General features: G+C 61.4%; 54 protein-coding genes and 1 riboswitch (2 of these 55 only partly in view). Of the genes, 20 read left to right on the forward strand and 34 right to left on the reverse strand.

Annotated features, from left to right (window positions below):
• Positions 1–2,148, forward strand: partial view of an excinuclease ABC subunit UvrB gene (gene uvrB, locus PR017_RS08390; protein ID WP_111221735.1) — the 3' portion only. Its footprint begins 798 nt before the window's first position; 2,148 of the gene's 2,946 nt are visible here — the last part of the coding sequence; its start codon lies off the left edge, out of view; it ends in the stop codon at positions 2,146–2,148.
• Between the two features lie 139 nt (positions 2,149–2,287).
• A complete protein-coding gene (locus tag PR017_RS08395; protein WP_111221734.1) occupies positions 2,288–2,491 on the forward strand; it encodes a hypothetical protein in 204 nt (67 codons plus the stop codon).
• A 100-nt stretch (positions 2,492–2,591) separates the two neighbouring features.
• On the opposite strand, the gene PR017_RS08400 is transcribed toward PR017_RS08395, so the two are convergent.
• The 3 genes from PR017_RS08400 to PR017_RS08410 all read right to left on the reverse strand — a co-directional run bounded on the left by PR017_RS08400 (position 2,592) and on the right by PR017_RS08410 (position 4,490).
• Positions 2,592–3,179, reverse strand: a complete 588-nt coding sequence (locus PR017_RS08400; RefSeq protein WP_240539098.1) for an SH3 domain-containing protein — start codon at positions 3,177–3,179, stop codon at positions 2,592–2,594.
• A gap of 8 nt (positions 3,180–3,187) precedes the next feature.
• Complete coding sequence (locus tag PR017_RS08405; protein ID WP_111221733.1) at positions 3,188–3,682, reverse strand: invasion associated locus B family protein; 495 nt, start codon at positions 3,680–3,682, stop codon at positions 3,188–3,190.
• A gap of 241 nt (positions 3,683–3,923) precedes the next feature.
• Positions 3,924–4,490, reverse strand: coding sequence for a hypothetical protein (locus PR017_RS08410; protein ID WP_133255647.1), 567 nt, complete (start codon positions 4,488–4,490; stop codon positions 3,924–3,926).
• Positions 4,491–5,203: 713 nt separating this feature from the next.
• On the opposite strand from PR017_RS08410, the gene PR017_RS08415 reads away from it, so the two are divergent.
• Positions 5,204–5,982 (forward strand): IS5 family transposase gene (locus PR017_RS08415; protein ID WP_425070025.1). Its coding sequence is split into 2 segments (ribosomal slippage): positions 5,204–5,546 and positions 5,546–5,982, totalling 780 coding nucleotides; the frame shifts between segments, so codons are not numbered across the junction.
• A 94-nt stretch (positions 5,983–6,076) separates the two neighbouring features.
• Here PR017_RS08415 and PR017_RS08420 read toward each other — a convergent pair.
• The gene (locus PR017_RS08420; protein WP_111223033.1) at positions 6,077–6,571 is read right to left on the reverse strand and encodes a hypothetical protein; all 495 of its coding nucleotides are present in this window, start codon (positions 6,569–6,571) and stop codon (positions 6,077–6,079) included.
• Between the two features lie 199 nt (positions 6,572–6,770).
• Positions 6,771–7,352, reverse strand: a complete 582-nt coding sequence (locus PR017_RS08425) for a DnaJ domain-containing protein (protein ID WP_111223034.1) — start codon at positions 7,350–7,352, stop codon at positions 6,771–6,773.
• A gap of 675 nt (positions 7,353–8,027) precedes the next feature.
• Between PR017_RS08425 and PR017_RS08430 the strand changes: the two genes are divergently transcribed.
• Positions 8,028–8,240: a cold-shock protein gene (locus PR017_RS08430; protein WP_111223035.1), complete on the forward strand. Its 213-nt coding sequence runs from the start codon at positions 8,028–8,030 to the stop codon at positions 8,238–8,240.
• Positions 8,241–8,549: 309 nt separating this feature from the next.
• Here PR017_RS08430 and dusA read toward each other — a convergent pair whose 3' ends face one another.
• Positions 8,550–9,515: a tRNA dihydrouridine(20/20a) synthase DusA gene (gene dusA / locus PR017_RS08435; protein ID WP_240539173.1), complete on the reverse strand. Its 966-nt coding sequence runs from the start codon at positions 9,513–9,515 to the stop codon at positions 8,550–8,552.
• Between dusA and PR017_RS08440 the strand changes: the two genes are divergently transcribed.
• From PR017_RS08440 to PR017_RS08450, 3 genes are all read left to right on the forward strand, one after another.
• A complete protein-coding gene (locus PR017_RS08440; protein WP_240539174.1) occupies positions 9,414–9,764 on the forward strand; it encodes a hypothetical protein in 351 nt (116 codons plus the stop codon). The genes dusA and PR017_RS08440 overlap by 102 nt on opposite strands.
• A 193-nt stretch (positions 9,765–9,957) precedes the next feature.
• Positions 9,958–10,524, forward strand: coding sequence for a hypothetical protein (locus tag PR017_RS08445; RefSeq protein WP_111223037.1), 567 nt, complete (start codon positions 9,958–9,960; stop codon positions 10,522–10,524).
• Between the two features lie 30 nt (positions 10,525–10,554).
• Positions 10,555–11,333, forward strand: a protein-coding gene (locus PR017_RS08450) for an IS5 family transposase (protein WP_425070025.1) whose coding sequence is annotated in 2 segments (ribosomal slippage) — positions 10,555–10,897 and positions 10,897–11,333 — 780 coding nt in all. Because the reading frame shifts where the segments join, the coding sequence is not laid out codon by codon here.
• Positions 11,334–11,737: 404 nt separating this feature from the next.
• Here PR017_RS08450 and PR017_RS08455 read toward each other — a convergent pair.
• From PR017_RS08455 to PR017_RS08465, 3 genes are all read right to left on the reverse strand, one after another.
• Positions 11,738–11,938: a hypothetical protein gene (locus PR017_RS08455; RefSeq protein ID WP_111218047.1), complete on the reverse strand. Its 201-nt coding sequence runs from the start codon at positions 11,936–11,938 to the stop codon at positions 11,738–11,740.
• Between the two features lie 216 nt (positions 11,939–12,154).
• On the reverse strand, positions 12,155–12,376 hold the full coding sequence (locus PR017_RS08460; protein WP_111218049.1) for a hypothetical protein: 222 nt from the start codon (positions 12,374–12,376) through the stop codon (positions 12,155–12,157).
• Between the two features lie 46 nt (positions 12,377–12,422).
• Complete coding sequence (locus PR017_RS08465; protein WP_111218066.1) at positions 12,423–12,902, reverse strand: DUF2938 domain-containing protein; 480 nt, start codon at positions 12,900–12,902, stop codon at positions 12,423–12,425.
• Positions 12,903–13,112: 210 nt separating this feature from the next.
• Between PR017_RS08465 and PR017_RS08470 the strand changes: the two genes are divergently transcribed.
• The gene (locus PR017_RS08470; protein ID WP_111218051.1) at positions 13,113–14,315 is read left to right on the forward strand and encodes an amidohydrolase family protein; all 1,203 of its coding nucleotides are present in this window, start codon (positions 13,113–13,115) and stop codon (positions 14,313–14,315) included.
• Between the two features lie 21 nt (positions 14,316–14,336).
• Here the strand turns inward: PR017_RS08470 and PR017_RS08475 are convergent, their stop codons facing one another.
• Positions 14,337–15,398, reverse strand: coding sequence for an alpha/beta hydrolase family protein (locus PR017_RS08475; RefSeq protein ID WP_111218054.1), 1,062 nt, complete (start codon positions 15,396–15,398; stop codon positions 14,337–14,339).
• Between the two features lie 286 nt (positions 15,399–15,684).
• Here PR017_RS08475 and PR017_RS08480 point away from each other — a divergent pair, with 286 nt between their 5' ends.
• Together PR017_RS08480 and PR017_RS08485 are read left to right on the forward strand one after the other, a co-directional pair.
• Entirely contained in the window at positions 15,685–16,377 is a 693-nt protein-coding gene (locus PR017_RS08480) for a fumarylacetoacetate hydrolase family protein (protein WP_111218056.1), read from the forward strand.
• Between the two features lie 13 nt (positions 16,378–16,390).
• Complete coding sequence (locus PR017_RS08485; protein WP_111218058.1) at positions 16,391–16,921, forward strand: gamma carbonic anhydrase family protein; 531 nt, start codon at positions 16,391–16,393, stop codon at positions 16,919–16,921.
• Between the two features lie 55 nt (positions 16,922–16,976).
• Here PR017_RS08485 and PR017_RS08490 read toward each other — a convergent pair whose 3' ends face one another.
• The 16 genes from PR017_RS08490 to PR017_RS08565 form a co-directional block, all read right to left on the reverse strand.
• Positions 16,977–17,933 carry an alpha/beta hydrolase gene (locus tag PR017_RS08490; RefSeq protein ID WP_161959299.1) on the reverse strand — a complete coding sequence of 319 codons (957 nt, stop codon included), beginning with the start codon at positions 17,931–17,933 and terminating at the stop codon, positions 16,977–16,979.
• A 187-nt stretch (positions 17,934–18,120) separates the two neighbouring features.
• Entirely contained in the window at positions 18,121–19,056 is a 936-nt protein-coding gene (locus PR017_RS08495; protein ID WP_111218062.1) for a lipid A biosynthesis lauroyl acyltransferase, read from the reverse strand.
• Between the two features lie 3 nt (positions 19,057–19,059).
• Positions 19,060–20,088: a zinc-binding dehydrogenase gene (locus tag PR017_RS08500; protein WP_111218064.1), complete on the reverse strand. Its 1,029-nt coding sequence runs from the start codon at positions 20,086–20,088 to the stop codon at positions 19,060–19,062.
• 198 nt (positions 20,089–20,286) lie between these two features.
• Positions 20,287–21,065 (reverse strand): IS5 family transposase gene (locus PR017_RS08505; protein WP_425070025.1). Its coding sequence is split into 2 segments (ribosomal slippage): positions 20,287–20,723 and positions 20,723–21,065, totalling 780 coding nucleotides; the frame shifts between segments, so codons are not numbered across the junction.
• 64 nt (positions 21,066–21,129) lie between these two features.
• Positions 21,130–22,416, reverse strand: coding sequence for a beta-ketoacyl-ACP synthase (locus PR017_RS08510; protein WP_111223032.1), 1,287 nt, complete (start codon positions 22,414–22,416; stop codon positions 21,130–21,132).
• A 5-nt stretch (positions 22,417–22,421) separates the two neighbouring features.
• Positions 22,422–23,630, reverse strand: coding sequence for a beta-ketoacyl-ACP synthase (locus PR017_RS08515; RefSeq protein ID WP_111222974.1), 1,209 nt, complete (start codon positions 23,628–23,630; stop codon positions 22,422–22,424).
• Between the two features lie 41 nt (positions 23,631–23,671).
• Complete coding sequence (locus tag PR017_RS08520; RefSeq protein WP_111222973.1) at positions 23,672–24,145, reverse strand: 3-hydroxyacyl-ACP dehydratase FabZ family protein; 474 nt, start codon at positions 24,143–24,145, stop codon at positions 23,672–23,674.
• 119 nt (positions 24,146–24,264) lie between these two features.
• A complete protein-coding gene (locus PR017_RS08525; RefSeq protein ID WP_007814022.1) occupies positions 24,265–24,543 on the reverse strand; it encodes an acyl carrier protein in 279 nt (92 codons plus the stop codon).
• A gap of 123 nt (positions 24,544–24,666) precedes the next feature.
• Positions 24,667–25,095 (reverse strand): L,D-transpeptidase, encoded by a 429-nt coding sequence (locus tag PR017_RS08530; RefSeq protein ID WP_111222972.1) that lies wholly within the window; start codon positions 25,093–25,095, stop codon positions 24,667–24,669.
• A gap of 141 nt (positions 25,096–25,236) precedes the next feature.
• On the reverse strand, positions 25,237–26,217 hold the full coding sequence (gene cbiB, locus PR017_RS08535; protein WP_111222971.1) for an adenosylcobinamide-phosphate synthase CbiB: 981 nt from the start codon (positions 26,215–26,217) through the stop codon (positions 25,237–25,239).
• Positions 26,214–27,215, reverse strand: coding sequence for a threonine-phosphate decarboxylase CobD (cobD, locus tag PR017_RS08540; protein WP_111222970.1), 1,002 nt, complete (start codon positions 27,213–27,215; stop codon positions 26,214–26,216). The genes cbiB and cobD overlap by 4 nt, the downstream gene beginning before the upstream one ends.
• Positions 27,212–28,516 carry a cobyrinic acid a,c-diamide synthase CobB gene (locus tag PR017_RS08545; RefSeq protein WP_111222969.1) on the reverse strand — a complete coding sequence of 435 codons (1,305 nt, stop codon included), beginning with the start codon at positions 28,514–28,516 and terminating at the stop codon, positions 27,212–27,214. Before PR017_RS08545 ends, cobD begins: the two co-directional genes overlap by 4 nt.
• Positions 28,513–29,352, reverse strand: coding sequence for a uroporphyrinogen-III C-methyltransferase (gene cobA, locus PR017_RS08550; RefSeq protein ID WP_111222968.1), 840 nt, complete (start codon positions 29,350–29,352; stop codon positions 28,513–28,515). Before cobA ends, PR017_RS08545 begins: the two co-directional genes overlap by 4 nt.
• An 87-nt stretch (positions 29,353–29,439) precedes the next feature.
• Positions 29,440–29,820, reverse strand: coding sequence for a hypothetical protein (locus PR017_RS08555; protein WP_133255672.1), 381 nt, complete (start codon positions 29,818–29,820; stop codon positions 29,440–29,442).
• A complete protein-coding gene (locus PR017_RS08560) occupies positions 29,799–30,212 on the reverse strand; it encodes a DNA-binding protein (RefSeq protein WP_133255671.1) in 414 nt (137 codons plus the stop codon). The genes PR017_RS08555 and PR017_RS08560 overlap by 22 nt, the downstream gene beginning before the upstream one ends.
• A 226-nt stretch (positions 30,213–30,438) precedes the next feature.
• Positions 30,439–31,386, reverse strand: a complete 948-nt coding sequence (locus PR017_RS08565; RefSeq protein ID WP_111222965.1) for a nucleoside hydrolase — start codon at positions 31,384–31,386, stop codon at positions 30,439–30,441.
• On the opposite strand from PR017_RS08565, the gene PR017_RS08570 reads away from it, so the two are divergent.
• Positions 31,385–31,510 carry a hypothetical protein gene (locus tag PR017_RS08570; RefSeq protein ID WP_275113054.1) on the forward strand — a complete coding sequence of 42 codons (126 nt, stop codon included), beginning with the start codon at positions 31,385–31,387 and terminating at the stop codon, positions 31,508–31,510. The two genes, PR017_RS08565 and PR017_RS08570, sit on opposite strands and share 2 nt — an antisense overlap.
• Before the next feature lie 3 nt (positions 31,511–31,513).
• Here PR017_RS08570 and PR017_RS08575 read toward each other — a convergent pair whose 3' ends face one another.
• Positions 31,514–31,933: a cobalamin biosynthesis protein gene (locus PR017_RS08575; protein WP_425070024.1), complete on the reverse strand. Its 420-nt coding sequence runs from the start codon at positions 31,931–31,933 to the stop codon at positions 31,514–31,516.
• 140 nt (positions 31,934–32,073) lie between these two features.
• Between PR017_RS08575 and PR017_RS08580 the strand changes: the two genes are divergently transcribed.
• Positions 32,074–32,859 (forward strand): TSUP family transporter, encoded by a 786-nt coding sequence (locus PR017_RS08580; RefSeq protein ID WP_240539160.1) that lies wholly within the window; start codon positions 32,074–32,076, stop codon positions 32,857–32,859.
• A gap of 18 nt (positions 32,860–32,877) precedes the next feature.
• Here PR017_RS08580 and PR017_RS08585 read toward each other — a convergent pair whose 3' ends face one another.
• From PR017_RS08585 to cobU, 5 genes are all read right to left on the reverse strand, one after another.
• Complete coding sequence (locus PR017_RS08585; protein WP_111222963.1) at positions 32,878–33,303, reverse strand: EamA family transporter; 426 nt, start codon at positions 33,301–33,303, stop codon at positions 32,878–32,880.
• Entirely contained in the window at positions 33,303–33,950 is a 648-nt protein-coding gene (cobO, locus tag PR017_RS08590; RefSeq protein ID WP_111222962.1) for a cob(I)yrinic acid a,c-diamide adenosyltransferase, read from the reverse strand. The genes PR017_RS08585 and cobO overlap by 1 nt, the downstream gene beginning before the upstream one ends.
• A 127-nt stretch (positions 33,951–34,077) precedes the next feature.
• On the reverse strand, positions 34,078–38,127 hold the full coding sequence (gene cobN / locus PR017_RS08595) for a cobaltochelatase subunit CobN (protein ID WP_111222961.1): 4,050 nt from the start codon (positions 38,125–38,127) through the stop codon (positions 34,078–34,080).
• Positions 38,128–38,365: 238 nt separating this feature from the next.
• Positions 38,366–39,412 (reverse strand): cobalamin biosynthesis protein CobW, encoded by a 1,047-nt coding sequence (gene cobW / locus PR017_RS08600; RefSeq protein ID WP_111222960.1) that lies wholly within the window; start codon positions 39,410–39,412, stop codon positions 38,366–38,368.
• A 4-nt stretch (positions 39,413–39,416) separates the two neighbouring features.
• Positions 39,417–39,941, reverse strand: coding sequence for a bifunctional adenosylcobinamide kinase/adenosylcobinamide-phosphate guanylyltransferase (cobU, locus tag PR017_RS08605; RefSeq protein ID WP_111222959.1), 525 nt, complete (start codon positions 39,939–39,941; stop codon positions 39,417–39,419).
• A gap of 152 nt (positions 39,942–40,093) precedes the next feature.
• Positions 40,094–40,484: riboswitch (cobalamin riboswitch) on the reverse strand.
• 164 nt (positions 40,485–40,648) lie between these two features.
• On the opposite strand from cobU, the gene PR017_RS08610 reads away from it, so the two are divergent.
• From PR017_RS08610 to pbpC, 5 genes are all read left to right on the forward strand, one after another.
• Positions 40,649–42,439, forward strand: a complete 1,791-nt coding sequence (locus PR017_RS08610) for a chloride channel protein (protein ID WP_111222958.1) — start codon at positions 40,649–40,651, stop codon at positions 42,437–42,439.
• Positions 42,440–42,551: 112 nt separating this feature from the next.
• Positions 42,552–43,406: an oxidoreductase gene (locus PR017_RS08615; protein ID WP_111222957.1), complete on the forward strand. Its 855-nt coding sequence runs from the start codon at positions 42,552–42,554 to the stop codon at positions 43,404–43,406.
• A gap of 123 nt (positions 43,407–43,529) precedes the next feature.
• Positions 43,530–45,398: a glycoside hydrolase family 15 protein gene (locus tag PR017_RS08620; protein WP_111222956.1), complete on the forward strand. Its 1,869-nt coding sequence runs from the start codon at positions 43,530–43,532 to the stop codon at positions 45,396–45,398.
• A 175-nt stretch (positions 45,399–45,573) separates the two neighbouring features.
• Positions 45,574–51,036: an alpha-2-macroglobulin family protein gene (locus tag PR017_RS08625; RefSeq protein ID WP_111222955.1), complete on the forward strand. Its 5,463-nt coding sequence runs from the start codon at positions 45,574–45,576 to the stop codon at positions 51,034–51,036.
• Positions 51,036–53,120 carry a penicillin-binding protein 1C gene (pbpC, locus tag PR017_RS08630; protein ID WP_111222954.1) on the forward strand — a complete coding sequence of 695 codons (2,085 nt, stop codon included), beginning with the start codon at positions 51,036–51,038 and terminating at the stop codon, positions 53,118–53,120. The genes PR017_RS08625 and pbpC overlap by 1 nt, the downstream gene beginning before the upstream one ends.
• A gap of 278 nt (positions 53,121–53,398) precedes the next feature.
• On the opposite strand, the gene PR017_RS08635 is transcribed toward pbpC, so the two are convergent.
• Positions 53,399–54,853 carry a cobyric acid synthase gene (locus PR017_RS08635; protein WP_111222953.1) on the reverse strand — a complete coding sequence of 485 codons (1,455 nt, stop codon included), beginning with the start codon at positions 54,851–54,853 and terminating at the stop codon, positions 53,399–53,401.
• A 218-nt stretch (positions 54,854–55,071) separates the two neighbouring features.
• On the opposite strand from PR017_RS08635, the gene PR017_RS08640 reads away from it, so the two are divergent.
• Positions 55,072–55,215, forward strand: coding sequence for a hypothetical protein (locus PR017_RS08640; protein WP_162854764.1), 144 nt, complete (start codon positions 55,072–55,074; stop codon positions 55,213–55,215).
• 194 nt (positions 55,216–55,409) lie between these two features.
• Here the strand turns inward: PR017_RS08640 and PR017_RS08645 are convergent, their stop codons facing one another.
• Positions 55,410–55,676, reverse strand: coding sequence for a hypothetical protein (locus PR017_RS08645; protein WP_133255670.1), 267 nt, complete (start codon positions 55,674–55,676; stop codon positions 55,410–55,412).
• A gap of 248 nt (positions 55,677–55,924) precedes the next feature.
• On the opposite strand from PR017_RS08645, the gene PR017_RS08650 reads away from it, so the two are divergent.
• Both PR017_RS08650 and PR017_RS08655 read left to right on the forward strand, forming a co-directional pair.
• Positions 55,925–56,923 carry an ABC transporter substrate-binding protein gene (locus tag PR017_RS08650; protein ID WP_111222952.1) on the forward strand — a complete coding sequence of 333 codons (999 nt, stop codon included), beginning with the start codon at positions 55,925–55,927 and terminating at the stop codon, positions 56,921–56,923.
• Positions 56,924–57,164: 241 nt separating this feature from the next.
• Positions 57,165–57,671, forward strand: the 5' portion of a protein-coding gene (locus PR017_RS08655; protein WP_111222951.1) for an ABC transporter permease. 405 nt of this gene lie beyond the right edge of the window; only the first 507 of its 912 coding nucleotides appear in the window; its start codon is at positions 57,165–57,167; its stop codon lies beyond the right edge, outside the window.

The raw sequence follows: 57,671 nt of genomic DNA on the forward strand, positions 1-57,671 counted from the left end.
AACGAGCAGATCGACCGGATGCGCCACTCCGCCACCCGCTCGCTGCTGGAGCGCGACGACTGCATCATCGTCGCATCCGTCTCCTGCATCTACGGTATCGGCTCTGTCGAGACCTACACGGCGATGACGTTCCAGATGACGGTGGGCGACAAGCTCGACCAGCGGCAGTTGCTCGCCGACCTCGTGGCCCAGCAATACAAGCGCCGCGACATGGATTTCCAGCGCGGCTCTTTCCGGGTGCGCGGCGATACGATCGAGCTGTTCCCCGCCCACTTGGAAGACGCGGCCTGGCGGATCTCGATGTTTGGCGACGAGATCGACAGCATCACCGAGTTCGATCCGCTGACCGGCCACAAGACCGGCGACCTGAAATCGGTCAAGATCTACGCCAACTCGCACTATGTGACGCCGCGCCCGACGCTGAACGGCGCTATCCGCCACATCAAGGAAGAGCTGAAAATGCGGCTGGCCGAGCTCGAAAAGGGCGGCCGCCTGCTGGAAGCCCAGCGGCTGGAGCAGCGCACACGCTACGATATCGAGATGATCGAGGCGACCGGCTCCTGCGCCGGCATCGAAAACTATTCGCGCTATCTCACTGGCCGGAACCCCGGCGAACCGCCACCCACCCTGTTCGAATATATCCCTGACAATGCCCTGCTGTTCATCGACGAGAGCCACGTCTCCGTTAGCCAGATCGGCGGCATGTATCGCGGCGACTTCAAGCGCAAAGCGACGCTGGCCGAATACGGTTTCCGCCTGCCCTCCTGCATGGACAACCGACCGCTGCGCTTCGAGGAATGGGACGCCATGCGCCCCAACACCATCGCCGTGTCGGCGACGCCCGGCAACTGGGAGATGGAGCAATCCGGCGGCGTCTTTGCAGAGCAGGTCATCCGCCCGACCGGACTTATCGATCCGCCTGTCGAGGTGCGCTCCGCCCGCAGCCAGGTCGACGACGTGCTTGGCGAAATCCGCGAGACGGCGGCTGCCGGCTACCGCACGCTGGTCACTGTCCTCACCAAGCGCATGGCCGAGGACTTGACCGAATACCTGCACGAACAGGGCGTACGTGTGCGCTACATGCACTCCGATATCGATACGCTGGAGCGCATCGAGATCATCCGCGACCTCCGGCTCGGCGCCTTCGACGTGCTCATCGGCATCAACCTTCTGCGTGAAGGCCTCGACATCCCGGAATGCGGCTTCGTCGCAATTCTCGATGCCGACAAGGAGGGTTTTCTGCGCTCCGAGACGTCGCTGGTGCAGACCATCGGCCGCGCCGCGCGTAACGTCGACGGCAAGGTCATCCTCTATGCCGACAACATCACCGGTTCGATGAAGCGGGCGATGGAGGAAACCTCGCGCCGCCGCGAAAAGCAGGTGGCCTACAACACCGCCCACGGTATCACGCCGGAATCGGTGAAGGCCCGCATTTCCGACATCCTCGACAGCGTCTACGAGCGCGATCACGTCCGCGCCGATATTTCCGGCGTGTCGGGCAAGGGCTTTGCCGATGGCGGCAACCTGGTCGGGGGTAACCTGCAGGCCCATCTCAACGCGCTCGAAAAGCAGATGCGCGACGCCGCAGCCGATCTGGACTTCGAGAAGGCAGCCAGACTACGCGACGAGATCAAGCGCCTCAAGGCCGCCGAACTCGCCGTCATGGACGACCCGATGGCCCGCCAGGAAGCCAGGGCGGTCGAGGGCGACAACGGCAAGCCCAAAGGCAAGCGCAAAACTTCCATCTCTCCCGGTGGCGGGGCGATGTCGGCGCAGCCGACAGAGGGAGGCGTAAACGCATCCTCTGCCTCCTACTTCCAGAAACCGTCGCTCGACGACATGGGACCGGGCACCGACACGGCACGGCCGTTGTTCCGCAAGAACAGCCTCGACGAAATGACGGTCGGGCGTACGGAAAAGCCGGTGGCGGGCAGCCTGCCGGAACGTCCGCCGGAAACGGTGAGCAGCAAGAAGCGTTTTTCGCCGCTGCTCGAAGGGCAGCCGGACAAGGACGCCAGCCCCGCATCCGGCAAGGACGACCCTCGCCCGATCGTCCGCGCCAAGGCCGGCGCCGGCTCCTACGAGGATGCCGGCGACGCCAAGCGCCAGAAGCGCACCAAGGGCAAGACCGGACGGCCGGGGCGCTAGAAAACAAGGCTGCCCGCGCTCGCAAAGCAAAAAACTTGGGCCCGACAGGGCTCGTTGATGGGTTGCGGGCGCGCTGTTAAGACTAAGGCAATCTCCGCATGGCAAGCCATATGTCACTTGCCTTAAAGAGGACGGAACCATGGCGCTGATCGGCTTCAAGAATACCCACAACCAGCCTGTCTACGTCAATCCGGCGCAGGTGCTCTACGTCACGACTTTCGAAGAAGACGTGTCGATCATCGCCTTTGCCGTATCCGGCGCCGGCGGCAACCCGCTGACGATTTATGTGCGCGGCAATGTCGACCAGATCCGCATGAAGATCGACGGAACTGCCCAACGCTGATGACGGAGAGCGGCGCAAACGTGCGCCTGTCGTAACGATCCGATTTCAAACGGTCAGACGCAGGCGATGTCGCGAGCGACGTTCTCGCCAGCTTGCGCCCTCACCCGAACACCTCGCCGGGATAGGCACCCCAGATGGCGGCCTGCCTGACATACCCCGTGAGCCGCAGACCGCTCAGATGCACGCGGCACCAGCTGCCGTCGCAGGCCGATAGCCTCAGCAACACCTTCGGCTGCAGCACCGCGATTGCCGTCGCCTTGGCATTGGCGGCCACCCGCAGCGGCACGTTGGCCGAGAGCCAGGGGCCAACGATGCCGGTCCGCTGGCCCGATAGCAGCGAGCCGTACATCCACCCGGACGTGCCGTCGGAATCCCGCACCTGCCGCCAGCGGCCATATTCCTGGATGACTTCGAGCGGCAGGCCAGGCGCGACATAGATGAAGCGCGTCGCATAATCGAGCGAAGGCCCGATGCGCAAGCGCGCCTTTCGCGGTTTCAGCGACACGAAACGCGGCATGGCCAAGCCGCTTTCGCTGCCGCGCGCAAAGCCGGGCGCCAGCACCGGAGCAGGCGTGCCAGCGGATGTGCCCGACAGCAGAGGTGCGGCCGATGGCAGCGGCTGCGAGAGTGGCGAGACCAGCAGCACGATGGCCGAAAAACCGGCGACGGCCACGAGGCTGCGGGACAAGGGCGCCCTCACCGGCAGGCCGACACCTTCTTCAGCGCCGCCGAGATGCCGTCCAGCGAATAGGTGTAGCGGGTCGGCGTGCCGCGTTTCGAGGTGGCGCTGACGGTCATGTCGCTGCCGCCCTGCATCGCCGCCACGAGATCCGGCTCCTTGGCCACGTCCCGCACCCAGGCGGCATTGTCCTTGGACACCATGGCGAAGCGTTTGTCGTCGACCGAAACGGTGATCGGCGCGCCCGGCTTCAGCATATAGCCACGCACCGCCTCTGGCACGAAGCCGCCGTCGGCGGATGGCGACACCAGGAAAAAGTTCTTCCCGTGGTCGATCCCGGCAGGCTCCATCTTCTTCGGCATCGAAAGCGCATAGCAAACCGTCCCCGACTTCGCCGCATAGGAATAGACGCCCCAGTCATCGAACTGCTGGATCCGGCTAGGCTCGGCAAACGCCGCGGCAGAAGAGGCAAGAACGGCAGCGACAACGAGAAAAGAGGTTTTTCCAGGCATGATCTTCCAGACAGGTTTTGGACAAACTCAGGCCGGATTTCGGAACATTTCCGGCCACGCGAAGGCCCAATTGGAGACTGCCGGGGGTTACCGGGAGGTTAATGGGGTGGTTACGATATTGTGATGGAGAGTCCATTACCTAAGGAATTTTCAGGATTTCTAAACCCTTGAGTTAATTGGAGACCTCACCGACAGCCTCGAGTTATGAAAATGTCGGTAGCCGAAATGCGACAGGAACCCGCTATTTAAAATTGATAGCTAAGAACGATCTACGAATTTTACGCTTAGCTTCAATCTTATTTCTGCACTCCCTTAAAAATTGCACGTGGACCGCGGCCATTTCGCGAAAGGGACTAGCCTTTACGTCAGCTTCAATCACTTCATCAAAATGAATATTGGCTTCATATGAACTTTCCTCTATGGAAACTCCGCGGCCCCCGCCTTTCGTGGTATTTGCAGGCATACTAACAATAAATTGAGTTGCTTCTAAGACAAGTCGCTCGAGATAAGATAAACCGTATTTTCCGCGAATAAAAAAGAGAAAAGATCCATAATATATATTGCCAGAATCGTCGTTTATCGAAAAAAATAGCTTAAACTCCTCGTCAGGCGCAATTTTTCGGACAGATAGCTCCGGGAAAAATAACGCCATTTTTCCTTTTACACTCCTGGTCGATCTGGCCTTTACAAGAATAGATTCAATCTTTGGAAGTATGTAATTATTTTCAATAAACTCTTGATTTAGAGCAAAAGCTAAATTTAACGCATCGTCTTCCGACGCGCCTGACCAAAATATCGCATACGTCAATTATATTTTCAATTTGTTCCGACACTATAAACTCAGCAACGGCATACTCCTGAAATGAGCGGTGTAGGAAAACGTAACTGTCTCCATCTTTTATAATAACACACAAAGACTCAACAAAATCCATCAGGACTGCGTCAAAGGCGCCATCGACCCCCATATAGAGTAATGACTTACCTATATACTGTAACACCTGCTCTCTCTCGAACTTAGTCTTACGATCAATATAGCTAAAATAACAAAAAGATCTCCAAATCTTGACGAAGACATCCTCCTGAAAGCCACTATGATACTGCCTCTTATAGAGAAACTTCATATTATCATGATGCAGGTGCAGAGTATCAAATGCCTTTTTATAAAAAATATGCTTTTGCTCTGGAATATCTCCACCTTGAATGAAGGTAAGCAGCATCATATTACAAAGCAGAGGATTACTCAAAAATCTCTTATGAGAACCATAATAAGATTCTTCCAATTTCTGGACAAATTTAACTTTAATCTCATTTTCGATAGGTGATTTATGAACAAGTTCTTTTATTTGTTTTTTGTCATAATCGCAGAGGGAACAATGGGTTGAAATACTCCATGAGTCTAGAAAATGTGTTGGTCGAGTCGTTATAACCAACGATATGTTTGGAAATTCTTTTGTTAGGCAGTGTCCCCATAAACGGGGTTCATCTTATTGACGGTGTGTGATTCAATCTCCTTGAAAGGAGATTGCCATGCGCCGTCATGAATTGAGCGACGAAGAATGGGCTATCATTGCACCTCTTTTGCCGAACAATAGCCGTGGAATTGAACGTGTCGATGACCGCCGGGTGATCAACGGCATCCTGTGGCGTTTCAGGACTGGTTCGTCTTGGCGAGATGTGCCGGAGCGTTATGGCCCGCGCACGACGCTTTACAATCGGTTCTCCCGATGGCGCAAGGCGGGCGTCTGGGATCGTCTTCTGGACGCCGTTTCAAAGCGTTACGATGGAGACATCGTGATGATCGACAGTTCTTGTGTTCGCGTTCACCAGCATGGTGCCAACGCTAAAAAGGGGGATCTGCCGATCCTTGCATGGGACGTTCGCGCGGCGGCCTGACGACAAAGATCCACGCTCTTGTCGATGCAGATGGCAGACCGGTTCGGCTTGAACTCACCGCCGGCCAAGCCGCCGATGCACCGATGGCTGAAAAGCTGTTGAGCGACCTGCGGCCCGGCGCGACGATCCTCGCCGACAAGGCATATGACACCGACGCAATTCGTAACTTTGCCAAGCAACGCAAGTGCTGGGCGAATATCCCTGCAAAGGCCAATCGAAAGCAGACATTCAGCTTCAACCGCTGGGTCTACCGTCAGCGCAATCTCGTGGAACGGTTCTTCAACCGTATCAAGCAGATGCGAGGCCTCGCGACGCGATACGACCGGCGCGCTGATAATTACATGGCCGCCCTCAAGCTTGTCGCGACGAGGATATGGATCGCCTCAACTAATGAGTCCGTGGCCTAGTTTGTCAATATTTCGCAATGCGTCTTCGCGACTTTTAGGCCCTATTTCATTGAGGCCATCCAGTAGAAATATGAATCTCCCTGCTCTTAGAAGACTAAGGAAGGCAGCAACGGGGGTATGACGTATTTGAAGAAAAAATCTCTTCGAAAGCAACGTCTTTGATATCTCTTTTTCCAAAATCAACATCACGCAATTCCAGAAAAACAGGAATAAATCCGTGATCGTCCCGGCACATTTCACAAAACAAATTCTTTATTAATATCGATTTGCCTTGACCCGCGATTCCTTGAATAACAACAACTCGTTTTGCGGCGAGGAAGTCATAAATGCTATCAACAGTCACACCTAAGTCGCCACAAGCAAGTGTCGGCTTTACAAAAATATCTCTTAATTGAACCGGCTGATGCGGCGAAAGGAGGGTGTGAAGTTTTTCATACCGCGCTAATCTCCTCTCATAATAATCGGAGATGCCGGCTTCGGTAGCAGCAAGGAAACCGTCCCTAGTTAGACTTATAGTCTTCTTAATACCGTCATAGACATCTTTGCAAAGCTCATTAAATAAGGGAATCGGCGCAATGACGAATGGCATGCCTACCTCGCACTGTTGAGTGCACCGATAAGATGCGATTCTTACCGAAGCCGCAACCTGGTTGGCCTGTCGGCTCGAAGAGCAAAGACCAGATAGTGTCCCACTACATGAGTCCACTGTATGTGGATCTGGAAATCCAACGATGACTGACTGTCATGAGCTAGGTTTCAACCAGTCGAAAGACGCAACCTCACCCCCACTACTCCGCCGCCCGCAACTCCACCACATCCATCTCATACCCATACTCCTCGAGCATAGTATACGCGTGCTCGATCGTCTCCACCTGCGCTTCCGCCTTGCGGATTGCCTCGGCAATCGCCGTTGTCCGCGCGCGGAGCATGGAGCCGAGGACGTCGGCTTCGGGACGGCGGCCTAGGCGGTCCATGTGTTTGCGGACGCGGGCGCGGTGGCGTTCCAGCTCGAGGATGTGGAAGCGGTTCTTGACCGCCTCGTCCGAAAGCTTTCGGCGCATCGCGGCAACCGGATCGAAGGAACCAGGCTCGCGCTCGTCGAGAATGAAATCGTTGACCAGCGCCTCGATCATGGCCGCCCCCTGCAGGTCGCGCGGGTCGGCGAGCTGCGGATCGTAGCCGGTATCGTCGTAGACCTTGCGGCGGATCGGGTCCTGCAGCAGCTCGTACACGGCCTGCAGCCTGCCGAAGTGCTCGGCATCGCCGCCGCTGTCGGGATGGGCGGTCTTGGCAGCTTTCCGATAGGCGCTCTTGATCGCATCGAGGCCCGCATCGCGCGCGAGACCGAGCATCGCATAGGGATCCATCATCTTGCTACCTCTTCCGCCTGCCCGCACGCACCCACTCCGACTAGCCTCTTGCACGCCCGGCTTCAACCCCCGCAGCGCGTTGATATCATCGGCCTTGCTCGGGACCAAATTGTGGAGACCGTCACGATATCCCCGACTTTAAGGCGACCACAACCTTATGGCGACTGGCCGTCGGCCGCATGCCGGAAACCTGTGCCAACGGACGCGAAAACCACGCCACCGGGCCGTCGGGGCAGATGCTTTATAGGCGATATATAACGGACCATGCCGGAGGTCTGCGAGGTCAGAATTGTGCGCCTGAAATTGCACGAGACCCCGTCCGGGAAGCGCAAAATCCCGTTCCGGGGCAGCGAAAAAAGACATCGACGCAACCTCCCGAAATGGCACAACCGTCCTGAATGGGGCTTCAGAAACCCTTCAAACCCTTGATTTAAAGGCGCTATGCCGCGCAGGTTGAAACGTGTCGAAATTTTGTCGCTTGCTTTTTTAAAAAAATGCTGCCACGAATTGGTTCTCGGGCATTTACTTGCCGGTGACTGGACAGATGTGGCAAAGCCTGCGTAGACGTTCTTTCCCCGTACGTGACTACTCGACCGTCTTCCGCGCCGCGCGAAGGCACAACCGTCCGGCATCGACCACCGGGCAAAATGGACTAGAGGGAAAAGGACTATTTCCATGGCGACCAAGGGCACCGTTAAATTTTTCAACCAGGACAAGGGTTTTGGTTTCATCACGCCAGAAGGCGGCGCTAAGGATGTGTTCGTTCACATCTCCGCTCTCCAAGCTTCCGGCATCCAGTCGCTGCGCGAAGGCCAGCAGGTCACGTTCGACACTGAGCCGGATCGCATGGGCAAGGGTCCGAAGGCCGTCAACATCTCGGCTTTCTGAGACCCGTCCAGTCACGACGACATTTTGAAGAACGGCGTGCTGCAGGGCGCGCCGTTTTTTTTGTGTTTGAGCTTAAGTTGATGCCGTGGAGGGCAGCCTTTTTGCTCGGTGCCACCCCCCTCTGTCAGCTGCGCTGACATCTCCCCCACAAGTGGGGAGATTATTCTTTTCCATTGCCGACTCCTGGCTTTCGGCTGATCTGCCTCTTGCGGGCTGACAGTTCCCGGCCAATCTCCCCCTTGTGCGGGAGATGTCCCGCCGGGACAGAGGGGGCGATCTGGCACCGCAGCCCAGCAGCCATGTCCCTCGTCAGGCCGAAAGCGCCGTCGGCTCGGCAGCTGAGAAATCCACGGCGGCAAAGGCAGCGGCGATGATCTCCGGCCCGGCGCCCGGCTTGGCCGCATCGCTCGACAGGATCTGCCGGAACCGCCGCGCCCCGGTCATGCCCGAAAACAGCCCGATCATATGGCGCGTCACCTGCTGCAATCGTCCGCCACCGGCGATGTGCGCGCCGGCATAAGTCATCATCGTATCGCGCAGCGCCAGCCAGTCCGGCGCGCGAAAAGGTTTGCCATAGATGCGGTGGTCGACATCGGTCAGAACTGCCGTATCGCCATAAGGCGCCCTGCCCAGCATGACGCCGTCCACATGGCGCAGGTGCATCTCCGCTTCGTCGAGCGTCTTGATGCCACCGTTGATGCCGATGAACACATCCGGAAAACGCTGCTTCATGCGGTAGACGAGGTCGTAGTCGAGCGGCGGGATATCGCGGTTTTCCTTCGGCGACAGGCCCTTCAACCAGGCTTTTCGCGCATGGATCCAGATGGCGTCGGCGCCGGCGTCGAGCACTCGCACCAGCAGGTCCGGCAGCGCCACCTCGGGGTCCTGCTCGTCGACGCCGATCCGGCATTTCACCGTCACCGGCAAGTCGGTTACCGCCTTCATCGCCGCCACCGCAGAAGCCACCGTATCCGGCGTCAGCATCAGGCAGGCGCCGAAGGTGCCGGACTGCACCCGGTCCGAAGGGCAGCCGACATTCAGGTTGATCTCGTCGTAGCGGTAATCGGCGGCAATCCGCACCGCCTCGGCAAGCTTGCCCGCATCCGAGCCGCCAACCTGTAGCGCCACGGGATGCTCCTCGGCATGATGCCCGAGCAGCCTGTCGCGCGGCCCATGGATGATAGCATCCGCCACCACCATCTCCGTATAAAGCAGCGCCTCCCGGCTGATCTGCCGATGCAAAAACCGACAATGCCGATCCGTCCAGTCGATCATCGGCGCGACGGCGAAGATTTTTTGTCCGCTACAATATTGATTTTTCATGGTTTTCCAAAGCTACGCAAGAATGTCGGCCCTGTTAGCCAACATCCATCTCAAGTCCGTTTCTACCACGAGTACGCACTTGAATCCATTGAATGGAGATACGGCATAGTTCCATATGCTGCACCAAGACAAACAGAACTCCAACGGCAATCTGAACTTATAGGTGCACAGAATGCGACGGAAATCGCTCAAATGAACTAGAGTGCAGGTTAGTTTGTTGGCTGAGCCGACGATTTGAATAGGTCAGGATTTCCCTGCCTATATTGAGACCAGTAGTGAACAGCGGATCGAGGAAGCTTCCCATGGAGCGATGAGCCATACATGCGGGTAGACAGCGACGGGCCGATCCGGCGCGAAACGATGCAGGTTGAAGTAACGGGAGAATCGCTAACGGATGGACGAGCAGAGGACACGAACGGTGCTAGACCACCGGATGCACGCCGTCGCCGCTCTTGCTTGGGCGCTACGCGTTCGATCCAAGTGGAAGAAGGCTCCCGCCATTGCCGTCCACTTTGATGGTAAGCTGATGCTGGAGGGCAATCTGAACGCGATCACCAACCCGATGTTGGAAGTCGGACTGGTTCATTGCAGAGCCTTGCTCGAATTTCTGGGGCTCTGTGAGGAAAAGGGTTCGCTAAGCCAGATTAAGAAGCGTCGACTTACGGACGTTGGCGTCGAACACTTTAGAAACACCGGCGGCCCCCTACCTATGCTGTCTCCGCAGATCGCTGTTAGCAGGTACTGCGGCGACGCGGACATGGCGGAACGCGCTTTGTTGAGAGTATTTCGCCTCACGAACAAGGGGCTAGCGCATTGCACCAACGGCATGATCGACGATCCGGCAGATTGCCAACTGATCGAGATAGCCAGTCTTGGGGTGCCAGCTTTGATGGTTAGCTATTTTTATACGCCGCTTGGGCTACCTAGGCAGTGTCCCCATAAACGGGGTTCATCTTATTGACGGTGTGTGATTCAATCTCCTTGAAAGGAGATTGCCATGCGCCGTCATGAATTGAGCGACGAAGAATGGGCTATCATTGCACCTCTTTTGCCGAACAATAGCCGTGGAATTGAACGTGTCGATGACCGCCGGGTGATCAACGGCATCCTGTGGCGTTTCAGGACTGGTTCGTCTTGGCGAGATGTGCCGGAGCGTTATGGCCCGCGCACGACGCTTTACAATCGGTTCTCCCGATGGCGCAAGGCGGGCGTCTGGGATCGTCTTCTGGACGCCGTTTCAAAGCGTTACGATGGAGACATCGTGATGATCGACAGTTCTTGTGTTCGCGTTCACCAGCATGGTGCCAACGCTAAAAAGGGGGATCTGCCGATCCTTGCATGGGACGTTCGCGCGGCGGCCTGACGACAAAGATCCACGCTCTTGTCGATGCAGATGGCAGACCGGTTCGGCTTGAACTCACCGCCGGCCAAGCCGCCGATGCACCGATGGCTGAAAAGCTGTTGAGCGACCTGCGGCCCGGCGCGACGATCCTCGCCGACAAGGCATATGACACCGACGCAATTCGTAACTTTGCCAAGCAACGCAAGTGCTGGGCGAATATCCCTGCAAAGGCCAATCGAAAGCAGACATTCAGCTTCAACCGCTGGGTCTACCGTCAGCGCAATCTCGTGGAACGGTTCTTCAACCGTATCAAGCAGATGCGAGGCCTCGCGACGCGATACGACCGGCGCGCTGATAATTACATGGCCGCCCTCAAGCTTGTCGCGACGAGGATATGGATCGCCTCAACTAATGAGTCCGTGGCCTAGCCCAGACACTCGCATCTCGACACGACCAAGATAGGAAAAAATTTAACTCCGCCGCAGTCCTTAACCGTAACGGCCGGGTCTGCGTTACATACAGCAGGATCTGCACCATGCAGCCGGCGTCCAGTGCAGCAAAAGCAAACAAAGAAAATTAGTTAATAATTTGAATTACTAAAGTGAATTTCTCAGCCAATGCCTAGAGGCAGAGATGACGTCGTCGCAGCCTGTATGAGACGCAGGGCTTCTTACAACAGATCGTATCTTGGCATTTGGTTTGGGATCTTCGTCTAGCGAGCGCAGGGCCCTTGGGCGCGCGTGCATCGCTGTATATAGCGGGCCCGACAAAAAAGCGAGGCCCGGGCGGGCATGAAGCCGACCGGGCCGTATGATGTTCCGATATCGGTGCTTTAGATAAAGGCAACCGGCATCTGGATCGGCGCGCGCTTGGCGCCGTAGTCGCGCTCGTGCGACGAAAGATTGACTTGCTTTTCCTGGGCGAGGACCAGAGCTTCGAGTGCAGGATGCAGCGCTTCTTCGCGGGAAAAGTCGATGGCATCGATTTCGATGGAAGCGGCGCGCCTGCGGGCGTTGAAGAAATTGAAGATCATGGTCGGGGCCCTCCTGATAGCTTCCGGATAAACGGCGCATGCGCCGTCTTCGTTCCCTTCCTAGCAGGCGAGTCGTTAAAAATTAACCATGCTGCACTGCACTAGGAAGAGCCGTCAGCATAACCCGCAACGAAGACAGCGGCGCGACAGCAGCGAGGCGGAAATCGGGCGTTACAGAGGCCAATCGTCAAAGGCGAATTGGACGCCTAACCCAGGCTAGTCGTCAAACTCGAACTTGTGCTTGGAAAGCTGCCATTCGCCGTTGGCATCCTTCTCGACGCGCTTGTTGCCGCGGTAGAAAATCGGCTTGTTGACGCGCTTGTCGATGGCATAGCGGCTCGGCGTCCATTTCGCCTTGGGGTCGGTCCCGGTCACCGAGGCCAGTGCCTCCTTGAACTTGCCTGCCTTGTAGAGCGTCATGAATTCGTCGTCGGCCATGTCAAAGTCTCCTTAAGCGTCGGCGGCGCGCGCGCCGGCCGTAAATTCAGCGGATCAGCAGCGCCGTCCCGTACAGCCCGAAGCCGAATACCGTGTGGGCCACCAGGTTGAGCAGGCGGGCCTTGTTCGGATTGGGCGTCTTCGACGCTGCCCAGCCGATGCCGAGCCCCGGCTGCAACAGGAACCAGCCAGCCGCCACGGTGACGATCGCCCAGATCCAGGCAACCAGAAATGTCGGCGCCAGCAGCCAGCCCGGACCGGTGATCGCCACCAGCAGAAAGGCATAGGCGATGCCGACAGCATAGTGGCCGATCCAGCCGAGCGCGAGTTCGTGGGCGTAGGGCGCGCTCGCATTGATATCGTCGTGAAACACCGTGCCATGGCGCAGGTGATAGAACCAGCGGCCGACCGGCGCCCAGTTCGGCATGCCGCTGCCGGAAAGCCGGGCGTAGAGGATCGCCCAGAGATCCATAAGGATCGTTGCGCCAATGCCGATGACAAGGCAGCGCCAGAAAATGTCGACCATGTGAAATCCGATAATTTGGGACGCCGGAAGCAGGCGCGCACCAAACCATAGGCGCACCGGCGAAAGCAATGCCCATCCGTAGAAGCCGGCCAAAAGAATCGCCTCGCCCCAAGCTTTCAGGCCTCGGATCCGGCTGCCCTTGCTGTCTCCGCCGCATTATTGCGCTACAAAGCCTCAGAAGACGCGCACGACATCGCCAAGGAGAGAGATTTGACCGCCATCGACACGCTTTTCATCCATGCCCGGCTGGACGACGGATCCTTCAGCGACATCGCCGTCACCGGCGGCCGCATCGTTGCCATCGGCGCCAGCGGCAGCCTCGGCACCGGCGCCGGCACGACTGTCGATCTCGGCGGCGCGCTGGTGGTACCCGGCTTCGTCGAAGGCCACATCCATCTCGACACGAGCTTCTACGGCGGCCCGTGGATTTCTCACAAGCCCTGCACCGCCGGCTTCGACGTGCACGAACGCGTCGCCTTCCAGCACCAGAACCTCGCCATTGCCGAACCGATGGACGTGCGCGCCAGAAAGCAGCTCGAGCTTGCCATCGGCAACGGCGCCACCGCCATGCGCAGCCATGTGATGGTCGACGGCTCCGTCGGCCTCAAGCACCTCAAGGAGATCCTGAAGGTGCGCGACGAGTATGCCGGGCTGATCGACATCCAGCTCGTCGCCTTTCCCCAGAGCGGCATCCTGAAAAGCCCGGGCACACCAGGCCTGATGGACGAGGCGATTGCCATAGGTGCCGATATCGTCGGCGGGCTCGATCCGGCCAGTTTCGACCGTGACCTCGGCGGCCATCTCGACGTCATCTTCGACATTGCCGAGCGCCGCGGCGCCGATATCGACATCCACCTGCACGATGGTGGCACGCTCGGCCAGTTCACCATCGAGGAAATCTGCGCCCGCACCTGCTCGCTGTCGATGGAGGGGCATGTCGCCGTCAGCCACGCCTACGGCCTTGGCGATCTCGCCCCCGACGCGGCAAAGCGCGCCGGCGAACAATTGGCGGCCTCCGGCGTGTCGATCATGACCAATGCGCCCGGCAATCACGCCTTCCCGCCGGTGGCGCTGCTACGGGCGGCCGGCGTCACCGTCTTCAGCGGCAGCGACAACATCCGCGACAGCTGGTGGCCCTATGGCGATGGTGACATGCTGGGCCGCGCCATGATGATCGGCTACCGCTCCGGCTTCTATACCGACGGAGACCTGCGCGCCGCCTTCGACGTCGTGACGACCTCGGGTGCCAAGGCGCTGCGGCTGGAGGACTATGGCCTGGCGGTCGGCAGCCGTGCCGACTTCGTCACACTGACGGCCGCCCATGTCCCTGAAGCTGTCGTCTCCGTGCCAAAACAACGCTCCGTCTACAAGGGCGGCAGGCTGGTGGCGGAAAACGGGATGGTGGTGCGGTGAGGCGGTGGCTCGCTCCTGCCCTTAGCGATCCGAACCAAGCTCTCGCTCGAAGGCCGCCGTTACGATGTCGATCAACTGCCTGTGGATGGCACCTCTGGAGCGACCGCCGCCGTCCCTGCAGATCGGGTCGCCGATCTCCTTTGCCGTAGCGGTCTCTTCAGCACCCGGCTTGCATTCGGCGAACATGCTGAAATGACTGGCATCCGGGATGGTCGAGTATCTCGAATCTACAATCGCCTTGGCAACTGCCGCCGCATCTGCGGTGGCTGGAATTGTTCCGGGCCTACCGAGATTGACGATCTCGACGGGAATGGAAATTTCCGCGAACGTCCCGGGCTCAAAAACGTCGACCGGCGCAGGATCGATCGCCATCGCAAATCGAATGCGCTTGTCTTCGCTATGACGGCCGGCGGACTGCATATCCATGGCATGAAGATCGACACCGCTTTGGCGAACCCAGTCGCAAAGCGATGGATTGAGCGCATCCGTGTCGCAATAACTTGCGAGCCGCTGCGGATCGATCCGGGCGCCAGCCAACGCTAGGGCTGTGCTGCCGCCCGCTGACAAGCCCAGTGCTCCTGTCTTGCCGCTTTCCAGGTGCTCTTTGAAAAAGGCGTCTTTCCCGATTGCATCCAGAGTATCGCTGATATCGCCGGGTCTCAGCCAGAGTTTCATCGTCTCCGCTGCGGATCGCCCGGCCCCCGAATTGCCGGGGTGGTTGGGGGCGGCCACGATGAAACCCTCGCTGGCCAGTGGCGCTGCGAGCCAGCTCAACGCCTGCGCGTTTCCGGCGATACCGGCGCCATGTGAAAGCAAGACAAGGGGAAATGCACCCTCCGAGATCGGAGCGCCAAGCATGGCAGGCGTTCCCACGAAGAACATGCTTTCTCCCAGCAGCATGGATTTTCCACCGGGGAGCGCCGGGTACCAGACGGTAACGTCGAGGTCGGTGCCGCGCTCAGGCGACGGTGCGGAAATTTCGCGCACTCCGACAGTCTCACTGGCGGGGGCTCGCTGCTGCGCCGGCATCGTAAGGACTGTAGCCGTGCACAGCATGGCGATCGTTTTTAATGGAGAAAGCATATTGGTCCTCACATTTACGAGCGCCGGGAGTGTGTTTTCCCCGTGTCTTGGAGGAAGGAAGTGCGGCGCGCTTAGAAGCACAGCATGACCACTGCCCTCACCCCCGCGACCCGTATCGCATTCCCGGACGTCCGAAATCGCGATCGAGGTCCATGCCCGCGCCACGTCGCTGCGGCTACCCTCGCCACCATTCGCAAAAATCATCACGCAAACGGCACCACACAATGCTGGATTTGTTGGCGGAATCGGGAGACAACAGGCTCTGATCAGTGAAAGAGTTTGCGCCATGACCGACCTTGCCACCGTCATTCCCCTGCCCCATCCCACCCTTCTGCCTGTCGATGGAATGGCTGCGACCTTTCCGGTGCGGCGTGTCTATTGCGTCGGGCGAAACTATGCCGACCACGCCATCGAGATGGGACACGATCCCAGCCGGGAGCCACCTTTCTTCTTCCAGAAGAATGCCGACAATCTTCTCGTCGGCAGCGACTTCCCCTACCCACCACTTTCCAGCGACGTTCATCACGAGGTCGAACTCGTCATCGCGCTGAAATCCGGCGGCAACGATATCCCGGTCGAGGCGGCCTTGGATTGCATTTACGGATACGGTGTCGGCATCGATTTCACCCGCCGCGACCTGCAGGCCATTGCCAAGAAGGCAGGCCGCCCCTGGGAAGTCGCCAAGGCCTTCGAGCATTCGGCACCCGTCTCTGCCCTCGTACCCGCCGAGCGCATCGGTCATCCCCACTCCGGCGCCATCTGGCTCGAGGTCAATGGCGAGCGCGTGCAGGATGGCGACATCGAGCAGATGATCTGGAAGATTCCCGAAATCATCGTCGAACTGTCGAAGCTGTTCACGCTTGCCGCCGGTGATGTGATCCTGACCGGTACGCCGGCGGGCGTTGGCCCTGTCAGCAAGGGCGACCGGATAACCTGTGGCGTCGATGGCGTCGCCACGATGTCGCTGACCGTCATCTGACCGGGAGAACGCCATGCCGATCTATATGCTGGGAGGACTTACCCCGAAGACGCCACCTGCCGGACGCTACTGGCTGGCGCCAAATGCGTCCCTGATAGGAAAGGTCGAACTCGGCGAGGACGTCGGCATCTGGTTCGGCGCGGTGTTGCGCGGAGACAACGATCCGATCGTCATCGGTGCGCGGACCAACATCCAGGAAGGCAGCATGGTCCACACCGATGCCGGCTTTCCGGTCGTCATCGGCGAAGGCTGCACGATCGGTCACCACGCCATCGTCCATGGCTGCACCATCGGCGACAACACGCTGGTCGGAATGGGCGCCACCATCCTCAACGGCGCCCGCATTGGTAAAAATTGCCTTGTCGGCGCCAATGCGCTGGTGACGGAAGGCAAGGAATTTGCCGACGGCTCGCTGATCGTAGGTTCGCCCGCGAAAGCAATCCGCCTTCTTGACGACGCCGCCATCGAAGGCCTACGCCGGTCCGCGACCAGCTATGTCGCCAACTGGCAACGTTTCGCACGGGATCTGAAGCTTGTCGACTGAAAGGCTACGCGCTCTGACGACGCTCATCATGCCTGTTGGCCCCGCAATGCCACCCTCACACGGTCGGCAGCATGCCGTTCAACCGCAGCCAGGTCTCCACCAGCTGGGTCCAACTGCGCACCGATGGCCGGGTCTTGCCCATGCCCCAGCCGTGCCCGCCGGATTGGAAGATATGAAGCTCGGTGTCGACATCGGCGGCACGCAATGCGCGGAACAGCATGAGGCTGTGATCGACGGGCACGATAGGGTCATCTATCGCATGAGCGACAAAGGTCGGCGGCATGTCCTCGGTGACGTGCTGTTCGACTGAAAAGGCCTCGCGCATGTCTTCTGTCGGCTTCTTGCCGCAGATCTTCAAACGGCTCATGGTCTGGTCGAACGGCGCCATCATCGTCACTACCGGGTAGAGAAGCGCTGCGAACGCGACATCGCTCGGCGAACTGTCGATTTCGTCGGTTTGCACGTAGAACTGCTCGGCGGCCTTGGTGGCCAGCATCCCCGCAACGTGGCCGCCAGCTGAAAAGCCCATGACACCGAGCCTTGCCGGATCGATCCCGAGGCGTTTCGCCTCAGTGTGGAGGATCTTCATCGCCCGGATACCATCGAGAAACGGCGCATGGATGCTCCAGCCTTCCTGCGGCACGCGGTAGACGAGTTCGACGGAGGTGATGCCGCGCGACGCGAAATAGATGGCAGCCGGCGTGCTTTCGTTCACGATATCGACGCGCGCATATCCACCGCCCGAACACATCAGCATAGCGGCCCCGGTCGGCTTGTCCGGCTTGTGGATAATGATGCGCGGCAGCGAGATCTGCGTCAGCGACCCGCGTGGAGTAAGGTTCTCTCCCTGGCCTGGACCGGCGCCACCCGGAGGCGGCCCCGTCCAGAGGTTGATCACCTCGACCGTAGAGTTCTGAGCAGGCTCGGGCGTGGCCGCTACCGCGGCGGTTGTCGTCGTCTGGACGGCTGCGGCTGCAACGGCCGCGCCAACCAGGAAATTTCGTCTTTTCAAATCCATCATCCCTGCCCCGTCAGAAGCATATGACTGAACTATGTCACGAATTTATTGCGAACATTCAGTATAATGCACTGCAATATGGATGGTTGCTTTTTAACACCAGTTTTCGACGACTTTTCCACAAACGCTTTTTTGACACTCTCCGGTCTGGACCGGGATGGATTGAAGCAACTCATTGATATCATTTCAAGACGTGCTTCTTGATATTCCATCGGTCATGATACCAGAGCCATTGCTCCGGATTTTCCCGTACCCAGCTTTCCACCTTGTCGTTCATCATCTGGGCGGTGGCCGGCAGGTCGAGGGCCCCGGTATCTGTGCGCGGCAATTCCATTTTCGGCTCGATTTCCAGCCGGAAGCGATTGTTCGGCAGCCGGACACAGCGGGCCGGATAGACCTCGCATTCGAACTGTCGCACCAGCTTCGGCAGCAGCGGATTGGTCTTCACGTCGCGGCCGAAGAATTTGGTTCGCAGTCCCTTGCGGAATTTCTGGTCGACGAGCACGCCGACACTGCCGCCCTCGTCCAATTGGCGGGCAAGCGCAAAGGACGAGCCGGCATGCGAGGGAACCAGGTGACCCATCCGCTTGGCGCGGAAATCGTAGACTTTCTTTGCGACATAAGGATTGTTCGGCGGCCTGAAAAGCACCGTGACTTCAAGCCCAAAAGCGGCACTGGCCACCGGCAGCAGTTCGAAATTTCCAGTATGGGCGGTAAAGACGATGAACGGCCGCGGATTGTCGCGCAATTCCAGAAAAATCGGGACGCCCGAGACCTCGATGCGGCCGGGCTCGGTTTTCTCGGGGTCGAAATCGAACAGGCGGTCGAGGAACACATATTCCGCCGCCAGCCGCCCCATGCTCCCCCAGCTAGCCAGCGCGATTGCCTCGATCTCCGCATCGCTCTTTTCCGGAAAAGCATTGCGAAGATTGGTGAGCATCAGCGCATGACGACGCGTGCGCGGGCCGACCTTGCGCATCAGCCAGTCGGCAAACCGTATGCCGCCGTCAGCCGGAAAGAGCTTCAGGAAATTCAGGAATCCGAAAGCCAGCTGCGCGATCGACCATTGGCGAAAACGCCGGAAGGCCAGTACGATCCGGGTGATGAACAGCTTCACCGGTCAATCCATCTTCAGGATGATCTTGCCGAAGATCTGCCGCGACTCCATCCGTTCAAGCGCCTTGTCGATGTCGTCGAAACGCACTTCCGTGTCGATGACCGGATGTACGTATCCCCGCGCCATCTTCTGCATGGCGTCAGCCATGTTTTCCATCCGGCAGCCGAACGAGCCCATCAGTTTCAGCTGCTGCTGGAACAGCATCATCAGGTTGATTTCCGTGGACACGCCCGATGTCGACCCGCAGGTAACGAGCCGGCCACCGCGCTTCAGGCAGAACATCGACTGTCCAAAGGTGTCCTTGCCGACATGCTCGAAGACGACGTCGACGCCCTTCTTCTTGGTGAGCTTGCGGACGACGCCCTCGAAGCGGTCGACGCGGTAGTTGATGACATGATCGGCGCCAAGCGCCTTTGCCCGCTCGATCTTGTCGTCGGAACCAACGGTGGTGATGACTGTGCAGCCGATGTTCTTTGCCAGCTGGATCGCCGCCGAGCCGATGCCGGAGCCCCCGGCATGGATGAGAATTGTCTCGCCGGACTGCAGCTTGGCATTGTCGAACAGCATGTGCTCGACGGTGCCGAAGGTGACCGGGGCAAGCGCTGCCGCAATAGCATCGACACCGGGAGGCGCCGGCACCAGCAGGCGGGCCGGCAGGTTTACCTTTTCCTGCGCAAAGCCGTCGAGATGAAAGCCATGCACGCCGCTGACGTTTTCACAGAGATTATCGCGGCCGGCGCGGCAATGATGGCAAAGACCGCAAGTGCGCGCGCCATAGATCGACACCAGTTGGCCCGGCAATACGCTGGATACGCCGGGGCCGATAGCCTCGACGACGCCGGATGCTTCGGCGCCGATGACAAGCGGCATCTTGCGCTTGGCAAAGGCCATGCCGCGCCATCCCCAGACGTCGATATGGTTCAGCGCCACCGCTTTGACGCGCAACGTCACTTCGCCCGGACCGGGAGCATCCGGTTCAGGCAAGTCGGTGATTTCAAGCTTGCGGTCGTCGACGAGTTGCAAAGCACGCATGGAAAGGCCCTCCGCCCGAAGGCGTTATCAAGTAAATCGTGTGGCGACAGGCTCTAGAGCATTTCGTCCAGAACTGGAAGCCATTCCGTTGGCAGTACGCGGACGCCGGCGCAAAGGATCAAGCATCGGGCCGAATGAAAACAGCCGCCCTCTCGCAAGGCGGCTGTGTTTCAGACAAACTTGCGTCATTCGCGGCCCTTAGGCCACGGACTCATTAGTTGAGGCGATCCATATCCTCGTCGCGACAAGCTTGAGGGCGGCCATGTAATTATCAGCGCGCCGGTCGTATCGCGTCGCGAGGCCTCGCATCTGCTTGATACGGTTGAAGAACCGTTCCACGAGATTGCGCTGACGGTAGACCCAGCGGTTGAAGCTGAATGTCTGCTTTCGATTGGCCTTTGCAGGGATATTCGCCCAGCACTTGCGTTGCTTGGCAAAGTTACGAATTGCGTCGGTGTCATATGCCTTGTCGGCGAGGATCGTCGCGCCGGGCCGCAGGTCGCTCAACAGCTTTTCAGCCATCGGTGCATCGGCGGCTTGGCCGGCGGTGAGTTCAAGCCGAACCGGTCTGCCATCTGCATCGACAAGAGCGTGGATCTTTGTCGTCAGGCCGCCGCGCGAACGTCCCATGCAAGGATCGGCAGATCCCCCTTTTTAGCGTTGGCACCATGCTGGTGAACGCGAACACAAGAACTGTCGATCATCACGATGTCTCCATCGTAACGCTTTGAAACGGCGTCCAGAAGACGATCCCAGACGCCCGCCTTGCGCCATCGGGAGAACCGATTGTAAAGCGTCGTGCGCGGGCCATAACGCTCCGGCACATCTCGCCAAGACGAACCAGTCCTGAAACGCCACAGGATGCCGTTGATCACCCGGCGGTCATCGACACGTTCAATTCCACGGCTATTGTTCGGCAAAAGAGGTGCAATGATAGCCCATTCTTCGTCGCTCAATTCATGACGGCGCATGGCAATCTCCTTTCAAGGAGATTGAATCACACACCGTCAATAAGATGAACCCCGTTTATGGGGACACTGCCTAGGTCGGATCGAGCGCCATGACAAGGCTGGCATTCTGCCCGCCGAAGCCAAACGAGTTCGACAGCACCGCGTGGACCTGTGTCTCGCGCTTGACGTTCGGCACCACGTCGAGGTCGATGCTGGTGTCCGGAATGGCGTAGTTGATGGTCGGTGGCAGCGTACCCGTGAGCATCGTCTGTAGCGAGAACACCGCTTCGACGGCGCCGGCAGCAGTCAGCGTATGGCCGATCATCGACTTGTTGGACGACACCGGAATTTTGGCAAGGCGGTCGCCGAAGACGGCCAGCATCGCACCATATTCCATTTTGTCGTTTTCCGGCGTCGATGTGCCGTGGGCGTTGATATAGCCGATATCGGTCTCCGCCATGCCGGCATCCGCGAGCGCCGCCCGGATCGTGGCAATCGCCGGCGCGCCGTCGGGTGACGAGCGGGTGCGATGAAAACTGTCGGCCTTGTCGCCGGCGCCCTTCATGATGCCGAGGATTTTTGCACCACGGGCTACGGCTGATTCCAGCGATTCCAGCACCAGCGTCGCAGCACCCTCGGCAATCACGAAGCCGTCCCGGTCCTTGCTGAAAGGCTTTGACGCCTTGGTCGGCGGATCGTTCTGGGTCGACAGCGCGGAGAGCAGCGAAAAGCGGATCAGGGCCTCGGCGCTGAGCGAGCCATCGGTGGCAACCGACAAGGCCCGCTCTGTGCGGCCCTGGCGGATCGCCTCGATACCGAGCTGGATTGCGGTGGCGCCCGAGGCACAGGCCGTCGACAGGGTCACCGGCAAGCCGCGCGTGCCGAAGCGGTCGGACAGCCGCTCGGAGATGGCGCCGAACGAGGCCGCCTCATGGAACGACGGATCGGGCCGCTCGCGCATAGCGAATAGAAAGCGTTCATAGGCGTCGCCCGGATGATCGGCCGGCGGCGAGCGGTCGCCGAGCGCAAAGCGGGCACTCCATTCCGGCTCGATCGGCGGTGCGGCCAGGAACAGCGGGCCGTTGAAATCACCGGACAGGCCAGCCTGTGCTAGCGCCTCGACGGTGGTCTCGCGGGCAAATGCATAGGAGCGCTCGACGGCGTTGGAAATCGGCACCTCGATGAAGTCGACGGTACCGGCGATGCGGGTCGAGATGTTGTCGGTCGGAAAGCGCGTGATGGCGTGGATACCTGAGACGCCTGATGTCAGCGCATCCCAGTTGTCCTTCAGTCCCTGGCCGAGCGAGGTGATGATGCCCATGCCGGTGACGGCAACGATCGGGCGTCCGAGATGGTCCCTATAGGCTGCAGCTGTCATGCTCATCACTCCTGAGGCTCGGTAGACAGGACGGCGACGCCCTCGCCGCGCGTATGTCCGACGGTCGTCACGATCGCCGTCCGGGCGGCTGCGCCCATCGGCTTTTCATGGTTTGGATCGAACGTCGGCACCCTGGCCTTGTTGGCCAGCGCCAGCGCGGCAAACGCGATGCCGAGCGGAAACTGCGTTTCCAGCCCGTGTCCGGTCACGCCGCCATAGCCACGGATCGCCGCTTGCGGAAGCGCCTTGTCCAGCACCGCCTTCTCGCGGGCTGCAATCTCGTGGAGACCGGAGCTTCCGGAGAACACGATGGTCTCGCTGCCGGAACCGATGGCAGGCTCGAGCAAGCGCTCGAGGCGAGCCTCGAACTTGCCGTCGTCGCGGTTGCCGCGGTCGCCTTCGATAGCGTCGATGGTCGCATAGATATGGGCACCACGGCTTTCGGCGTGGGCCCGGGATTCCAGAACCAGAAAGGCTCCGAGCGAGCCGACGATCATGCCGCCGCCGCTGCCTTCGCGACGCGACCACAAGGGCTGCCAGTCGCCGACGCTATGGCCGCCGATCGATTCGAACAGCAGGATCATATCCAGCCGCTCTGCCGAAAACGCGCCGCCGACCAGCGCGTGGGTGGACTCACCGGACTTGATGCGGTGAAAGGCAGTCTCGACCGCCGATATGCCAGCAGCCTCCTCGCCCATGAAAGTGCGCGACGAGCCGGTCACCTTATGGACGATAGAGATGTTGCCTGCCAGCAGGTTCGAGAGCTGCGCGAGAAACAGCGTTGGCCGCAACTCCGTCGTCAGCTTTTCATTGAGCATCAATTCGCGGTCGTTGCGCTTCAGGCCCTCGTCGACGATCAGCGTATCGACATTGATGTCGCGCTCGCCACCGCCGGCAGCCACGATCATGTCCATCGCGCCGCACGCCTCGAAGTTATCCTTGAAGCCGGCGTCGTCGAGCGCGAGACCGGCCGTGAACACGCCGATGCGCTGCCAGTTTTCCATCTGCCGCTGATCCCCGCGCTTGGGGATCTGCTGAGACCAGTCGATCTCCGGCAGCGGGTGCACCGGGTACGGCTTGAATTTTTCCGTCTCGACGACAACGGCCGGTGACGCGCCTGCGGTCAGCAGCGCAACATGCGCATCCTTGCCGACGCCCTGGCAGGTTACGATACCGACGCCTGTGATGACGACGTCATTGGGAGCCTTGCTCATACATCAATCCTTTCGGCTGCGTCGCGGATGGCCAGACCTTTTCAGGCGCTGGCAGCAATCGCGTCGAGAAGCCCGACTTCCATGGCCCGCTTGCGAACGATATCGGCCAGCGGCACCTCATTAAACGGCAGCGTGCGCAGCTTCAACTGCGCATCGCAGACCTTCTTGCCGGCGACGGTAATCTTCGCCTTGGTGACAGCATAGCCGGATCCGTCATGTTCCAGAATGGCCTCGATGTCGAGTACCGCATCCGGCTCGACGAAGGAACGCATCTTGGCGCCATCGACGGTCATCAGGAACGGCATCGCGGCAAAATTCGTGGCGGCCAGAACGAGCATGCCGGACGCCTGCGCCATTGTCTCGATCAAGAGGACGCCCGGAACCAGCGGCATTCCGGGAAAGTGGCCTTCGAAAACCGGACTGTTGGAAGGCACGACGGAGCGCGCCTTCAAGAGACCCTTGGACAGGTCGACGGATTCGATCCGGTCGATCATCTGGAAATATTCCAGCAGCATGGTGCTCTCCGGTCCGACCCGCGAGAAAAAGCAAAGCGGGTGGGAGATAGTGCTTGGAACAAAACCGCCCGGCCGTCTTATCAGAGGCGGCAGGGCGTTGGCAAAGATGCAGCGGTGGCTCAGGCCTTGGCGGCGCGCAACTCATCGATCTTGGCACAGAGATTCTTGAGGACGAAATACTCCTCAGTCGAGACCTTGCCTTCGTTGACTTCCTGCGTCCACTTTTCCAACGGAATCTTGATGCCGAATTCCTTGTCGATCGCAAACACGATATCGAGGAAATCGAGGCTATCGATGCCGAGATCGTCGATCGTGTGGCTTTCCGGCGTAATTGTCGCCCGGTCGATTTCGCTCGTTTCCGCGATGATGTCGGCAACCTTATCGAATGTAGCAGTCACGCCAGTACCTCTTCAAATGATCTTTCGATCTTCGTCATAGGGAAATCCGTCTCAAAAGCCAATGGCCTGCGCAACAGCCTGCCCAAAATTTGGCGCTGCGCGTCAGGCAGAGCGGTCGCTGGCCTACTGGCTGATGACAATGCGTGTGTTCTCCAGCCCGGCTTCGCTAGCCATGGAGAAGAACACAGCAGCATTCGCGGTCTGCAGGCGGACGCAACCGTGAGACGCGGGCCGGCCGAGACGGCGGACCTCGGTGGTCCCGTGCACCGCATAGCCGCCGTTGAAGAACACCGCGAACGGCATCGGGGCGTTGTCGTACTTCTTCGAGTGATGGTCGCGCGACAGCCACTTGGCGGTATAGTTGCCGGTCGGCGTGACATAGCCCGGCCGAGCCGTCGAGACTTTCCACTGATAGCGGGTGATGCCGTTTTCACTGACGGTCATCGTCTGCGCGGCAATGTCGATCCGCGCCAGCAGCGCCGAGGCATCGGCGGACGCAGCATAAAAACCGAGGCAGAGAGTGGCCCCGGCAGCAAGCATCGTCGTCTTCATGATTTTCCCCTCGTCGTTGCTTCGGAGCGAGCAATTTCGACTGGGGAACGAATAGCACGAAGTTTTCTATATCGAATTAACTTGCACGACGCCCGCTGAATAATATTGCCGCAGGATCGAGCGTATTTCTTTATTAAGAAATCAAAGTAACGCGAGAAAACCCGCGAGCACGGCCAGCGCCAGCACGCTGCAGGCCGTGTAGAAGATCGCCACGCCCGCCTCGACGTCGCTGACGGTCGCGGTATCTCGCCCAGACCCGTTGATCATCGGCTCCCGCACCGTTTCGCCCGCATACATACGCGGGCCCGCCAGCTGGATATCGAGAGCCCCGGCCATGGCTGCCTCCGGCCTGCCGGAATTAGGAGACCGGTGCAGACCTCCGTCGCGTGCGGCGATGCGAAAGGCGTTGTTGAGCGCCGTCACACCACGCCGAACCATCGCCCCGAGGGCAATCAACAGGATCGACAGCCGCGCCGCCGGCCAGTTGGCGACATCGTCGAGCAGCGCCGAGGCCCGGCCGAAATCTAGATAGGTCTCGGATTTGTGGCCGATCATCGAATCGGCGGTGTTGAGCATCTTGTACAGAAGCAAGCCCGGCAGGCCGAAAACCGCATACCACAGCACCGGTGCCACCACGCCATCGGAAAAATTCTCCGCCAGGCTTTCGATGGCGGCACGGCAGACGGCGGGCTCGTCGAGCGTCTCGGGATCGCGGCCGACAATGCGCGACACCGCGCGCCGTCCACCCTCGAGCCCCTCCAGCCGCAGCGCGTCCGACACCGCGATCACATGGTCGGCAAGGCTCTTCTGCGCCAGGAAAACCGCCACCAGTACCGCTTCGATCAGCAGGCCGAGCCAGCCGAACATCCCGAGCAAGGCATGCAGCACGGCACCGGCAAGTGCGCTCAGCGCCAGCAACGCCAGGATCGACACGAGACCATTGCGACGGCGGTCTGCGGCGGAAAGCCGCGTCAGATTGTAGCGCTTGTCGACAAAGCTGATCGCCTTGCCGAACAAGACCACCGGATGCGGCAACCTCGTCCACAGCCAGTCTGGATCGCCGACGATCCGGTCGAGCAGCAGAGCCAATACGAGGATGAGCAGGTGTTCGTCGATGATCATGATGTCAACCCGGTGAGTGCCGAGGCCAGCCGGCGATCCTCTGCCGCATCGGCCGTCAGCCCGAAACGCAGCCACTCCGCTGCATAGTCGAATTTGCGGACCAAAATGTGATGCCGGCAAAGGTGCTCATGAATTGCACCCGCCCGGCTGTCGGCAACGAGAGCGAACAGATCGGTCCCGCCGATAACCGATAGCCCCGCGCCGGCAAGCACCGAGCGCAATGCAGCGCTGCGTTCGGCCAGCCGCCTGCCGATTGCCGCCGTATCTCCGGCAAACACTTTGGCCGCCAGCGATAGCGCCGGACCCGAAACTGCCCAGGGTCCGAGCCAGTCCTCGAAACGTTCCTGCAGGAAGGGACTGGCGATCACGAAACCGAGCCTGATACCGGCCAGCCCGAAAAACTTTCCAAACGAACGGAAGATTATCAGCTTGTCCATCTGCGAAACCAGCGACGCAAGGCTCGCCTGCGGGTTGCCGTCTGCAAAAGCTTCGTCGACCACCAGCCACGCATCCTGCCGGCTAAGTCGATGCTGGAGAGCGACCAGTTGATCGGGCATGTGAACGCGACCATCCGGATTGTTGGGATTGACCACCACAACCAGCCCATGCGCGCCCGTCACGCCGTCGAGATCGACGATCTCATCGACCGAAAGGCCGGCGAGCGAAAACACGCGCCTGTACTCGCCATAGGTCGGCCCCAGCACGGCGACGCGCCTGCCCTCAGCCACCAGACGCGGCAGCAGCTGGATGACCGATTGCGTCCCCGGCACAGGCAACGGCCGGCAATCGCCACTGCGGTAATAGGTCTGCGCTGACAGCCTGGCGCGTTCCACCAGATACTGGTCCGGCAGCCGGTGCCATGCGCTCGCTTCTATCGGCGGGATCGCCACCGGGTTGGGGTTGATCCCCGTCGACAGGTCGAGCCAATCGTGGGCCTCGCCGCCGTAGAGATGCGCTGCAGCGGTGATGCCGCCGCCATGGGCGATCCGGCCGCTCATCCGGGCTCTCCGGACAGGTCGATCAGGTGCATGTAGGAGCCGGCGACATTGCCGCGCTGCAGGCCTGCCGTGCCGAGATCGGTATCGAGGGCGTCGGTAACGGCAAACAGCGGGTCGGCATTGCCCTCGGACACCAGCGTCGAATAGTGGAATTCATGCGCTTTCATTGGCGCCTCGAAGAAACTGCCCGGCAATGGCGTTACGCGACGGTAGCCCAAATGCCGCTTGCGCGTCTCGTAGCTGGTGACGACCGGAAGCAGCCCGAGCATGGCATGGTGCCCACCGGCTGCATCGATCAGTCCCTCGCCGAGCGTCATGTAGCCGCCGCACTCGCCGAAAATCCTGACGCCACGCTCGGCCGCATCCCGCATGGCGGAGCGAAACGCGCTGGCCGACGCGATGGTCCCCGCGTTCAACTCCGGATAGCCTCCGGGCAAATAGATGGCATCGGCGTCTGCCACTGGGGCTTCGTCGGCAAGCGGCGAGAAGAACGAGATCTCCGCGCCGCGTCGCCGCCAGCCCAGCAGCATGTGTTCATAGGAAAAGGCAAAGGCGATGTCGCGGGCGACGGCGATCTTCTGGCCGAGCGGCGCCATGCGGTGAATGGCGGCGGGAGAAGCCTTGGCACTTCCCGCACCGGCGCGCAGCAGCAGATCGAAATCGCATTCGGCGGAAACAGCCGATGCCGCCCGCTCGACAAACTCCTCGAGGCCCGAATGTTCGCCGGCCTGCACCAGCCCCAGATGCCGCTCCGGCACCGCCAGCCCCGGATCGCTGCGCACGACGGCGACGACGGGCATGCCGATTGCCCGCAGCGCCTGGCGCAACATCAGTTCGTGGCGAGCGCTGCCGACCCGGTTGAGAATGACACCGACGATGCGGATGTCGGCGCGAAAATTGGCAAAGCCGCTAACGAGCGCCGCCACCGATTGCGACGTCCGCGCCGCATCGACGACGAAAACCACCGGCAGAGACAGCATTGCCGCCAGATCGGCCGCGGTCCCATGACCATCGGCAGCACCGTCGAAGAGGCCCATCATCGCCTCGACCACCAGCATCCTGCCGCCTTCCCGGTGGAGGGCGGCATTGGCGGCGATCAGTTCCGGGCGCATGCCCCAGGGGTCGAAATTGAGACAGGTCGTCCCGCTTGCCGCCGCATGGAAGGCTGGATCAATATAATCGGGTCCGGCCTTGCCCGGCGCCACGGCAACGCCCCGGTTGCGCAGCGCCCGCAAGAGCCCCAGCGTTATCGTCGTCTTGCCCGACCCGGAGGACGGCGCCGAAATCAACAGCCCGCTCATGCCCGCACCTCTCTCGGTTCGCCGATGCTTTCAGGCACCAGCGTGCGCCCGGAGAGTGCGCCCAGCCAATCCAGCGATTGCCGCAGGTCGACCACCGCGCCGATGACGACGATGGCAGGCGGCAGGAGGCCTGCGCTTGCAACATCCGCCTCGGCAGATCCGAGCGTCGTCTCCAGCACCTGCTGGCGCGGTGTCGATGCATTGCAGACAAAGGCGACAGGCTCGCGCGGCGACCGGCCGGCAGCAATGAGGTTGGCGACGATCTGGGAGATGTGTTTCATCGCCATGTAGATGACGATTACCGGCGACCCCTTGCCGATCGCCTGCCAGTCGATGGCATCCGGCACCAGCCCGGACGAATCATGGCCGGTCAGGAACGTGACGGCATGATTGACGTCGCGGTGGGTCACCGGAATACCGGCATAGGCAAGTCCACCGATCCCGGCAGTGACGCCCGGCACGATTCGGAACGGAATGCCATGCTCGACGAGCATCAGCGCCTCCTCGCCACCACGCCCGAAGACGAAGGGGTCCCCGCCCTTAAGCCGCAGCACGCGCTTGCCGGACTGCGCCAGTTCGACCAGCCGCAGCGAGATATCGCGCTGCTTTGCAGAAGGCTTGCCCCCGCGCTTGCCGGCATATTCGAGCACGGCACCGGCACCGGCGAGCCTCAAACAGGCATCGTCGACCAACGCATCGTGGACGATGACATCAGCCTCCGCCATCGCCTTGGCCGCCAGCAGCGTCAGCAAGCCCGGATCGCCCGGCCCCGCCCCGGCCAGCCAGACGCTGCCCGGCTCAAGGGTTGGCAATGTGGAAAACAGGGTTTGGCTCATGCGGCTGTGTTAGGCGTGGGAGGGCGGAATTGCAATATTGCGGCAGAAAATCGAACGGGCCGAAAAGGTGCCATAACGCGGTGATCGCTACGCGGCGATATTCGACCTGATCAAAACGCCATCCGGCAAGAACATGCCGTCAAATGTATTTCCGGAAACGTTCGCGGCACCAATGTTCGGCATTTTCATAAATTTTGCCATCGACCGAACGACGGATTTGGTGTCGGCGGTAAACTCCACCATCCCGACATCGAGGCCGCCGAGATCATCGCGATGTTTCGATATCGTATCCGCGACGGTATGATAGAACGCTCGCTTGTCGGTGACAGACTTCGCTGGAACGATCCAGAGTTTCCAGCTTTCGGCTTCAGAAAAATTAACCCACATCGCGAAGCGTGGATTGACCGGAGTCTCGTCCAGATACCTGACCAGATCTTGACCACTCTTCACCATCGTTCCCTGATCCATGGCAGAACTCCTCCGGTTTCATCCGTCACGGCGGCGATCATCAACTGCGCCGTGCCCAGATCCTTTAAGCCGTATCGATCGTCAAGCTTCCACTCGCAAACGATCGCCCAATTCACGGCGAAATCGTTATTGGCATCCTGCGCTTGCTTCAATTCGGCCGACAGGCCGGCAACCCTGACTAGCTTTTGTAGATCATGATCATATATCGACCTTACAAAATTAAGCTCGGGAATCGTTTCCGCTGATATCTGCTTCGCTATGCAAGCTTTAAGCCCGATCTCTACCGCATATCCCGCTAAATAGTAAGCATTCGACGCACTGCGATGCTCCAACAGCAACTGGGCATCGTTGATCTTTGCTTGAGCAACACGCTGGAGCTCGTCGCGCCTCACAGCGGACATCCAGGGAAGCCCAAAGACTTAACTGACATCTCAGGCTCCCCGGTCAAAACATGAACGCATTTTAGTCCAAACGGTCAGCGATATCCCTCGTCGCACCGATCATGAACAACTCATACCACACAAGGCTATTGCAACTATAGCGCTATATGAGGAGTAATATTATCCATCCATGTCCTTGGGTGAAAGCTGCGCCCGCAGGTCCCACGCCCCTACCCCATCACCCCACAATCACGTCCCGGATCAGGTCCACGACCTTCTCCGACTCGATCCCGACGCACACCGTCTGGCTCGGCAGTCCGTCCCAGTGGCCCGGGGGGAAGTGGCGGCCGTCGGGCTTGACGATGGTCTGGCCATCGGCGATGCCGCCGCAGACGACGCGCACGGCACCTGATATCGACGTGAAGAGGTTCGGTGCGACGATATAGGCGCTGGCGCAGCTGTCGTGCACCATCATGCCGTCCTCGACCGCGTGCTTGTAGAAATCGATATAGGACTGCGAGAGGTCGGCGAGCAGCTGCACGTCCTTGCCGCCAGCCTTGGCCATGTCGGCGAGATAGCTGCGGCTCATGGTGGTGATAGCTGTCACGTCGAGACCGATCAGCACGACCTTCCATTCGGCCATCATGACGGCGTCCGCAGCCTCCGGGTCGCCGTAGATATTGGCTTCCGCCACCGGCGAGACATTGCCCGGCACGTAGAAGGCGCCGCCCATGATGACGACATCCTTTACCAGCCCGGCAATCGCCGGATCGTGTTTCAGCGCCAGCGCCAGGTTGGTCATCCGACCGACGGCGACAAGCCGTACTTCGCCGGGATTGGCCCGGACGGTATCGATGATGAACTGGTAGGCCGGGCGCGGATCGACGGGAAGATCTATGGTTGCCGGCACGTCGATATCGCCGAGACCGTTGACGCCGTGCACATGCGTCGGCCAGCCATGCTCCTTGCGCGACGGATCGAAGGTGGCGTCGGCGCCGCGCGCGACCGGGCATTCGAAGCCCCATTCACGCTTCAGGAACAGCGCATTGCGCGTTGTCGTGTCGACCGAGGCATTGCCGAAGATGGTGGTGACGCCGATCAGGTCGATCTCGGGATGACGGTGCAGGAAAAGCAGCGCCATAGCGTCGTCGACGCCGGGATCAGTGTCGTAAATGACCTTGTGCATGGAAATTCCTTATCGCGGCACGGAGCCGGCAGCCATCTCGGCCAGCGGCGAAAGACGTCACCATACCGGCGCCGGGCGGTTTCGCAATATCGCAGATGCGCGGCCGGTCGGTCGTCCAGCATGAAATTCAAACGACGGCGGCAATTGCCACGGTGGCGAGTGCGGATTTGAGTTTCGGCACAATGAGTACGGCCTCTGGCTCCGCCCCGGCCAGCGCCGCAGCCTCCGCGACACCATGGCAACCGACGAGAGAAAAAATCTTGTCGGAGGGATTTTGCAGCCGGGGCGTCTCGCGCTCAAGCCGCTCGGCATCGAAAAACAGCGCTGGAATGCCGTAATAGGCCGCAACTGCAAGGATCGCCGGCTCCTTCGCCTTGCCGTCGATCGAGGCTAGCGCCTGGAGGTCACGGGCATCGAGAGCAGCTCCGGCGAGGGCGCGCTTTGCCAGTGCCAGCAACTCGCCTTCCGGTGCTCCGCTCTCGCAGCCCATGCCGATCACAAGGCGGGACCTGCCGGACGATTGCCGATCGGAAGACGAATGGGTCACGCAGGGTCTCTTCGGTAAGGATCGCGATCTGTCTAGGCTGCAGCGCGGCTCACGTCAATTTTCATCGCCCCCGCAAACAACGATTGCAGCAGGCAGGCGCGGGTGCCAGAAGACGCTCCAGTGAAATCGGGTGGCCCGCCGTGCAAGACATCTCCCTTCAACTGCTCCTGCTACTGTTCATGGCGGCATTCTTTGCCGGCTTCGTCGATTCGATTGCCGGCGGCGGCGGATTGATCACCGTGCCGGCCATGCTGATCGCGGGCATACCGCCACTGCAGACGCTCGGCACCAACAAGCTGCAAAGCATCTGCGGCTCGGCCTCGGCGACCATTGCCTACGCCCGCAAGGGCCATGTGCAACTGCGCGAGCAGGTGCCGATGGCAGCCATGGCGGCACTCGGCGGCGTGCTAGGCGCGCTGTTGGCGACGGTCATGCCGGCAGATCTGCTGCGCATCATCATGCCCTTCCTGCTGATAGCCATCGCCCTCTATTTCGCGCTGAAGCCCAACATCAGCGATGTCGAGACCCACAGGCGGATGACGGCGCTGATGTTCGGCCTGACCGTCGTACCACTGGTCGGCTTCTACGACGGCGCGTTCGGTCCCGGCACCGGATCGTTTTTCATGCTTGGCTTCGTCAGCCTCGCCGGCTTCGGCCTGTTGAAGGCGACCGCCCATACCAAGCTGTTGAACTTCGGCTCCAATTTCGGAGCGCTTGTGGTCTTCCTGTTTTCCGGCGCCATCCTCTGGAAAATCGGCATCCTGATGGGCATCGGCCAGTTCCTCGGCGCCCAGGTCGGGTCGCGGCTTGCCATGCGCATCGGTGCGAAAGTCATCAAGCCTCTGCTGGTGGTCGTCTGCGTCGCCTTCGCGATCAAGCTTCTGGCCGATCCGAACAACCCTGTCAGGCTATGGCTCGGCTACTGAGAGCTCAGCGGACGCCGATCAGAACAGCGCCAGCAACAGCGCGCCGCTGGCAATCAGCGCGACGCCGAGCCAGTTGACCACTCCAAGCTTTTCACCGAGGAAGACGACGCCGAAGATGGCGACCAGCACGATCGACAACTTGTCGATGGGCGCGACGCGGGCGGCATCGCCAAGCTTCAGGGCCCGGAAATAGGCGATCCAGGAGCCGCCGGTGGCAAGGCCCGACAGGCCGAGGAACAGCCAAGTCTTGGCCGAAATCGTCGACGGCGCCTGCCATTGGCCGGTGGCGGTGACGATGGCGGCAAGGATAACGATGATCACCATGGTTCGGATCAGCGTCGCGAGGTCCGAATTGACGCCGGAGATGCCGATCTTGGCGAAGATCGCGGTCAGCGCTGCAAAGGCGGCTGACAGGATCGCCCAAAAGACCCAGCTCTGCGTCATCAATATTCCACTCCGGCCTGCCCCTTGATACCGGAGCGGAACGGATGCTTAATCAGTTCCATCTCGGTCACCAGGTCGGCGATCTCGAAGAGTTCTTCCTTGGCATTGCGGCCGGTCAGCACGACATGCGTCATATAGGGCTTTTCCGTCTTCAGAAACGCGATGACCTCGACCAGATCGAGATAATCGTAGCGCAGCGCGATGTTGATCTCGTCGAGCAGCACCATCGAGTTGCGCTCGTCGCGGATCAACTCCTTGGCCTTTTCCCACGCAGCACCCGCCGCTGCCACGTCGCGGGCTCGGTCCTGCGTCTCCCAGGTGAACCCCTCGCCCATGGTGTGGAAGGCGCATATATCCGAGAAATGCTTCTCGATCAGGTCGCGCTCGCCCGTCCACATCGCGCCCTTGATGAACTGCACGACCGCGGAACGCTTGCCGTGGGCAATATGGCGAAAGATCATCCCGAAAGCCGCCGAGGACTTGCCCTTGCCCTTGCCGGTGTGAACGATGATCAGTCCCTTGTCGCCGCTCTTCGTCGCCATGATCTTGTCGCGCGCCGCCTTCTTCTTCGCCATCTTCTCGGCATGGCGGCTGTCGTCGGCGACAGGTGCAGGCGATGTCACGCCGTCGGTGGTTTCTTCGTTCATGTCTGTCGTCCTGAAATGTCCGGCATGCGCGCCAAGGTTCCGCCGCGCCCGAGATAGAGAACAATCTGCGGCCAGCTATTTGTTGTCATTGTGTGCGGCAAGCTCGCCAGCCTCTTTGCAGCGGCTTTCATGCCAGCGCCTCTTCGCTCTCAATAGCCAGAGCGAACCGCGCAGAGTTGCTGCGCGGTGTCCAGAGCTGGCGGTCGATCGCCTCCAGCAGTCGTTCCTTCATCTCGGCCTGCGCCGCCGGGTTCTTGTCCGCCATGAAGTCCGCAACGCGGGCGTCGGTGACGAAGGCCTGGTAGACCGCCTCGAAATGATGATCGCGGACGGCGCCGGTGGTGGCTGCAAACGCGAACAGGAAATCGACGGTCGCCGCAATCTCGGCTGCGCCCTTGTAGCCGTGGCGCATCACGCCGGAGATCCATTTCGGATTGACGACGCGACCGCGCACGACCCGGCCGATCTCTTCCTCCAGCGAGCGGATCACAGGCTTTTCCGGCCGAGAATGGTCGTTGTGATAGATCGGTGGCCGGGCGCCGCCCAGTTGTTCCGCCGCCGCCGCCATGCCGCCCTCGAACTGGTAGTAATCGTCGCTGTCGAGCAGGTCGTGCTCGCGGTTGTCCTGGTTCTGCACGACGGCCTGGATCGATGCTAGCCGCTCCTCGAACACACCGCGCTCGGCCTTGCCGTCTTCGCCGGCGCCATAGGCGTAGCTGCCCCAGACCAGATAGGCCTCCGCCAGATCGGCGCGCTTCTCCCATCCCTTTTCGTCGATCAGCGCCTGCAGCCCCGCACCGTAAGCGCCGGGCTTGGAGCCGAAGACACGATAGCCAGCCCGTTTTGCAGCTGCGGCTGCATCCAGCCCCTCGGTCATCAGGCGCGCGGTTTCCCCCTGCATGCGGGCTGCGATCGCATTGTCATCAGGGTCTTCATCCAGCGCGCCGACAGCCCGCACGGCCTTGTCGAACAGGGCGATCTGCTCGGGAAAGGCATCCCTGAAGAAACCGGAAATCCGGAGCGTCACATCGACCCGCGGCCGCCCCAGCATGGCGGGCGGTATGATCTCGTAGCCGGTGACCCGCCGAGACGCCATGTCCCACACGGGCTTGACGCCGATCAGCGCCATCGCCTGGGCAATGTCGTCGCCGCCGGTTCGCATGTTCGATGTCCCCCAGGCGGTCAAGCCGATGGAAACGGGCCATTCGCCGTGATCCTGCACGTAGCGCCGCACCAACAACTCGGCCGAGGCCTTGCCAAGCTGATAGGCCGCCGGCGTCGGCACCGCGCGGCTGTCGACGGAGTAGAAATTACGCCCCGTCGGCAGCACGTCCGGACGCCCGCGCGTCGGTGCCCCAGACGGCCCCGGCGCAACGAAGCGACCGTCAAGACCCGCCAGCAACCCGGCAATCTCGGCAGGCCCGCAGGCAACGATCGAGGACTTCAGACGGCTTTCGATTTCGGCAAGCACGGCCTGCGTATGCATCCACCCGACGGGACAAAGCATCGAGCCATCGACGAATTTGGCGGAAAGCAATTCGATGCGCTCCACGGTATCTCCATTGGTGCGCCAGGGATCGCTGGATATGTCGGCAAGGAGTTGCGGACGTGGACCGCCCCAGGCTTCTGCCATGGCGCAGTCGAGCGGATCGAAGGTTTTAGGTTGCGGAGGGTTACCCCCCTCTGTCCTGTCGGACATCTCCCCCACAAGGGGGGAGATCGATGGGGCGGCGGCAATCTCCACACTGTAGTCCGCTCTTGCAGCAAGCTCCGCAGGTTCGTTGTTGTGACCATGGCGCGGCATACCAATCTCCCCCCTTGTGGGGGAGATGTCAGCAGAGCTGACAGAGGGGGGTGATGCGGCAAATTCCGATGTTGCGGCGGCAGCCCCCGCAGGGGCACCCGATAACCTGGCATCCGCCGCAATCGCCCGCTGCAAACTCTGGTCGCCGCCCTCGCCCAAACCGCGCGGCACGCGGGCCAGCGCCACCGTCAGGTCTGTCAGCAACCGCCCCTCAGGCGACACGCCGAAGACGTGCAGCCCGTCGCGGATCTGCATCTCCTTCAGGTCGCAGAGATAGGCATCGAGCTTCTGCAGCGCGCTGTCCTCGCTCTCGCCCTTGGCGATGCCAGCATCCTGGTCGAGGCCGATATCGGTGACGAGATCGAGGATCTGCTTGCGCAGCAGCAGGATACGGCGCGGATCGACGCCGGAGGCTTCGTAATACTCGTCCACCAGCGCTTCGAGGTCCTTCAGCGGACCGTAGCTTTCGGCACGGGTCAAAGGCGGCGTCAGATGGTCGATGATCACGGCACTGGTGCGGCGCTTTGCCTGCGTGCCCTCGCCGGGATCGTTGACGATGAAGGGATAGAGATGCGGCATCGGCCCGAGGATGGCTTCGGGATAGCACGTTTCCGACAGCGCCAGCGCCTTGCCCGGCAGCCATTCGAGATTGCCGTGCTTGCCCATGTGGATGACGGCATGGGCACCGAATTCCTGGCGCAGGAAGGCATAGAAGGCGAGATAGCCATGCGGCGGAACGAGATCCGGCGAGTGATAGCTCTCCTTCGGATCGATGTTGTAGCCGCGCGCCGGCTGGATGCCGACCAGCATTTCCCCGAAGCGGACAAAAGACAGGGCGAATGCGCCATCGACGACATAGGTGTCGTCCTCAGGCCCACCCCAACGCGCCGACACTTCATCCTGAATCTGAACGGGAAGAGACGCAAAGAAGGTCTTGTAACGACTCACCGAAAGCGTCTCGCGGACGACCTTTCCATCGCGGCCGGAGTTGGTCGGCCCCTGCATGAGATGGGTGATCAGCGCATCGCCATCGGCGGGAATGTCGGCCACGGGATAACCGTTCGCCGCCATGGCCCGCATGACTTCCACCGTGCCAGCCGGCGTATCCAGCCCGACGCCGTTGCCAAGCCTGCCGTCGCGGTTTGGATAGTTGGCCATGACCAGCGCCACGCGCCGAGAGGCCACCGGTGTCCGACGCAGCCGGGCCCAGTTGGCGGCGAGCGCTGCGGTATAGCGCATGCGGTCGATCGATGGCTCGCTGCCGACGATATTGGCCTCCACCCGCTCGTCGTAGCGGGCTGCGGCCTTGAACGACACGGCGCGCGACAGCACACGGCCGTCGACCTCGGGCAGCGCCACGTTCATGCCGAGATCGCGGGCCGACAGGCCCTGCGCCGAGGCAGTCCAGGCCTCCTTGGAAGAAGCGCAGAAGATCGCCTGCAGCACGACCCCATCGTTTTCCTCCAGCACCGTCGGCTTCCGGTCGGCACCGGGTGCCGAAATGGCAAAGCCAGTGGTGTTAATAACGACATCCGGCGACGCTGCGCCAAAAATATCGGAGATGATGGACTTGGATGCCGGGTCCTTGAGACTGTAGGCAAACACCGGCAGCGGCCGCACACCAGCCTCAACCAGCGCCGATATCATTGACTCGACAGGCCGGGTCTCGCCGCTCTGCACGAGAGCGCGGTAAAAGCTGATGGCGACGATAGGCGGATTTGACAAGTTGTTCTCCCCCCTTGCGGGGGAGATGTCGGCCCGGCCGACAGATGGGGGTGTCACCGCCGCCGCAGACGCCAGCCGCCACGCATCGACATCGACGACACCCTGCCCCGGCCACCAGATGCCCGCCTTGGCAAGCGGGCTCGCCGGCTGCGGTTTTTCGGCGCCGGACAGCATCGCCGACGCATAGGCCAGAAACGCCCGCGCATTGTCGTCGCCACCCTCGATCAGATAGGACCACAGCGCATTGAGATCGTCGAGCGCGATGTTGGAGAACGGCATGACGCCCGGATCGGGCTTGGAATCGCCCGGGATCACCGCAATCATGACGCCCTGCCGGGACGCGGCCGCATGCAGCGCTTCCAGGGCATATTGAAAATAGCTGGCGCCGCCGAGCGCCCGGACGATGATCATCTTCGCGTGTCGCGCCGTCCGCTCGACATAGGTGTCGACGGACATCGGATGTTTCATGCTGAGCAGGCTCGCCAGCCGCAGCGAATGGGTGCCCTCATGGTGGGCATAAGCCGCAGCGATAGCGGCAAGCTCGGTATCGGCCGCCGACAGGAAAAGGATATCGCCCGGCGACTGCCCGAGATCGATCGCCTCGTCGCCGTCGGATATCGAGCCCTTCTGGGCTAGGAGAAGATGCATGCGGCACCTCCCTGGATAGTTTTTAGGGTGGGGCGGCGCCCCCGTCTGTCACCTCCGGTGACATCTCCCCCACAAGGGGAGAGATTGGCTGGGGCGGCTTCGCGGCTTAACACAAAGCTACCGCCTGCACTTCGCTCAATTGGACGTGAACGTACCAGCCGCAGCTTCCCGATCTCCCCCCTTGTGGGGGAGATGTCGGCGTAGCCGACAGAGGGGGGTAAGCCGCGCCGGTGAACCATCAAACAAGCGCCTCGATCGCACCGCGCACCGCCGCCTGGTCCATATCGTGCAGCCCGATCACCACCAGACGCGTTGCCCGGACTTCGCCCGGCGTCCAGGCGCGGTCGAAATAATGGTCGACACGGCTGCCGACGGCCTGCAACTGCAGCCGCATCGGCTTGCCCGGCACATCGACGAACCCCTTGAGACGCAGCACGTCGTGATGGCCGATGACTGTCTTCAGCCGCTCGATAAACGTGACCGGCTCGGCGATAGGCCCGAGGTCGACAACGAAACTGTCGAACTCGTCGTGGTCGTGCGGGGTGCCGTCGGCGTGCTCGATCTCATGGTGGGACAGACGGTTGCCGACATCGGCTTCCGTGCCGATGCCGAGCCCCAGCAGCACGGCGGCCGAAACCTCGCCGTTGCGGGCCTCAATCATCGGGGGCTTGCGCTTGGTGCGCGACAGGACTTCGGCACGCACGGCTGCGATGCCGGCGGCGTCCAGCAGGTCGGTCTTGTTGAGCACGATGAGGTCGGCGCAGGTCAACTGGTCCTCGAACAGTTCCTCGATCGGATTGTCGTGGTCGAGCGATACATCTTCCGCCCGAGCCGCATTGACGGCGTCGTGGTCGTCGGCAAACCGGCCGGCAGCGACGGCGACGCTGTCGACGACGGTGATCACGCCATCGACCGTCACGTGCGTGCGGATGTCGGGCCAGTTGAAGGCCGCCACCAGCGGCTGCGGCAGCGCAAGGCCGGATGTCTCGATGACGATGTGGTCGGGCCGCGGGTTGCGGGCAAGCAACTGAGTCATCGTCGGAATGAAGTCGTCGGCGACCGTGCAACAGATGCAGCCGTTGGTGAGCTCGATGATATCGTCGGCCGAGCAGTTCTCGGCGCCGCAATCCTTCAGCACGTCGCCGTCGACGCCGAGATCGCCGAACTCGTTGATGATGAGGGCGATGCGCTTGCCGCCGGCATTCTGCAGCAGGTTGCGGATCATCGTCGTCTTGCCAGCCCCGAGGAAGCCGGTGATGACGGTGGCGGGAATTTTCTGTTGCAATGTATCAGCCTTTCATTTTCAGCGGCAGTCCGGCGGCGACGAAATAGACGTCGGTTGCCTCAGCCGCGATCATTTGATGGAGACGGCCGGCATGGTCGCGAAAATCCCGCGCCATGCGGTTTTCCGGCACTATGCCGAGACCGACCTCGTTGGAGACGAACACCAGGCGCGCCCTTGCGCCAGGCAGGAATTGGCAGAGTGACGCGAAGGCGGCAGTCACGTCGCGCTCTTCCATCATCAGGTTTGTAACCCACAGCGTCAGGCAATCGACGAGAACAGCGCGGCCGGGCGCGTCGATGGCACCGAGCGTGCCGACAAGATCGAGCGGCTCCTCATGCGTCGTCCAGCCCTCGCCGCGATCGACGCGGTGCTGGCGGATGCGCTCCGCCATCTCGGCATCCCAAGCTCGACCGGTGGCGACGTAATGGCGGTCGAGGCCGGAGCCTGTGACGAGCGCCTCGGCAAAAGACGACTTGCCGGAGCGCGCGCCGCCAAGCACGAGGGCCGTTTCGAAGGTTGGGGATGACATCAGGCTGTTCCGATCCTCACGCGGTTCTGCGCGAGGCTGCAAGCGTGCAACCAGTCGGATCAAGAAACCGCGTCGCAATGACGCGCAAAGTCAAACATTCAGCCATGACAACCTCCGTGCTGGCAGCGGGACGACGTCCCAAAGGGTGGGCTTTTCGCCCGGCACGGATGGCAGGTCTCCTGGCTCACGGTTGCAACCTCCGACCGGAACGACGGATGTCGTTCCGGTCGGAGATCACGGGTCTTTCTCGCCTTCCCAGCAGGTCATCATGAAAAGGCGGACGATTCGTAGATGAAGAGGCGTCCCACCCCGGTAGATCACGATGCCACGCCAGTGGCTTTTCCGATGCCTTCGACTTCAGGCCCGCCTGCACCATTGCAGAACATCACCCGTCGTCCCGTAACACCCGACGAAAAACCCTGACCGTTCTACAGTCGCGGGGTCGGCTGCGATAAGAGCGCCCTGTATGGGTCCGCCCGGTCACATTCCCTTTTGATCCCATACCGTTTTCACGGCGCGGGAACCTTCCGTTATGCGTTCAGGATTAGGCCTTCGCCTTATGCAAGTCAACTGATCGACGAATTCGCTTTCCGCCATATATGTGTTGAAGCGGCGCTGAAATCATTCTCGTCGGCGGTCTTTTTGTCGCAATTGCTAGTGTAAGACGTCCAGCTTTAAACAACCGCCTCTCTTTCATGCGTAACGCCATGCTCCAACGATTCCATGCGCCCCGCTTCCGCACTCTACGATCTCTCTTTGAAGCAGGTCGGATGCGCGCGATCCTGCGACAAAGCGAAGTCGGCCTCGTCATCGCCGGCGCCTTGGTCGGCGTTACGTCGGGGCTAGCTGTGACGGCCATGAGCCTGATCTCGCGCCAGATGCACATGCTCATCTACGGCATCGGCGACGACGGCAGGCTGAGTAGCGCCGTGATCGACAACAAGCTCCTATTGCTGCTGGCGCCGATTGCAGGTGGCGTGCTGTTGGGGCTGATGCTCTTCATCCTCTCCAAGACCCGCAAGAAGCCGATGATCGACCCGATCGAGGCCAACGCGCTTCACGGCGGCCGGCTGTCGCTCACCGACAGCATTCTGGTATCCATCCAGAACCTCATATCCAACGGTTTCGGCGCATCCGTCGGGCTGGAGGCCGGCTACACTCAGATCGCCGCCGGCATCGCCTCGAAACTCGGACTGAAACTGCAGCTGCGCCGCGGCGACCTTCGCACCCTTGTCGGCTGCGGTGCGGCCGGTGCCATCGCCGCAGCCTTCAGCGCGCCCCTCACAGGCGCATTCTATGCCTTTGAGCTGATCATCGGCAGCTACACCATCGTCACCCTGACCCCTGTCGTCGTTTCCGCCCTCGTCGCAACGCTGGTCGCACGCCTGCTCGCCGGCAGCGACGTAATGATCGACATCGGCGATTTCGGCAGCGTCGTGCCGGCCGATTACGTTCCGGCCCTGCTTCTCGGCGCCGTCTGCGCCGGTTGCGGCATCCTGCTCATGCAGGGCGTCTCCTTCATCGAGGAGCTGGCCCGCAAGAGCGCCATCCCCCAGTATGTCCGGCCGGCACTTGGCGGCATCGTCGTCGGCATGCTCGCCCTGATCTCGCCGCAGGTTCTGTCGGCCGGCCACGGTGCGCTGCATCTCAATCTCGGCCGCGATATCGCCATCCCGGCCTTGCTCGGCATCCTGCTGCTGAAATCGCTGGCCTCGGCCGTCTCGATCGGCTCCGGCTTCCGTGGCGGCCTTTTCTTCGCCTCGCTGTTCATGGGCGCCCTGCTCGGCAAGATCTTTGCTTACTCTGCGCCCTATTTCGACCATGCGACGCTGACGCCGGTCATCTATTCCGTGGTCGGCATGAGTTCGCTGGCCGTGGCAGTCATCGGCGGACCGCTGACGATGACCTTCCTGGCGCTGGAGATCACCGGCGACTTTCCGATCACGGCGCTTGTGCTTGCCGCCGTCATAACATCGTCGCTCGTCGTTCGCACCACCTTCGGCTACTCCTTTGCAACCTGGCGCTTCCACCTTCGCGGCGAGAGCATCCGCAGCGCCCACGACGTCGGCTGGATCCGCAACCTGACGGTCGCCCGGATGATGCGGCCGGACGTGCGCAGCGCCAACGTCAACATCAGCATCGCCGACTTCCGCCATGATTTCCCGATCGGCTCGACGCAGCGCGTCGTCCTGCTCGACGAGGCGGAAAAATACGCAGGCATGGTGCTGGTGCCGGAAATCTACGCCAGCCCCGTCGACCAGGACGATGGCGATCGCGGCCTAGGCGATTTCATTCGCTACAAGAACGACTTCCTGCAGCCGCAAATGAATGCCAAGCAGGCCGCCGCGATCTTCGACAAGACCGAAAGCGAAGCGCTGGCTGTGGTGAACAATCTGATCGAGCGCAAGGTCATTGGCCAGCTGTCGGAAAGCCACACGCTGCGCCGTTATTCGGAAGAACTCGACCGGCGCCGGCGTGAGGAGTCCGGCGAACTCTGAGGCCGCAATCGATTGCAGTATTGACGCGTGCGCAGCACGCTCTAACTCCGTTGCACCATAACGTCCGGTACCGTGCCAAATGGCGCTGCCGGCCCAAGCACCGAAAGCAAACATGGCAAACTCCTCCACGCCCGTCTGGTTCATCACCGGCTGCTCGACCGGCTTCGGCCGCGAACTCGCGACATTGGTACTCGAACGCGGCTGGCGCGCCGTCGTCACCGCCCGTGGCAAGGAGCGCGTCGCCGATCTCGTCACGGGTCACGAAGACAGTGCCCTGGCGCTGGACCTCGACGTTACCGACAAGGACCAGATCGCTGCCGCCGTTAAGGCCGCCGAAGAACGCTTCGGCCAGATCGACGTGCTGGTCAACAATGCCGGCTACGGCTACCAGGCCTCGATCGAAGAGGGCGACGACGACGCCATCCGCGCCCAGTTCGATGCCAACGTCTTCGGCCTCTTCGCCATGACCCGGGCCGTATTGCCGGGCATGCGCAAGCGCCGCCGGGGCCACATCATCAACATTACCTCGGTTGCCGGCCTCGTCGGCTTTCCCGGCTCCGGCTACTATGCAGCCAGTAAGCACGCCGTCGAGGGCATGTCGGACGCGCTTGCCGTCGAAGGCCGGCCGCTCGGCATCAAGGTCACCTGCATCGAACCCGGCCCGTTCCGCACAGATTGGGCCGGCCGGTCCTTGCAGCAGACGGTCTCCGGCATCGCGGACTACGAAGAGACCGTCGGCGCACGGATGGCCTCGACGTCAGCCATCAGCGGCAAGCAGAAGGGCGATCCCGTTCGGGCTGCAAAGGCGATGATGATGGTGACGGAACTGGAACACCCGCCGCGCCACCTGGTGCTCGGCGCTTTCGGCGTCGATGCCGTATCGAAAAAGCTTTCGGACAGTCTGGCCGAAGTCGAACAGTGGCGCGACACATCGATTGGTGCCGATTTCCCAGAGTCCGAACAATAAGCTCACAGCTATGGCGGCATTCCTCTTCCCGCCCTTGAAAAGCCGGTCGTCCACCGCGACGACCGGAAACCACTTTACTGCGCCGTCGCGGATAGGCCGTGGCGAAAAACAGGGACGGCATGGATGACTGACAACAGGTCCGCTGCAACAGACATCGGCAAGCATGAGCCGCCGCCCCTGAACGAAGGCCACCTGACCGCCATCCCCCGGCCAGTGGCCGACCATGGAACCATCGGCAATCTGCGCACCACCGCTCTGGTCGCCCGCGACGGTGCCATCGACTTCCTGTGCTGGCCGAACTTCGACAGCCCCAGCGTCTTCCTGGCTTTGCTCGATCCGGAAAAGGGCGGCGCCTTCGAACTCTCGCCGGATATCGCCGGCGCGCGCACCATCCAGATGTACCTCCCCGAAACCAACGTCCTGATGACGCGCTGGCTCGGGCATGCCGGCAGCGCCGAAATTACCGACCTGATGCCGAGCCCGACCACGACCGGCGAGAGCGTCTGCCGGATCGTGCGCCGCGTCGCCGTCACGCGCGGCACAGTCACCATCCGGCTGAAATGCTGGCCACGCTTCGACTACGCTCGCACCATCCCGGACGTTACCGTCGATGAACACGGTGCCGTCTTCAGCGGACCGGACGGCTTGCGCCTGCGCCTGACCGCACCGGTAGCACTGACGCCTAGGGACGGCGGCGTGACGGCGGAATTGACGCTCAAGGTCGGTGAACAGGCCGACTTCACGTTCGGAGACGACGACGGCGTGCTCATGCAGACGGACGAGGTGTCATGCGTCATCCTCGAGACAAAAAACTACTGGCAGAAATGGGCTGCCCGGTCGACCTATCGCGGTCGCTGGCGGGATGCCGTGACCCGCTCGGCGCTGGCCCTTAAACTGATGACCTCGCTCAGCCACGGCTCGATGGTCGCTGCCGCCACCTTCGGCCTGCCGGAGGCGCCCGGCGGCGAACGCAACTGGGACTATCGCGCCACCTGGATCAGGGATGCATCGTTCACGGTCTATGCGCTGATGCGGCTCGGCTACCAGGAAGAGGCAATGGCCTTCAGCCGATGGACGGGCGCGCGCACCCAGCAAGACTGGGACGGCCAGCTTCAGATCATGTACCGGATCGACGGCAGTTCCGATCTGGAGGAAGTCGAGCTGGACCATCTGGCAGGCTACGGCGGCGCACGCCCCGTGCGTGTCGGCAACAAGGCTGCCGAGCAGATCCAGCTCGACATCTACGGCGAGCTGATGGACTCTATCTACATCAGCAACAAATACGGAGAGGCGATCTCAGATCGGGGCTGGCGCGGCGTTCAGCGCTTTGTCAATTACGTTTGCGACAACTGGCAGCTACCGGATGCCGGCATCTGGGAGGTGCGCAACGAACCGTCCGAGCATCTGCACTCCCGGCTGATGTGCTGGGTAGCCGTCGACCGCGCGATCCGGCTGGCTGAAAAGCGCTCGCTGTCCGCCCCCTTCGAGAAATGGGTGACGACGCGCAACGAGATCAGCGAAGATATCTGGGCGAACTTCTGGAACGACGAACTCGGCCACTTCGTGCAGGGCAAGGGTGCGACCAATGTCGATGGCGCACTGCTGCTGATGCCGCTGGTGCGTTTCGTCAGCGCCACCGACCCGGCGTGGCTGGCAACGCTCGATGCGATCGGCGACCAGCTGGCCGACGACAGCCTGGTGAAACGCTACAAGCAGGAAGACGGCCTCGACGGCCAGGAAGGTGCCTTTGCCGCTTGCTCCTTCTGGTATGTCGAATGCCTCGCCCGCGCTGGTCGCCTCGACGAGGCACGCATCAACTTCGAAAAGCTGCTGCTCTACGGCAACCACCTGCAGCTCTATCCTGAAGAGTTCGATGCGCGCGGCGAGTTCCTCGGCAATTTCCCGCAAGCCTTCACGCATCTCGCCCTCATCAGCGCCGCCTTCTATCTGGACAGGGCGTTGGATGGCAAATTCGGCCAGTGGCGCGCATAGAAGCGCACACTTGTCAGCGTCACTGGCTTCCCGAATAGTTTGATTTTTATTGGATAACGCGCTGGAGTGGCATTGTCCGGTTTCATTTCGGGGCGGTTGCATATCCGCGATTGACAATTTGCCGATATGTTTCAAGAGTGCGCCGCATCGGCTGACTGCTTGGGGGGTATGGGCTATGTCACGGCGCGCGATTATCGGACTGTCGGCTCTTTTGTTCGGCGCTTTCCTTTCTCTCGCGCCCGGACAGGCGGCGGACGCAAGTCGCCAGGTGGTGACCACACCCGGCGGCGATTATTTCGGCTTCGACCTGCGCACCGTCCAGAACCAGACCATCGAGCAATGCGAGGCGACCTGTATCGCCGATCGCTCCTGCCGCGCCTTCACCTACAATCCGAAGGTTAAATGGTGTTTCCTCAAATCCGACTTCAACCAACTGAACGATTTTCCGGGCGCCATTGCCGGCAAGATCGTCGAAGTCACCGCCCAGCCTGACATCGGCGCCGCACCCGCTTTGCCCTTCATCAGCGACAAGCTGCGCGACGATGCGGCGAAGGCAAAGGCGAACCTCGCTCTAACCGATGACCAGAAGACCCAAGGCGTCCAGAGCCTGGTGGCGCTCGCCCATGTCGAGCAATCCGCAAAGAATCCGGCAGAAGCCGTAAAAGCCTTTCTTGGCGCCCTGTCCATTACGCCGGAAGATCCCGTCCTCTGGATCGAGACGGCGCGTACGGCAAACAGCATCAAGAACAATACTGAAATTGCCGGCCAGGCTGCCATCGCCGCGTTGAACGGCTATCAGCTGACCCGAACCAAGGAGAGCCGCGCCGACGCCCTCGCAGTTCTCGCCACGTCGCTGGCCAATTCGGACAACGCCCGCGCCGCTCTCAGCGCCTACAAGGCGAGCCTGGCGCTGATCAATTCCAAGACCGTTGCCGCTGCCTATGCCGACCTTAAAAGCCGCAAGGGTTTCCGCATTCTCGCCAATACCATCGACAATGACAGCACGACCCCGCGCGCCTGCGTGCAGTTCTCTGAAAGGCTCATCAAGAGCGGCACGGATTACACGCCCTTCGTAACAGTCGATGGCGCAGCCCCGAAGGCGATGGAAGCCAAGGACGACCAGATCTGCGTTGAGGGCCTGACGCACGGGCAGCGCTACAAGCTCTCCTTCCGCGCCGGCCTGCCCTCTTCCGTCGATGAAACTCTCGAAAAGACCGCCGACGTCAACATCTACGTCAAGGACCGTACCGCGTCTGTGCACTTCACCGGCGACAACTTCGTGCTGCCACAGACCGTTCGCCACGGCATCCCGCTCGTCTCCGTCAACGCGACGACAGCAAATCTGAAACTTTACCGGATCGGCGACCGTGGCATCGCGCCGCTGCTCACCTCGTCGCAGTTCCTGACGCAATTGGATGGATACAGCGCCCAGCGACTGCAGGATGAATCCGGCGAGCTGGTTTGGCAGGGCGCCATCGACATCAAGTCCGATCTCAACAAGGACGTCGTCACCAGCTTCCCCGTCGACCAGGCATTGCCGCAGCGCAAGCCCGGTATCTATGTCATGACCGCGACCGTGCAGAACGGCGGCGGCCAGGAATGGGATTCGCAGGCGACACAATGGTTCGTCGTCTCCGATATCGGCCTCTCCACCTATGCCGGCACCGATGGCCTCAGCGTCTTCACCCGCTCGCTTGCCACTGCCAAGCCGCTGGCCGGCATCGAGTTGCAGCTGCTTGCCAAGAACAATGAAATCCTCGGCACGGCCAAGACCGATGAAAACGGCCATGCCACCTTTACCGCAGGCCTGATGCGCGGGACGGCGGCCATGACGCCTGCCGTCATCACCGCCAAGGACGGCGACAAGGACTATGTCTTCCTCGACATGACGCGCGCCGGCTTCGACCTGTCGGATCGCGGCGTCACGGGCCGCAAGACGCCCGGCGCCATCGACGTGCTCGCCTGGACGGAACGCGGCATCTACCGCGCCGGCGAGACGGTGCACGCCTCGGTGCTCGCCCGCGACAGCGCCTCGGTGGCGATCGAGAACCTGCCGCTGACCTTTATCTTCAACCGGCCGGATGGCGTCGAGGATCGCCGCGTCGTCAGCAATGGCGGCCTGCTCGGCGGCTACACGATCGACTTGCCCTTGCAGACAAATGCCATGCGCGGCACCTGGACGATGCAGGTGTTCACCGACCCGAAGGGCACGGCGATTGGCGAAAAGCAGTTTCTGGTTGATGATTTCGTACCGGACCGGATAGAGTTCGATCTGAAGAGCGAGGCAAAGACCATCGACCTCGATGCGCCCGCCGCAGTGACGGTTGACGGTCGCTATCTCTACGGCGCGCCTGCCGCCGGCCTTACCATCGAAGGCGACGTCGCGCTGAAGACGACGCGTGAAAGCGCCGATTTCCCGGGCTATCTGTTCGGGCTTGCCGACGAGCAGGCGAGCGAGGACACCAAGGTGCCTCTCGAAGGGCTGGAGCCCGTCGACGACCAGGGCCACGAGACCTTCGATGTCTCGCTCGCCACGCTGCCTTCCACCACACAGTTGTTGAATGCCAATATCACGCTGCGCATGCAGGAAGCCGGCGGTCGTGCCGTCGAGCGGTCGCTGACGCTGCCGGTCAAGGCGCAGGGTCCGATGATCGGCATCAAGCCGGAATTCGACGGCAATCTCGGCGAGAATGCCATCGGCAAGTTCCACATCGTCTCCATCGACCGGGATGCCAAAAAACAGGCAATGTCCGGTTTGAACTGGAAACTGCTGAGTATCGAGCAGAACTACCAGTGGTACCGCGACGGCTCCGGATGGAAGTACGAGCCGGTGAATTCGACCAAGCTGGTCGCCAACGGCACGATTGATGCGACAGCCGAAAACGGCGCCGAAATCGCAGTTCCCGTGACTTTCGGGCGCTATCGTCTAGAGATCGAAACCGCTGCCGTCGATGGCCCGGCCTCTAGCGTCGAGTTCGACGCCGGCTGGTACGTCGCGGCATCCTCGACCGAGACGCCGGACGCCCTCGAAGTCGGCCTCGACAAGGAAAGCTATGCTGTCGGCGACACCGCCAAGCTGAAGATTTCCCCACGCTTCGCCGGCGAGGTGCTCGTCACCATCGGCACCGAAAACCTTGTCTCGACCCAGACGGCGAGCGTTGCGGCCGGCGGCGGCGAGATCGACATTCCGGTGACCGAGGCTTTTGGCGCCGGCGCCTATGTCACCACCACCCTCTTCCGTCCGGGCGATGCCCAGGACAGCCACATGCCGATGCGCGCCATCGGCGTGAAATGGCTGAAGGTCGATCCCGCCCAACGGAAACTGTCCGTCAAGCTGACGCCGCCGCAAAAGACCCTGCCTCGCCAGCCTCTGGTCATCCCGGTGGAAGTCGCCGGCGCCGGTATTGGCGAGGAAGCCTATGTGACCGTGGCAGCCGTCGATGTCGGTATCCTCAACCTGACGCGCTACGAGGTTCCCGATCCCGATGGCTGGTACTTCGGCCAGCGTCGGCTCGGACTTGAAATCCGCGACCTCTACGGCCGGCTGATCGACGGCTCGCTCGGCGCCATGGGCACCATTCGCACCGGTGGCGATGGCGCGGCGGTGGCACTACAGGGCAGTCCCCCGACCGAAAAGCTGGTCGCCTTCTTCTCCGGCCCGGTCAAGCTCGATGCGTCCGGCAAAGCCAACATCGCATTCGACATTCCGCAGTTCAACGGCACCGCCCGTATCATGGCTGTTGCCTGGTCGAAGCACGGCGTCGGTCATGCCAGCACCGACGTCGTCATCCGCGACCCCGTCGTCGTCACCGCCAGCCTGCCGAAATTCCTCGCCCCTGGCGACGCCAGCCGCCTGCGGCTCGACATTGCCAACACCGATGGACCGGAAGGCAATTACCAGGTGCAGGTCACCAGCAACCCGGCCGTCAGCGTCGCCATGAAGGACGCCTCTCAGACCGTAAAACTGGCCGCTGGTGGCAAGGTCGCCCTCACCCTGCCACTGACCGGCGCACAGCCGGGTGCCGGTGTCGTCTCTATCAAGTTGTCGGGCCCGAACGGCCTGTCGCTGGAGCAATCGCTCGACATTCCCGTCCGCCCATCGTCCCTCCCGGTCACCGAAGCCCGACCGTTGACGATTGCGGCAGGCGCGAGCCTGACAGTCAACGGCGAGCTTCTGGCCGACAGCCTGCTGCAGGGCGCCTCTGTCAGCCTGAACGTCGCCCGCGCCCAGGGCTTCGATATCCCGGCGCTGCTGATGAGCCTCGACCGGTATCCCTATGGCTGCACCGAGCAGCTGACCAGCCTTGCCATGCCGCTGCTCTATTTCAGCGAATTGGCCAAGAAATCAGGAATGCCAGACGATCCCGATGTTCGCAAGCGTGTGCAGGATGCCATCTACAAGGTGCTCGCCAACCAGTCGTCCACCGGCAGCTTCGGCCTTTGGGCTCCCGGCTCCGGCGATCTCTGGCTCGATGCCTACGTCACCGATTTCCTGACCCGCGCCCGCGAGCAGAAATTCGACGTGCCTGATGCCGCCATGGTGCAGGCGCTCGACAACCTGCAGAACGCGGTCGGCGTCGACGCCAACATCAAGGACAACGGCAACGAGATCTCCTATGCGGTCTACGTCCTCGCCCGCAATCGGAAGGCAGCGATCAGCGACCTGCGTTATTATGCCGACACGATGCTGTCGAGCTTCCCGACGCCTCTCGCCAAGGCGCATATCGCCTCGGCGCTCGCCCTCTACGGCGATGCGCAGCGCTCGCGCAACGTTTTCCTCGATGCCATGCAGACGGCAGAAAAGGATGCCGTGACCAGGGTCAGCTTCGTGCGCTCCGACTACGGTTCTTCACTGCGTGACGGTGCCGCCGTTCTGGCACTGGCGACGGAAGCCCGCCCGGTGCCGCCTATCGTCCCCGGCCTGACCAAGCTCGTCGCCACCGAATGGCAGAAGAAGGGCAACACCAGCACCCAGGAACAGACCTGGATGCTGCTCGCAGCCCGTGCCCTGCAGACCGGCGACGAAGACTTGAAGCTCAACATCGACGGCACCGTGCATACCGGCGCCTACAACGCACGGCTGACCGGGGACGAACTGCTTGCCCACCCGATCACCGTCACCAACCAGACGGCCCAGCCGATCTCCGCCACCGTCACCACGATAGCCGCGCCGAAACAGCCGCTGACCGCCAGCAGCAACGGTTTCACCATCGAGCGCAGCTTCTACACCTTCGGCGGTGAGCAGGCGAATATCAGCGAGGTGAAGCAGAACGAGCGCTACGTCGTGGTGCTGAAAGTCAACGAAACCAACAGCTGGCCCTCGAAGATGATGATCACCGATCTGCTGCCGGCCGGCTTCGAGATCGACAATCCGGGACTGGTCAACAGCGCCCAGCTGTCGAACTTCGATTTCCTGCAGGAGGTCAATCCGGCCCATGTCGAATTCCGCAGCGATCGCTTCGCTGCCGCCGTCGACCGTGCTGCTGACGAGAGCGGCGAGATCACCCTCGCCTATGTCGTACGCGCTGTGACGCCGGGCACCTACGATATGCCGGGCGCCAATGTCGAGGACATGTACCGGCCGCAGTTCTTCGCCCGCACGGCGACGGGCCGCATGGAGGTCGAGGCAGCAAAATAATGCGGTTCTGGCGCAACCTCGGCATCGGCACATCGGCAGCGCTGCTTCTGGCGGTAGCGGCTGGAATTGGCCTCGAGGCGGCCGACAAGGCCTATCCGCCGCCGCTCGAAAAGGCCATGGTGACATCGGCCGAGGTGCTGGACAGCGATGGCCAGTTGCTACGGGCTTTCGCCACGCCGCAGGGACGCTGGCGCCTGAAGACGACAGCTGCCGACGTCGATCCGCAGTTCGTCCGCATGCTTGTCGCCTATGAGGACCGGCGTTTCTACGAGCATCACGGCGTCGACATCGTGGCCATGGGGCGGGCGGCCCTTCAGTTCGTAACCCACGGGCGCATCGTCTCCGGCGCCTCGACACTCTCGATGCAGGTGGCAAGACTTATCGAGCCGCGCCCCGAGCGGACCTTCGGGGCAAAACTGCTGCAGCTCGCCCGCGCCATCCAGATTGAGCGCCGGCTGAGCAAGACCGAGATCCTCGACCTATATCTCACCCACGCCCCCTATGGTGGCAACCTCGAAGGCATCCGCGCCGCAAGCCTTGCCTATTTCGGCAAGGAACCCCGGCGATTGACGGTGGCGCAGTCGGCCTTGCTGGTGGCGCTGCCGCAACTGCCGGAAAAGCGCCGGCCCGACCGCCATCTGCAGGCGGCAGAGGCTGCACGAAAACGGGTGCTGACCCGCATGGCCGTGGCCGAGATCGTCGGCGACAGCGAGGCCGGCCGCGCCGAGTTCAGCCCCATCCCCGCCCGCCGGCTGCAACTTCCGGCCTATGCCGCGCATCTCGCCGAGGCGGCCCTCAAAAAAGAACCGTCGGTCGGCCAGCACCACACGACCCTCAAGCGCAGCATCCAGCAAGGGCTGGAAGCCGTCGCCCGCGAATCTGCAGCCAGGCTCGATCCAAAAGTATCGCTGGCCATGGTCATGGCCGACAGCCGCACCGGCGAAATCGTCGGCGAGGTTGGTTCCGCCAACTATTTCGACGCCAGCCGCTCCGGCTGGATCGACATGACACGGATCAACCGATCGCCCGGCTCGACGCTGAAACCATTCATCTATGGGCTCGCCTTCGAGGAAGGCCTGCTCTCGCAGGAAACGATCATAGAGGACCGGCCCGCCGATTTCTTCGGCTACCGGCCAAAGAACTTCGACACCACCTACCAGGGTGACGTCACGGTTCGCCAGGCCTTGCAACTCTCCCTCAACGTCCCGGCCGTCCGTGTGCTCGATGCCGTCGGGCCATCCCGGCTGCTGGTCCGCTTCCGCCGCGCCAATGTGCGACCGGTACTACCGGCCAACGAAACGCCGGGGCTCGCCATCGGCCTCGGCGGGCTCGGCATCACGCTGAAGGACCTCGTGCAGCTCTACGCCGGCCTTGCAAACCGCAGCAACCCGGTGAAACTCGGCGACGGCATCGTCGACAAGCCCGAAGTCGTGGACAGTCAGCCGCTGCTGGAGCCCGTCGCCGCGTGGAACGTCGCCGATGTGCTATCCGGCATCATCGCACCCGCCGGCAGCGCCCAGCACGGCATCGCCTACAAGACCGGCACCAGCTACGGCTACCGCGATGCATGGTCGGTCGGCTATGACGGCCACTATGTGCTTGGCGTCTGGGTCGGCCGTCCCGACAATGGCGCAGTCCCCGGCCTCACCGGCTACGCCTCCGCGGCGCCCATCCTGTTTCAGGCTTTTGCAAAATCCGGGGTCGGCATCACGCCGCTGCCGCCAGCGCCGATCGGCGCGGTGCGCATCGCCCAGGCGCAGCTGCCGATCAGCCAGCGCCGCTTCTCGATGGATGCCAGCGGCCTGATGGCCGCCACGACCCGCGAGCCCGCCCCACAGATCGTCTACCCGCCGGAAGGCGCCCATGTCGAACTCGGCGAGACTGGCGACGGCCGGCTGATGCCGCTGGTGCTCAAGCTGCAAGGCGGCCGCGCACCCTTCCGCTGGCTCGCCAACGGCAAACCCCTCGCCACCATCGCCCGTAACCGCACCAGCCAATGGACCCCGGACGGCGACGGCTATTCCACACTCACAGTCATCGACGCCGCCGGCCGCGCCGCAACCGTGGGTGTGTTTCTTCAGTAACTGTCGAGGATCGACCACATCCATCATGCAGGCGTTGGTTCATTCCGAAGCAAGAGGAAGAGCCGCCGGCATTGCCTGCCTCTCTCCTCGCTGTGCTCGTCACAGGAATCCAGCCGCGGCCCGTCCCGCCGCGAGAGGGCTTTTTGCCGTAAAAGTCATTCGCGCTCAAAGACGTAAGCTCACTGGATTCTTGTGACGAGCAGCGGAATGAGGGACGAGAGAGGCGCTTAGCCGATATTGCACGACTGCGGAATGGAAGAAATATCGCCCCCACCCCCCTATCCCAGCAGCCGTCCCAGCCAGTCCTTGTCGAGCACCGCCTCGAGTTCGCCGGCGACATCGTCCAGGGCCTTGTCGACGCTCTCGCGGTAGTTGCTACGGTCTCCGGAGAGGCCGAAGCTTTGGAGGAGGCGAGCGCGGTAAGTGTCGCTTTCGAACAGCCCGTGCAGATAGGTCCCCATGATACGGCCATCGCCGGAGATTGCTCCATCCGGACGGCCATCGATGACGACTGGAGGGCGGGCGCAGTCGTTGCCGGTCGTCTCGCCCAGGTGGATCTCGTAGCCGCTGAGCTGTGCGTCATACTCTGTCGACCGCGCAGAGCTGTTGCGAACCGTCTTTTCCGGCGCCATCGACGTCTCGACGTCGAGCAGGCCGAGACCCGGCGTTTCCAGCACGTCGCCCTCGATACCGAGCGGATCGCGGATAGTCGTTCCGAGCATCTGGTAGCCACCGCAGACCCCGATCACCCGTCCGCCACGCCGCACATGCGCCGCAAGGTCGCGGTCCCAGCCCTGGCTACGAAAATGCTCGAGATCTGATATCGTCGACTTTGAGCCCGGCAGTATCACCAGTGCCGCGTCCGTCGGCAGCGGATCGCCCGGGCGTACGAAGACCAGGTCGACATCCGGCTCAGCCCTGAGCGGGTCGAGATCGTCAAAATTGGCGATGCGCGGCAACACCGGTACCGCGATCTTGAGCGCCCCCGCACCACTACGCGCAAGCCGCTCCAACACCACGGAATCCTCCGCCGGCAGCCTTCCCGCCGACTTCAGCCACGGCACGACGCCGAAGCAGGGCCAGCCGGTAAAGCTGTGAATTGCCGCCAGCCCGTCGTCGAACAGCGACACGTCTCCCCGGAACTTGTTGATGATGTAGCCTGCGATCATACCCCGGTCCTCTTCGGACAGAATTGCATGCGTCCCGACAAGCGAGGCGATGACGCCGCCCCTGTCGATGTCGCCGACGAGAACCACGGGAACGCCGGCCTTGGTCGCAAAGCCCATGTTGGCGATGTCGCCGGGCCTCAGGTTGATTTCGGCCGGCGACCCCGCACCCTCGACGATGACGAGGTCGGCGCCATCGCCGACGATGGCAAAGCTTTCGAGCACCGACGCCAGCAATCTCGGCTTCAGCGCCTGGTAGTCCCGCCCCTTGGCCTGCCCCCAGACCTTGCCCTGGACGATGATCTGGCTGCCCACCTCCGATTGCGGCTTCAGCAGCACCGGGTTCATGTGGACGGAGGATGGGACGCGCGCGGCCAGCGACTGCAGCCACTGGGCTCGGCCGATCTCCCCACCGTCGTCGGCAACGGCGGCGTTGTTCGACATGTTCTGGGGCTTGAAGGGACGGACCCGCAGTCCCCTGTTTGCGGCAAGGCGGCAGAGGCCCGCTACCAATACCGTTTTTCCGACATCGGAGCCGGTTCCCTGCAGCATGATCGCCCTGGTCATAGTCTGAAATTCCCGGTATCGGCTCTTTCTGAGCACCTGCTTTACAGCCGTTCTGTCGAAATTGTCGAGCGATGTGACCGAGCTTCGACGGCTACCTGGATGACTGCTCTATTTGCGACAAACGATGACGAATTCGCTCGTTGTTTCGTGTCGGCAACAGCATTATCTGCACGCCACATCACGCACAAGGCCGGGCGTCCGGCGCAGAGGATACCGGAATGCTCTTCGTCTTCAACAACAAGAATTCGATCCAGATCGCCTGGGGCTCGAAGGTCCCGTCGCAGAAGGCCGAAAGCCGCGCACAGGAACTGGATATCCGCAGCGGAACGGTTGGCGTCGTGCGCACAGGCTCCGCTGGCTAACCCGCCAGACTGCACCGTTAGATCCATACCCCACACGCACAGACGAAAATCGCGCCGGCTGCAGGACAGCGCGACGCGATTTAGATACCGGAGGTCTTCGGCAGAGGCGAGAGACAGGCTTTCTCCGGGACGCAATACCTGATCCGGAGAACCAGCGGTGTCGCCGCCTTGGCACAATCAATAGACGGACACGGTTACCGGATGGTTATTGAGACGTTAATTAAGAATGAATCGCGTTTTTTTTCGATTTTTTTCACGGCCCGGGCTCTCCCGCCGGAAGACGCGAATGGAATACAAAACGTCTTGCGCAGGCGTAGCAATTCAACTTTTGTCCGTTTCTCCACTCTGGACAGACCTTTTTTGCCTCCCGCCTGCACAATTTGCAGCCAGTAGCCTAACCGCTCAGGCTGTTTTGAAAGCTTTTCACGCAGCCCAAAGACAGTCGCGGCACTGGCGCGCACTTCCCCCCGGTTGATTTCTCCGCATGAATCCTTACGCTCGATTTCAAGGTATGAAAAAGCGCGCCTGCGGATCTTTTACCCTCGGGCACAATAACAGCTGACATACCAAAGGGGACCGGCAAGGGCGCTTTCGGGCGGCTGGATCGGTGAAGCGGATACGGTCGGGGGTGGGCGCGCCACATCGTGGGCGACCTCCGTGGCCGGATGCACGAACGTGATCAACGGCAAGAAACTGGGAGAACTGTCACATGAAGAAGCTAATCGCTTCCGTTATATTCGCAGCAGGTACCTATGCGCTAGCAGGCTCGGCAAGTGCAGCGGAGTGCGGCGACGTCTCTATCGCCGAAATGAACTGGGCCTCCGCCGGTGTCGCTGCGCAGGTCGACAAGATCATTCTCGAAAGCGGCTATGGCTGCAAGGTATCCCTGGTGACCGGCGACACCCAGCCGACATTCACCTCGATGAACGAGAAAGGCCAGCCGGATATCGCACCGGAGCTTTGGGTCAACGCCGTTCGCACCGCGCTCGACCAGGCCACCGCCGAAGGTCGCCTGATCGAGGCAGCCCCGCTGCTCAGCGATGGTGGTGTCGAAGGCTGGTGGATACCGAAATTCCTCGCCGACGCCCATCCGGACATCAAGACCGTGCAGGATGCCCTGAAGCATCCCGAGCTGTTCCCGGCCCCCGAAGACAAGACCAAGGGCGCCGTCTATAACTGCCCGTCGGGCTGGAACTGCCAGATCTCGACCGCCAACCTCTATAAGGCGCTTGGCGCCGAGAAGGAAGGTTTTGCGCTGGTCGACACAGGCTCGGCAGCGGGTCTCGACGGCTCGATCGCCAATGCCTTCGAAAAGAAGAGCGGCTGGCTCGGCTATTACTGGGCTCCGACCGCGATCCTCGGCAAGTATGAAATGGTCAAGCTGAGCTTCGGCGTCGCCCATGACAAGAAGGAATGGGATGCCTGCACCTCGCAACAGGACTGCGCGGCCCCCAAGGTCAATTCCTATCCTGTCTCTGACGTCTTTACGGTCGTCACCAAGTCCTTTGCCGAAAAGGCCGGCGTTGCCATGGACTACGTCAAGACCCGCAAATGGGACAACGGCACGGTCGGCAAGGTGCTGGCCTGGATGACGGACAACCAGGGCACCAACGAAGACGGCGCGAAGTACTTCCTGAAGACCTATCCGGACATGTGGACCAAGTGGGTGGCTCCCGATGTCGCGACGAAGGTCAAGGCTTCGATCTGAACGATGCGACGGCAGGCCGGGAGGCCTGCCCTCACCTCTCGCCGCTGCAAGGATCGCGTCTCCCCTTTGGAAGCGCACGCACGGACGGGGTCACGCGACCACACTGCGTCCGCCTGAAGGCGGACAGGCGAGCAGACTGAGAACCGGCATCAGCACTGCACCACGGACGGCAATCTTGATAGCCACACGGATTGCGCGTCACTGCCCCGATAAAAGGGGCCCGGATAAAAAGGGGAATGTGATGGCTCTGCAATGTAGTTTTCTGCCGAATTTCCTGTGTAACTTCCCGGCGATCAACGACACGATCATCCGCGAAGGCCGCAAGAACATCGACGACGGCTTTCGCGGCATGGTGCGCTCCTGGGGCGCTGTGATCGACATCGTCGTCCAGCCGCTGCAATGGTTCCTGAACTACCTCGAGTGGCTGTTCACCAACACGCCCTGGTTCATCATCCTCGCAGTCATGATGGCCATCGTCTATCTCGCCAGCCGCAATATCAAGATCGTCATCGGCACCGCCATCTCCATGGCCCTGATCGGCGTTTTCGGCCTGTGGAACGACACGATGATCACGCTCGCAATGGTCACCGTCTGTACCCTGATCGCCATCGTCATCGGCCTGCCGATCGGCATCCTCATGGCACGCTCCGACCGTCTGCAATCGGTGATCAATCCGACGCTCGACGTCATGCAGACAATGCCGAGCTTCGTCTACCTCATCCCGGTCGTAGTCATCTTCGGCATCGGC

Origin of the sequence: Rhizobium tumorigenes, assembly GCF_003240565.2 — a bacterium.
GTDB lineage: Bacteria > Pseudomonadota > Alphaproteobacteria > Rhizobiales > Rhizobiaceae > Rhizobium > Rhizobium tumorigenes.

Bases quoted from the DNA above. Each gene is read 5' to 3' on its own strand.
- PR017_RS08395 (WP_111221734.1), top strand. From the start codon at position 2,288: ATGGCGCTGATCGGCTTCAAGAATACCCACAACCAGCCTGTCTACGTC.
- PR017_RS08405 (WP_111221733.1), bottom strand. From the start codon at position 3,682: ATGCCTGGAAAAACCTCTTTTCTCGTTGTCGCTGCCGTTCTTGCCTCT.
- PR017_RS08420 (WP_111223033.1), bottom strand. From the start codon at position 6,571: ATGCCATTCGTCATTGCGCCGATTCCCTTATTTAATGAGCTTTGCAAA.
- PR017_RS08425 (WP_111223034.1), bottom strand. From the start codon at position 7,352: ATGATGGATCCCTATGCGATGCTCGGTCTCGCGCGCGATGCGGGCCTC.
- PR017_RS08430 (WP_111223035.1), top strand. From the start codon at position 8,028: ATGGCGACCAAGGGCACCGTTAAATTTTTCAACCAGGACAAGGGTTTT.
- PR017_RS08440 (WP_240539174.1), top strand. From the start codon at position 9,414: ATGGATGATAGCATCCGCCACCACCATCTCCGTATAAAGCAGCGCCTC.
- dusA (WP_240539173.1), bottom strand. From the start codon at position 9,515: ATGATCGACTGGACGGATCGGCATTGTCGGTTTTTGCATCGGCAGATC.
- PR017_RS08445 (WP_111223037.1), top strand. From the start codon at position 9,958: ATGGACGAGCAGAGGACACGAACGGTGCTAGACCACCGGATGCACGCC.
- PR017_RS08455 (WP_111218047.1), bottom strand. From the start codon at position 11,938: ATGATCTTCAATTTCTTCAACGCCCGCAGGCGCGCCGCTTCCATCGAA.
- PR017_RS08460 (WP_111218049.1), bottom strand. From the start codon at position 12,376: ATGGCCGACGACGAATTCATGACGCTCTACAAGGCAGGCAAGTTCAAG.
- PR017_RS08465 (WP_111218066.1), bottom strand. From the start codon at position 12,902: ATGGTCGACATTTTCTGGCGCTGCCTTGTCATCGGCATTGGCGCAACG.
- PR017_RS08475 (WP_111218054.1), bottom strand. From the start codon at position 15,398: ATGCTTTCTCCATTAAAAACGATCGCCATGCTGTGCACGGCTACAGTC.
- PR017_RS08480 (WP_111218056.1), top strand. From the start codon at position 15,685: ATGACCGACCTTGCCACCGTCATTCCCCTGCCCCATCCCACCCTTCTG.
- PR017_RS08485 (WP_111218058.1), top strand. From the start codon at position 16,391: ATGCCGATCTATATGCTGGGAGGACTTACCCCGAAGACGCCACCTGCC.
- PR017_RS08500 (WP_111218064.1), bottom strand. From the start codon at position 20,088: ATGCGTGCTTTGCAACTCGTCGACGACCGCAAGCTTGAAATCACCGAC.
- PR017_RS08510 (WP_111223032.1), bottom strand. From the start codon at position 22,416: ATGACAGCTGCAGCCTATAGGGACCATCTCGGACGCCCGATCGTTGCC.
- PR017_RS08515 (WP_111222974.1), bottom strand. From the start codon at position 23,630: ATGAGCAAGGCTCCCAATGACGTCGTCATCACAGGCGTCGGTATCGTA.
- PR017_RS08520 (WP_111222973.1), bottom strand. From the start codon at position 24,145: ATGCTGCTGGAATATTTCCAGATGATCGACCGGATCGAATCCGTCGAC.
- PR017_RS08530 (WP_111222972.1), bottom strand. From the start codon at position 25,095: ATGAAGACGACGATGCTTGCTGCCGGGGCCACTCTCTGCCTCGGTTTT.
- cbiB (WP_111222971.1), bottom strand. From the start codon at position 26,217: ATGATCATCGACGAACACCTGCTCATCCTCGTATTGGCTCTGCTGCTC.
- cobD (WP_111222970.1), bottom strand. From the start codon at position 27,215: ATGAGCGGCCGGATCGCCCATGGCGGCGGCATCACCGCTGCAGCGCAT.
- PR017_RS08545 (WP_111222969.1), bottom strand. From the start codon at position 28,516: ATGAGCGGGCTGTTGATTTCGGCGCCGTCCTCCGGGTCGGGCAAGACG.
- cobA (WP_111222968.1), bottom strand. From the start codon at position 29,352: ATGAGCCAAACCCTGTTTTCCACATTGCCAACCCTTGAGCCGGGCAGC.
- PR017_RS08555 (WP_133255672.1), bottom strand. From the start codon at position 29,820: ATGGATCAGGGAACGATGGTGAAGAGTGGTCAAGATCTGGTCAGGTAT.
- PR017_RS08570 (WP_275113054.1), top strand. From the start codon at position 31,385: ATGGAAATTCCTTATCGCGGCACGGAGCCGGCAGCCATCTCGGCCAGC.
- PR017_RS08565 (WP_111222965.1), bottom strand. From the start codon at position 31,386: ATGCACAAGGTCATTTACGACACTGATCCCGGCGTCGACGACGCTATG.
- PR017_RS08585 (WP_111222963.1), bottom strand. From the start codon at position 33,303: ATGACGCAGAGCTGGGTCTTTTGGGCGATCCTGTCAGCCGCCTTTGCA.
- cobO (WP_111222962.1), bottom strand. From the start codon at position 33,950: ATGAACGAAGAAACCACCGACGGCGTGACATCGCCTGCACCTGTCGCC.
- cobN (WP_111222961.1), bottom strand. From the start codon at position 38,127: ATGCATCTTCTCCTAGCCCAGAAGGGCTCGATATCCGACGGCGACGAG.
- cobU (WP_111222959.1), bottom strand. From the start codon at position 39,941: ATGTCATCCCCAACCTTCGAAACGGCCCTCGTGCTTGGCGGCGCGCGC.
- PR017_RS08610 (WP_111222958.1), top strand. From the start codon at position 40,649: ATGCTCCAACGATTCCATGCGCCCCGCTTCCGCACTCTACGATCTCTC.
- PR017_RS08615 (WP_111222957.1), top strand. From the start codon at position 42,552: ATGGCAAACTCCTCCACGCCCGTCTGGTTCATCACCGGCTGCTCGACC.
- PR017_RS08620 (WP_111222956.1), top strand. From the start codon at position 43,530: ATGACTGACAACAGGTCCGCTGCAACAGACATCGGCAAGCATGAGCCG.
- PR017_RS08625 (WP_111222955.1), top strand. From the start codon at position 45,574: ATGTCACGGCGCGCGATTATCGGACTGTCGGCTCTTTTGTTCGGCGCT.
- pbpC (WP_111222954.1), top strand. From the start codon at position 51,036: ATGCGGTTCTGGCGCAACCTCGGCATCGGCACATCGGCAGCGCTGCTT.
- PR017_RS08635 (WP_111222953.1), bottom strand. From the start codon at position 54,853: ATGACCAGGGCGATCATGCTGCAGGGAACCGGCTCCGATGTCGGAAAA.
- PR017_RS08640 (WP_162854764.1), top strand. From the start codon at position 55,072: ATGCTCTTCGTCTTCAACAACAAGAATTCGATCCAGATCGCCTGGGGC.
- PR017_RS08650 (WP_111222952.1), top strand. From the start codon at position 55,925: ATGAAGAAGCTAATCGCTTCCGTTATATTCGCAGCAGGTACCTATGCG.